Below are 56,354 nucleotides of genomic sequence, written 5' to 3'. Positions count from 1 at the left end.
ATCTGCTTCGACGACGCCGGTGGCCGCGCCGGCAACGTCGTATTCGTGCTCGCCCAGCAGGCCGGGGTGTTCTGCGGTTTCGCCGCCCACCAGGGCGGTGCCGGCCACGGAGCAGGCGGCGGCGATGCCGCGCACAATGCCGGCGATGCGCTCGGGAACCACCTTGCCGCAGGCGATGTAGTCGGTCATGAAGAGGGGCTCGGCGCCTACGACGACGATGTCGTCCACCACCATGCCGACGAGGTCGAAGCCGATGGTGTCGTGGATGTCCATGGCCTGGGCGATGGCAACCTTCGTTCCCACACCGTCCGTGGAGGTGGCCAGCAGCGGCTTCCTGTAGGTCAGCAGCTTCGAGACGTCATAGAGGCCGGCGAAGCCGCCCACCCCGCCGATCACCGACGGGTTGTGGGTCGCCTTGATGGCGCCCTTCATGAGCTCGACGGCGCGGTCGCCGGCTTCGACATCGACGCCCGCGGAGGCATACGTGATGCCTGCCTTCTCTGATGCGGAACCGGCGGCAGTGTTAGCGGAAGTCATACGGACTCTTTCTTGTCAGTGCCTGCGGCGGCGTGTACGTCTGGCACCATGTCGGCGTCGGTCAGCAGGTTTTCAAACTCGGAGTCCGGGCCGGGATCGCAACCAGTAGCGCCGGCCTTTTCGGCAGGGTCCTCTTCCGGGTCAACGGCGAGGGCTGCGGTTTCGCCCGGCAGGGCGGACGGCGACGGCGCCAGGCCGCCGAGGTCGGTGCGTTCCAGAAGGTTCTTGCCCAGCTTGTCGGCGCCCGGCAGGGCAATCGGGTACTTGCCCGTGAAGCAGGCGGTGCAGAGGCGTTCCCGGGGCTGGCGGGTGGCGCCGATCATCCCGTCCTCGGAGATGTACGCCAGCGAGTCGGCGCCGATGGCCTGCGAAATCTCTTCGATGGTGGCGCCGTTGGCGATGAGCTCCGCACGGGAGGCGAAGTCGATGCCGTAGAAGCAGGGCCACTGGACGGGAGGGGAGGAAATCTTGACGTGGACGGTGGCGGCGCCGGCTTCCCGCAGCATCCGGACGATGGCCCGCTGGGTGTTGCCGCGGACGATCGAGTCGTCCACCACCACCACGCGCTTGCCGCGGATCACGGACTCAAGGGCGTTGAGCTTGAGCCGGATACCCAGCTGGCGCAGCGTCTGCGAGGGCTGGATGAAGGTGCGGCCCACGTAGGAGTTCTTGACGAAGCCGTGTGCGAACGGAATGCCGGATTCCTCGGCGTATCCCACGGCAGCGGGGGTGCCGGACTCCGGGACGGGGATGACGATGTCCGCTTCGTGGGTGTTTTCGCGGGCCAGCTGGCGGCCCATTTCCACGCGGGATTCGTAGACGGAACGGCCGGCAATCGCAGCGTCCGGACGGGCGAGGTACACGTACTCGAAAACGCAGCCGGCCGGAGTGGGCTCAGCGAACTTCTTGGAGCGCACGCCCTCTTCGTCGATAGCGATGAATTCGCCGGGCTCGATCTCGCGGATGAAGCTGGCGCCCACGGTAGCCAGGGCGGACTGCTCGGAGGCCACTACCCAGCCGCGTTCCAGCCGGCCCAGGACCAGCGGGCGGATGCCGTAGGTGTCGCGGGCCGCGTAGAGGGTGCCTTCGTCCATGAAGACGAAGCAGAAGCCGCCCTTGATCTTGGGCAGCAGTTCGGTGGCGGTTTCCTCAAGGGTCTTGCCGGGCTCGCCTTCAAGGAGGGCGGTGACCAGGGCGGTGTCCGAGGTGTTGCCCTGCTTCATTTCGCCGGTGAGCTGACCGCCGTTGCGTTCAGTGATCATGGCGTTGAGCTCGGCGGTGTTGGTCAGGTTGCCGTTGTGCGCCAGGGCCACGGTGCCGGTGGAGGTGGCGCCGAGGGTGGGCTGGGCGTTGGCCCAGTGGCTGGCTCCGGTAGTGGAGTAACGGCAGTGCCCCACGGCCAGGTGCCCGGTGAGGGTGTTCAGGGTTGTTTCGTCGAAGACCTGGGACACCAGCCCCATGTCCTTGTAGACATTGATCCGTTTGCCGTCACTGGTAGCGATACCAGCGGACTCCTGGCCACGGTGCTGCAGTGCGTACAGCCCGTAATAGGTTAGTTTTGCTACTTCTTCACCGGGAGCCCAGACGCCGAAGACGCCACAGGCGTCCTGCGGGCCTTTTTCGCCGGGAAGAAGATCATGGGAAAGTTTTCCATCGCCGCGTGCCACTGATCGATTATCGCACGACATGGGGTAGGACTTTTTACCGCTCCCCTTTGTGACCCGGCAGCGTCACGCGCCAGGATGCCGGGGCGTGCTGCCGGTGGCGGGGGTCACGGCTGCGGGTCGGTGTCCGGTTCTGAGTCCGGAACGGATTCGACGACGACGCGCTGCTGCCGGCCCACGCTCCGGCGGTCCAGGATCAGCGCCAGGACCGCACCGAGAACGGCTCCGGCGGCGCCGAACGTGATCATCAGGAAGCCAAAAACTGCGCCCGGATCGAAGTCCTCATCCGCGGGCACCCCGAATGCCGCGATTGCAGCTGCTGCGAAGCCCACCAGTGCGCCCAGGACCAGGAACGGTACGAATTTGGGGGCCCGGCGGACAGTTACCTCGCGCCGCTCGGCGGGGGGGTGGTTCGAAGACATGCCATCCAGCCTACTGCCGGAGATTTGGTGCGCGTAATGCAGCCGCGGAGTCGGGAGGTCCGGCGCCGGTGGGCGGCGCACGGAAAGGGCGGGCTGGCACTGTCCGCCCAGCGATATGACTGATATATCTATTGACACCAACTGTGGCCGCTGTCATATTCGGTAGTAGCACTATGTGCGCCGTGTTGTGTAATGCGCAATGCATCCGGCGCATGCCGAGCAGGTCGCCGGCGGGCAGCCACCCTGCCGTGTGGGCTAGATTGGCAGCTGGTGCCGACTCACCGGATCCGGCCGGATCCAGGAAAGGAACACAGAACCATGGTTCACAAAGTTCAAGCTGTCATTGCCCGTGAGAAGAACGCTCCGGTGTCATTGGAGACCATCCTGGTGCCGGATCCGGGTCCGGGCGAAGCATTGGTGGATATCCTGACCTGCGGTGTGTGCCACACCGACCTGCACTACAAGCAGGGCGGCATTGGCGATGATTTCCCCTACCTGCTGGGCCACGAGGCCACCGGCGTGGTCAGCGCCGTGGGCGAGGGCGTCACCGAGGTGGCGCCGGGTGACCGTGTGATCCTGAACTGGCGTGCGGTGTGCGGCCAGTGCCGCGCCTGTGCCAAGGGCCAGCCCCAGTACTGCTTCAACACCGCCAACGCCACCCAGAAGATGACCCTTGAGGACGGCACCGAGCTGTCTCCCGCGCTGGGCATCGGCGCGTTCGCTGAAAAGACACTCGTTGCCGCCGGGCAGTGCACCAAGGTGGATCCCGAGGCTGATGCTGCCGCTGTGGGCCTGCTGGGCTGCGGCGTGATGGCCGGCATTGGCGCCGCCATCAACACCGGTGAGGTCAAGCGCGGCGAATCCGTGGCCGTGATCGGCTGCGGCGGCGTGGGCATCGCGGCGATCGCCGGCGCCAAGCTCGCCGGCGCCACCACGATCATCGCCGTGGACATCGACGACAACAAAATCGACATGGCCAAGAACCTCGGCGCCACCCACGGCGTCAACTCCAAGCAGGAAGACGCCGTGGAGGCCATCCAGGCCCTCACCGGAGGCAACGGAGCGGACGTGGTGATTGACGCCGTCGGCCGTCCTGAAACCTTCAAGCAGGCTTTCTATGCCCGCGACCTCGCCGGCCGGGTGGTCCTGGTGGGCGTTCCGACGCCGGAGATGCAGCTGGAACTGCCGCTGCTGGATGTCTTTGGCCGCGGCGGGTCGCTGAAGTCCTCCTGGTATGGCGACTGCCTGCCCTCCCGCGATTTCCCCATGCTCGTGTCCCACTACAAGCAGGGCAACCTGGACTTGGACGCTTTTGTGTCCGAGCGGATCACCATCGACCAGGTGGAGGAGGCCTTCGGCAAGATGCATGAGGGCAAGGTCCTGCGCTCCGTCGTCGAAATCCAGGCGGGTACCCAAACCGCGGGTGCCTCCGCATGAGCGTCACCATCGAAAACCTCGTCACCTCGGGCACGTTTTCGCTCGACGGCGGCACCTGGGATGTGGACAACAACGTCTGGATCGTGGGCAACGGCACCGAGTGCGTGATCATCGATTCCCCGCATGACGCCGCGGCGATCATTAACAAGGTCAAGGGCCGCACGGTCAAGGCCATCCTGCTCACGCACGCGCACAACGACCACATCGGCGCTGCCCGCGAGGTTGCAGAAGCCGTGGGCGCACCGATCATCCTGAACCGGGAGGACCTGGTCCTCTGGGAACAGGAATACCCGGACGCCACCCCGGACCAGTACCACGGGGACGGCGACGAGTTCGAAGTGGGCGGCGCCGTGCTCAAGGCCATCCACACGCCGGGCCACTCGCCGGGATCCACCTGCTTCTACCTGGCGAGCGAAGGAACCGTGTTCACGGGGGACACCCTGTTCAACGGCGGACCGGGTGCCACCGGCCGGTCGTACAGCGACTACCCCACCATCCTCACCTCCATCCGCGAACGGCTGCTGACCCTGCCGGCCGAAACGGTGGTCCGCACCGGCCACGGTGACAACACCACCATCGCGGCCGAACAGGAAACCCTGGCCAAGATCGCGGAGTAGGCGCAGTCCAGAAGAGCGCGCAGTGGAGGCGTGCCGGGAAACCCCGGCACGCCTCCCTCAGCGATTGATCAACATATGCCGGTAAGGAAGTTGGAACGATGAAGTTCGGTAAGCAGCCCGCCCCGGTGGCGGATATTAACGAGGACCTGCTTGAGGTCCACAAGCCCAAGACCGAGGCCGCGGGCGTCAAAGCCGTCATGGTGGCGCTGGAGCGCGCGGTGGCACAGGCGGGCGTGACCCGGACGGCGCAGTCCCTGCTGCGGTTGAACCAGCGCGGCGGCTTCGACTGCCCGGGCTGCGCGTGGCCGGAATCGGACAAGAAGCGCAAGGCTGCCGAGTTCTGCGAGAACGGCGCCAAGGCCGTGGCCGAGGAAAACACCCTCCGCACCGTGGGCGCCGAGTTCTGGGCCAAGCACTCCATTGCTGAACTGTCGGAGAAGACCGAGTACTGGCTGGGAAACCAGGGCCGGCTCAGCGAACCCATGGTGATCCGGGAAGGCGAAACGCACTATTCGCCCATCTCCTGGAATGACGCGTTTGAGCTGATCGGTGAGCACATCCGTGCCACCACGCCGGACCGCTCCGTCTTCTACACCTCAGGCCGCACCGCCAACGAGACCGCTTTCATGTACCAGCTGTTCGCGCGGGCCCTGGGCACCAACAACCTTCCGGACTGCTCCAACATGTGCCACGAGTCCTCCGGCTCCGCGCTGAACCCGACCATCGGCATCGGCAAGGGCACGGTGTCCCTGGACGACATCCACGACTCCGAACTCATCTTCGTGGTGGGCCAGAACCCGGGCACCAACCACCCGCGCATGCTCTCCGCACTCAAGGAGTGCAAGGACAAGGGTGGCAAGGTGGTGGCCGTGAACCCCCTGCCCGAGGCCGGCCTGTTCAACTTCAAGGACCCCCAGACGGTCTCCGGCGTGGTGGGCGGCGGTACGCCGCTGGCCGACGAATACCTGCAGATCAAGGTGGGCGGGGACCTGGCCCTGTTCCAGGCGCTTGGCCACCTGCTGCTGGAGGCCGAGGAGAAGAACCCGGGAACCGTCGTCGACCATTCCTTCATCGCCGCGCAGACGGACGGGTTCGATGCCTACCGCGATGCCCGCCGCACCCTGGACTGGGACGAGACGGAGAAGGCCACCGGCCTGGACCGGGCGCAGATCGAGAAGGTGGCAGGGATGCTGCTGGCCTCCAAGGCCTCCATCTTCTGCTGGGCGCTGGGTGTCACCCAGCAGCCGCACTCCGTGGACACCATCAAGGAAATGGTCAACGTCCTGCTGCTGCAGGGCAACTTCGGCAAGCCAGGTGCCGGCGCGTGCCCCGTCCGCGGGCACTCCAACGTCCAGGGCGACCGGACCATGGGCATCTGGGAAAAGCCCAAGGAATGGCTGCTGGCGGCGCTCGATGCCGAGTTCGGGATTACGTCCCCGCGGCACCACGGCCACGATGCCGTGGAGTCCATGGAGGCTTTCGACCGCGACGAGGTGGACGTCTTCGTTTCGATGGGCGGCAACTTCTCGCTCGCCTGCTCTGACACGGAGGCCCTGGAAGCGGGCATGCAGCGCATCGGCCTGACCGTGCACATCTCCACGAAGCCCAACCGCTCCCACATTGTGCACGGCCGCACGTCGCTGATCCTGCCCACGCTGGGCCGCACGGACAAGGACGACAAGCACCCCAAGGGCGCGCAGTTCCTATCCGTGGAGGACTCAATGTCCGTGGTCCACTCCACCCAGGGCCGCCTCACGCCGGTGTCCGATCACCTGCTCGCGGAACCCGTGATCGTGGCCCGGATGGCCGAGGCCACCTTCGGCAAGGACCACTCCGTGGATTGGCGCGGCATGGCCGAGGATTACGACGTGATCCGCGACCACATCTCCCGCGTCCTGCCGGGCTTCGAGGACTTCAACGCCCGGGTCCGGACCAAGAACGGCTTCGTGCTGCCCAACCCGCCGCGCGACACCCGTTCCTTCGCCACGGACATCGGCCGCGGCCGGTTCACGGTGAGCCCGCTGGAGTACCTGACCCCGCCGGCCGGCCACCTGGTGCTGCAGACCATCCGCAGCCACGACCAGTACAACACCACGTTCTACGGCCTGGACGACCGCTACCGCGGCGTTTCCGGCGGCCGCCGCGTCATCCTGATCCACCCGGAGGACCTTGCCGAGTCGGGCTTCCAGGACCGGGAACTCGTGGACGTGGTGAGCACCTTCCAGGGCGTCGACCGCCGCGCGGACAAGTTCCGCCTGGTGGCGTACCCCACCGCCAAGGGCTGCGCAGCGGCGTACTTCCCCGAAGCCAATGCCCTGGTCCACAAGGAAAACGTGGCCCGCCAATCCAACACTCCCGGCTTCAAGGCCATGTTCGTACGCTTTGAGCCGCACACGGACAGGGACGCAACAGCCGAAGAGTCGGCCGGGCAGCTCACAGGTACGCCGGCCTAGCTCCACTGGCCTCCTGCAAAGGGCAGGCAATGGCGGCATTCCGGTTATGCCGGGGTGCCGTCATTGTCTTGCCCCGGGGCAGTGTTAGCCGTGGGCGCTCAGGTGCTGCCCCAGGGCGTTTTCCCAGGGTGATCCGTGGTGGCGAACAATGTCGATGGCGCCGATTTCCAGTCTCCAGGGTAAGGGGGTGGTTCCCGGTCCTGGTGTTCGCTTTGGTAGTGGCGGCCGGTGGGTGAGGTCCAGCCAGGGGGTTCGTTCCGGCCCGCGGGGGTGGGTGTCCAGGCTGTGGTGTGGCGGAGTTTGTGGTGTTTCGGGCAGGGCTGACCGAGGTTGTTGATTCCGGTGGTGCCGCCGTTGGCCCAGGCGAGGAGGTGGTCGGCGTCGTTGTCCAGGGAGTGGTTGCTGCAGCCAGGGAACGGGCATTTACCGTCCCGCATCCGCAACCAGGCCCGCATCGCACCCGTGACCCGGTACCTGGTCCGCCCGATTTCCAGCGGCGCCCCCTCCCTGGGATCCAACAGCACGCGGTAGAACGACCCCGCATCATTGGCGACCAGGTCCCGGGCCATCGCCGGCGGGACGGGACCGTACCCGTCCAGGACCGCCGGTTCATCGGTGACGCCCATCAGGGAGAACGCCGGGACGGTCATCAGCACCTGCGCCCGGATCCCGGCGGACGCCCGCTCAACGGCCTCACGTCCAGGCCCGGCCGCAGGGTAAGTGGCCAGCAGTGCCGTGGCGTGGAGGTCCGCGCGCAATTGGGCGAAGGTCCGCGGCTCATCGGGACCCTGCAGGGCCCGGGCTTCGGAGGTGAGGCGGTCCCAGGCCGCCGAGGCCTGGCCGGCCGGCAGGTACGCGGACAGCCAGGCCATGCCGTCCCGGTCTGGCCGGTACTCCACCCGCCGCTCCGCCACCCCCTTGGCGTGCCGGGCCTCGATATTCTCGGCGTGGTGGCGTTCCCGCCAGGTCCGGGCCTTGACCCGGAACCGGTGCGCCGGCAACTCCCCCACCGGGCAGCCCCGCGCCGGGACTGCAGCGCCCGGGTCCTGTGTCCCGGGCAGGAAATGCTCCTCCAGCGCCGCCGCACCCGCAGGGTCCAGGCCGGTTGCCTCGTCCGCCATGACATGCGCGTGTTGCCAGGACAGCGCCCCGGCCTGCAGCCCGGCCAACGTGCGGGGCAGCGTGGTGACCAGGGCATGGGAGGTAGCCAGGAACGACGATGCCGCCCGCGGCCCCAACGCCAGGACGCAGCCGACCTCAGCCGCGGCCGACATTTCCTGCGAATGCGCCGGCATCCCCGGCCCCGCAACAGCCGCTGCACTCTCCGCATACGCACGCCACAGCAGCCTTCGCCTTCACCCCGGCGACCCGCGCCTTCACCGCCCGGGCGCCGGCCAGGATGTCCAAGCAGCCATCCGCCAAACCAGCCAACGGATCAGCCGCCGAAAACGGCACGGAACCGCACCCCTCCACCTCCGCAACCAGCACGGCAAGGGCAGCGTCGATTTCCTCGAACGCCTTCACCACCGCTGCTTTCCCCATAACCCCATCTTGGCAAAGGGGTACGACATTCAAAGGACCCAACGGGTTTCGACAAGCTCAACCACCGCAACGCACCCACCAACCGGGTTTCGACGGGCTCAACCACTGGAACGGGCATCTCCAGCGGGTTTCGACTGGATCAACCACGAGGCATGCACAAACACTGCAAAAAAGGGTGGTTGGGCCCGCCGGTCTCAAGCAGGCCCAACCACCCCGTGGGAGGAAAGAGAATCAGCCGCGGATGCGCTCCATCCCCGGGTCCACCAGGGGCTCGGCGGAGACGGTGGCTGCCACGCGCTTGCCGAAGTATTCGATCTCCACGGCGTCACCGATTTCGACGCCGGCGGGCAACCAGGCGTAGGCGATCGGCTTGTGCACGGTGTAGCCGTAGGCCGCGCTGGTGACGTACCCAACGGCTTCCCCGCCCACGTACACAGGTTCCTTGCCGAGCACCACTGACGTGCCGTCGTCGACCGTCAGGCAGCGCAGTGCGCGGGTAGCGGGCTGCTCCTTGCGCGACGCAAGGGCCTCGGCGCCCACGAACCCCGTCTTGTCCTTGGCCACGGAGAAGCCCAGGCCGGACTCGTAGGGGTGGTGCTCGGAGGTCATGTCGGTGCCCCACAGCCGGTAGCCCTTCTCCAGCCGCATGCTGTTGAAGGCGCCGCGTCCGGCGGCGACAATGCCGTGCTCCCGGCCGGCCTCGAACAACAGGTCCCAGAGCTTCAAGCCGTACTCGGCGGTGGTGTAGAGCTCCCAGCCCAGTTCGCCCACGTAGGACAGGCGCATGGCGGTCACGGGGATGCCGCCTACGGAGATTTCTTTGGTACGGAAGTACTTCAGGCCGTCGTTGGTCAGGTCGTCCTCACTGACCTTTCCGATCACTTCGCGGGCCAGCGGGCCCCACAAACCGATGCAGCAGGTGCTGCCGGTGATGTCGGCGACGTGCGCCCACTGGGCCGGATCCGCAGCCGACTGCCGGCGGGCCTCCACGCGGAGGTAGTCGAAGTCCACATTGCTGTTGACGCCCAGCTGGAACTCCTCCTCGGTGAGCCTGGCGACGGTCACGTCACTGCGGATGCCGCCGTCGTGCTCAAGCAGGAGGCAGTAGGTCACGGCGCCGGGCTTCTTGGCAATGTTGCCCGTGCTGAGCCGGTGCAGCAGCGCCTGCGCCCCGGGGCCGGTCACGGAGAGCCGCTTCAGCGGCGTCATGTCGTAGAGCCCGACGGCGGTGCGCGTCTTCCACGCTTCGGCGGCGGAGATGGGGGAGTGGAACATGGCGGCCCACTCCTCGCGTTCGGGCGCGCGCCATTCCTCGGGCAGCTCCGCCAGGAGCCCGCGGTTGGCTTCGAACCAGTGCGGCCGCTCCCAACCGGCGGACTCCAGGAAGAACGCCCCGAGCTCCTTCTGGCGGACGTTGAACGGGCTGACCCGCAGGTCCCGCGGCGACTTGCGCGGCTGCAGCGGATGGAGGATGTCGTAGATCTCCACGAAGTTCTGCTGTGAGGTTTCGCTGACGTACGAGTCCGAGGTCTGCACCTTTTCGAAGCGGGTGAGCTCCGTTCCGTGCAGGTCGGTGCGGGAGCGGCCTTCCACGAGCAGTTCGGCAACAGCCTTGGCCACCCCGGAGGAGTGCGTCACCCAAACAGCTTCGGCCACGAAGAAGCCGGCCAGGTCCGGGTGTTCGCCGATCAGCGGGCCGCCGTCCGGAGTGAACGAGAAGATGCCGTTGAAGCCGTCCTGGATGCCGGCGCTGCGCAGTGCCGGCAGCAGGTCCTGGCTGTCCTCCCACGCGGGCAGGAAATCCTCAAGGGTGAAGTCGAGCCGGGACGGCATGCGGTGGTCGGACATCTCGTCCGCGGCCACCTTCGGCAGGGCGGACATGTCCACGGGCATCGGACGGTGGGCGTAGCTGCCGATGCCGATGCGGTTGCCCCACTCGCGGTAGTACAGGTCCTTGTCCTGATAGCGCAGGATGGGCTTGCTGGCCCCCTTGGGGAGCTCGTTGACGCCCTCAAGTTCGGGAAGCGGCGTGGTGACGACGTACTGGTGGGCCAGTGGCAGGAGGGGGACCTCCAGGCCCACCATCTTGCCGAGCTCGCGGCCCCAGAACCCTGCGCAGGACACGACGATGTCCGCCGGGACCACGCCGCCGGAGGTCTCGACGCCGGTGACCTTGCCGCCCTCCCGGGCGATGCCGGTGACGGTGGTGGAACCAAGGTAGGTGACGCCGCGTTCCCGGGAACGCCCGATCAGCAGCTGTACCGCCCGGGCGGCCAGCGCGAGCCCGTCGGTGGGAATCAGCAGGCCGCCCAGGACCTCGCGGCCGCCAGTGAGCGTGCCGGTGTTCAGCAGCGGGTAGATCTTTTCGCATTCATCAGCGTCGATGATCCGGCTTTCGACACCCCAGGAGGTCATCACGCCCATCTTGCGCTTGAGGTCCGCCAGCCGCTCGGGGGTGGTGGCCAGCTCCAGGCCGCCTACCTGGTTGAAGCAGGACTCCCCGTCCTTGCTGAGCGAGAGCAGCTTGTTGACGGTGTAGGTGGCGAACTCCGTCATCGTCTTTGACCCATTGTTCTGGAACACCAGGCCCGGGGCGTGGGAGGTGGAACCGCCGGCAAGTTCAAGCGGTCCCTGTTCCACCACGGTGACGTTGGTCCAGCCGCGGCTGGCGAGTTCGTCGGCGAGGTTCGTGCCGACGATGCCGGCTCCGATGATGACGACGCGGGGCGATGCGGTCATGGCGTGTGGATCTCCTGGTTGGCGGTGTTAATGAGGAGCTGCGCTGTCGCTTCGCTATGAGCAACGCACATCACCATATGCAACACGGTGGCGCAGCTCACATCAGATGTCAAGGGGCCACCTGCTTTGTTGCGGAGCCGGCGGGAGTATGTCGGAGGCAAGGAGAAAGGCCCCCGCCGCAAATGCGGCGAAGGCCTCTCTGCTTTGCGGCCCGGCTATGCCCCGGCCTGTTTCGGGCAGTCCCGGGTCAGTGGGAGAAGTCCGCCGAGATCTCGGCGAGGGTGCGCCCCTTCGTCTCAGGCGCGAGCCATTGCGAGAGGGCTGCGCCGAGTAATGCGACGGCGGCGGCTACCACCATGGTTGCGCCCATGCCGATGCTGGCGATCGCCCATGGCAGGGCGAAGGTGCCGAGTGCGGCTCCAATGCGGCTGAAGGACGCGGCGAAGCCCATGCCGACGCCACGCAGGTGGCCTGGGAATACCTCGGCCGGATAGACCTGGGTCATCGTGGTGTAGCCGGCGTTGAAGTAGGAGAAGGCGAGAAACAGGACGAGCACGAGGATCGCCGGTGCGTTCCCCCAGACTCCGATGACCAGCAGGATGCCCGCGCAGAGCCACTGCCCGGGCACGGTGAGGATTCGGCGACCGAGCTTGTCAATCAGAAGTACGCTGGTGACAACGCCCGCGACCGCAAGTGCGGACAGGCCGACTCCACCGGCCCAGCCGCCGCCGAAGCCGAATTGGGTGAGCACCTCGTCGGCGAAGGTCGCGATCGCGAAGTACGGAGTGACCGCGCAGAACCAAAAACCTGCAGTGAAGGCGGTGGCGCGCCAGTACTGCCTCGAGAACAGCATCTTGAAAGAGGCGTTCTTGATTTTGGTTCCATTCTTCGCAGCTTCGGCTTCCTGGATCATCCTCAGATCCATCTCTCCGGTAATGCTGTCGTGCATTTGGGGCGATTCGATATACCGGTCTGCGATCGCGAGTGCTTCCTTATGCCGTCCCTTCGTAATGAGCCAGCTCGGCGATTCGGGGAGGCCCAAGCGTGCCAGGAACAGGACGAGTGCGAGTATCGCGCAGGTGCCGAGTACCAGGCGCCATGGGGTCCCGGCGTCGTGCAGGAGCGTGCCGACGATGAATGCCGCCATGAAACCGACGTACCAGGCAATCAGGGTCAGCCCCAACAACCGCCCGCGGAGCTTTGGAGGGGAGAACTCGGAGAGCAGTGGCCCGCCAATTGAGTACTCGCCGCCGATCGCGACGCCCATGACGAACCGGATGGCGGCCAGCTGGATTACGGCCCCGTCTCCGGAGGTGATGAAGAACTGGGCCGTTGAGGCGACCAGGAACAGCCCCATGTCCACGAGGAACATGGGTTTGCGTCCGAATTTGTCAGTAGCCCAGCCGGCCAGGGGGGAGCCGACGAAGATACCCACGAGCGGGCCTGCAGCGATCATGCCCAGGGATAGTGCGTCGAGCTGGAGATCTGACCGCATGGATCCGGCGACGGGGCCGATGATTCCGAGGATGTAACCGTCAAGGAACATCCCGCCGATGAAGACAGCGACGAGCCGAATCATGAAGCGGCGTTTGAACGCGGAGCTGGATGCTTCTGCTCTGGTTTGATCGATGGTGCTGCCACCTTGGATTGTCATCAACAGTTCCTTCGGGTTTCATTCGCGGCAGCGGGATGCTCGCCGCAGCGGGAGCGGCTTGGAGGACATGATTCCTCCACCAGCGGCCACCGCAGGTCGGTTTCTCGTTGTGATCGATCGCGTCCCGGGTGCTGCGGCGGACGTGCCGCGGAAACAAGAGGTTCGCGCATTCGAGAAGGCTTTCGTTCCGGGATGATCAACAAGCTTCGTTTTATGCAACAAAACAGTGCGCCAGGTCACAGCCGTTGTCAAGAACATGTCGGCCGTCAATTGCGGAGTTCAGCACCGGCGCCCGCCCCAAGAATGGGCAGCAGGAATCACGCCCCCGGCTACAGGGGAGCGAGCGGCACGAATGGGCGTCGCGGGGCGCTAGTCCTGCCGGCCGGCACCTGCCTGGAGAAGGTCTTCTGTTACGGCGCGGGGCCACTCCAGCCGGTCCCGGCCCGCGTAGGCGTTCAGGCTGTGGCCCCTGCTGAATCCCACGAGCGTCAGGCCGGTTTCGACCGCCAGGTCGATGGCCAGGCTTGACGGGGCGCTCACCGCGGAGAGCACTGGAATGCCGGCCAGTGCGGCCTTCTGGACGAGTTCAAACGACGCCCGGCCGGACACCTGCAACACCGTGCCGCGCAGGGGCAGCAGGCCCTGCCGGAGGGCCCATCCCACCACCTTGTCCACGGCATTGTGCCGGCCCACGTCCTCGCGCAGGCACAGCAGCTCAGGCTCGCCATCACCCAGCCGGAAGAGGCCTGCAGCGTGGACGCCGCCCGTCTTGTCGAACACGGCCTGGGCTTCCCGGAGCTTCTCCGGCAGGGCGGCGAGTGCGTCGACGGGTACCTTCAGCGGGTCGGCGGAGGGATCGTAGTGCAGGGTTTTCCGCACCGCTTCGATGGACTCCGTGCCGCAGATGCCGCACGAGCTGGAGGTGTAGACATGCCGCATCGTTTCGGGCAGGGGCACGTCCGGACGCAGCTGGGTGTCCACTACGTTGAAGGTCTGGACCTCGTCCGGACCTCCGGCGCAGAAGCGCAGGGAGACCAGCTCGGATCCGTCCCGGATAACACCTTCGGAGACGAGGAATCCGGCCACGAGGTCGAAGTCGTCGCCCGGCGTCCTCATGGTGACGGCGAACGAACGGCCGCCCAGCCGGATCTCCAGCGGCTCTTCTGCGGCGATCACATCCTCCTTGAACCGAACCGGATGTTCGGTGCCCGAGCCGTCCAGATGGAAGCGGTGGATCTTGCGGCGCTGCGTCATGCGTGCCAAGGCGTGCTCCTTCCAGCGCTTGCGGCCAGCGGGGCGGCTACCGCCGCCGGGGTCCAGGGAAGTGGCAGCACCGGCACGGGTTGCCCCGAGTCGACGCCGCCGGGAGGGACAACCATGATGCCCTCAGCCCAGGCCAGTCCGCGCATCATTCCCGGTCCGGTGTGGGCCACGGGAAAGGCCAGCCCGGACAGGAACCTGCATGGGATGAGCCGCGTCCGCCCCTTTCCGTCGCTGCAGCCGCCGTCGGGGCCGAAGTCATTGCCGGAGGCGGCGTGCCGGACCTGCGGCAGTGGCTGGTTTCCCAGCGCGGCCAGCAAAGGGGCGCCGATGGTGGCCAGCGCCATCATGGCGGCCAGGGGATTTCCGGGAAGTCCGACGGCGAAGCGCCCGTCGGGCAGTTCGGCCAGGACGGCGGGGTGTCCGGGGCGCATGGCGACACCGTCCAGCAGCAGGCGGCCACCCAGGGCGGCCACCGCGTCCCGGAAGTGGTCGGTGCCGGACTTGCCGGTTCCTCCGGTGGTGATGACGACGTCGGCCCGCGACTTCGAACCGGCACCGGAGCCTTCCAGTGCCTCCAGCCATGCATCGAAGGAGTCCCCAATGCGGGTGAAAGCGCCCGGTGCGCCGCCCAGCTGGGAAATGACGGTGCCCAGCTGCGGCCCGAAGGTGTCCCGGACGTTTCCGGGAGCAGGAATGCCTGACGTCACTACCTCGGAGCCGGTCAGGACGACGGAAACCATTGGTTGTGACTGCACCTCCACCTGGTCATGGCCGGCCACGGCAGCAAGGGCCAGATGGGCGGGGTTGAGGACGGTGCCCACGGGGATCAGCGTTTCGCCGGCCAACGCCTCGGTCCCCGCGGGGCGCACGTGCTGGCCCGGCCGGGGTTCGCCCGGCTTCGCGTCGGCGCGGACGGCAAGGACGGGGCGCCCCGTTCCGTCCTCAGCCACCAGCCCGCTTTCCTTGCGGAGCACCGCTGTTGCGCCGTCCGGAACCAGGCCGCCGGTGGCGATGACGGCTGCCGTGCCCGGCGCCAGTGGCTGCTGCCCGCCGGCCAGCAGCCAGGGGCCATCCCCGTTCAGTGCCCAGCCGTCCATTGCCGACGAGGCGTAGTGGGGCAGGTCCTGCAACGCGGTCACCCCTCTGGAGAGGGTTCGTCCGGCCGCTTGATGGAGCGGAACCTGAACGGATGGGAGGGGTCCTGCGCAGTCGTAGGCCAGGCGCCTGGCTTCCGGCCAATCGATCGAGTGCAGTCCGGTCCCCGCCATTGGGGACGTGGGAGCTGCGATGGGCGTGAACGTCATCATGGTGCCCCTTGCGGAGTTGAAGCGAAAACGCCCGTTGCCCGTAAGCGGTGCTTCGACGAGGAATACCTCCCCAGGTTTCAGGCCATCGAAGCACCGTCTACGAGCAACGGGTGACTGATATCTCTTTATTGCAACTAAAGATATATCAGTTATGTTAGGTCAGTGGTGGATGCCGTGTCCACACTTTTTTGAACGCTAGGCGTTTTCCAAAAGCTGGACCGGCGACTGCTGCAGGGCAGCCTCCACCGTGTGCAGCAGCAACAGCGCGGTGGTCACCGAGCCGACGCCGCCGGGGACCGGGGTCAGCGCGGCGGCGATGCCGTTCACGCTTGCCCCGTCCACATCGCCCACTAGGGAGCCGTCCGGGAGGACGTTGGTGCCAACGTCCACTACTACGGTGTCCGGCGAGATGTGGCTGCCGTTCACCAGTCCCGTCTTGCCGGCGGCCACCACCACAATGTCTGCCTGCCTGGTGTGCCGTTCCAGCGGGCCGGAACGGGAGTGGCACACGGTGATGGCGGCGTCGCGTCCCAGCAGCAGCAGCGCCAGGGGTTTGCCCACGACGGCGGACCGGCCCACCACTGCCACGCTGCGGCCCGCAACGGGGACCTCGTAGTGGTCGAGGATTTCGACCACGGCGCGGGCGGTGGCGGGTGCGAAGGCCGGCTGACCCACGGCAAGGCGGCCGAGGCTGAGCGGGTTGGCGCCGTCAATGTCCTTTTCCGGCGCGATCAGGCCCACCAGGGCATCGCTCCGGACTCCTGCCGGCAGTGGCGTCTGCAGGATGATGCCGTGGACCGAGGGCTCCGCGCTGAGGTCCCGCAGGACGTTGGCCAGCACCTGCTCGGTGGCATCGTGCCCGAGGTCGATGATGCGGCAGCCGATGCCCGCCGCTTCAGCCGCCCGTTCAATGGAGCGGACGTACCAGTGCGTTGACCCGTCGTCGGTGGCGATGACCACGGCCAGGGAGGGATGCGCACCGTCCCTCTCGAGGTCCCGGGCCTCATCGTGGGCGCGCTGCCGGATGACACCGGCCAGCGCTTTTCCGGACAGTGTTGTGGTAGTCGAGGTGCTCATCGAAGGATCCTTTCCCGTACCCGGGCCGCGAGGCTGTCCGCTGCCGCAACAACCTTGTCTGCAAGGCCGTCCGTCTGGTCCGCCAGCAGCGACCTGACGGACGGGTCCTTGATGGCCACGAGGTTGATGTCGATGTTCACCCTGGCGGTGGTTGCGGCGGCCCGGGCGGCATCCGCTGCTGCGGCGACGTCGCTGATGACGTTCGGGTTTGCCACCTCGCCCAGTTCAGTGGCGAGTTGCACCACCGAACCGGCGAGTTTGATGAGCTGAGCCGGAGTCTGCGCAGCCTGGACGAGGGCTGCCTGGATGGCGCCGCTCCTGGCAGCCTTCAGTTCCTCCGTGTCGGCAGGCATCCTGTAGGAATCGATGACCGCCTGGAAGACCTGCTCATCCGAATCCGCCAGCCGCAGTGCTTCGGTGGCGAGTTCATCGGCGATGCCGGTGATCCGCTCCACCAGCGCCGCGTGTTCCGCGTACTTGGGACCCGTGGTGTACCGGGCCACCATGGCCACCAGGGCAGCGCCCTGCGCAGCGTGGAGGGCCGCAGCGGCACCGCCCCCGGGGGTCGGCTGCCGGGAGGCGAGCCGGGCCAGGTAGCCGCGGATGGTCTCTGCGCCTATTGAGGCCGGGCCGGGGGAACCTGCGCTGTCCGCTTGCTGTTCGGCCATGGTCAGCCGCGCAGCCGGGACATCGTGGGATCGTACAGCGGATCCTGCGTCACCGTGGCAATGATGCGGCGGGCGAAGTACTCGATTTCCACCGAGTCACCCACCGATACCTCGGCGGGAAGGTAAGCGTACGCAATGGGCTTGGCCACCGTGTATCCGTAGGCCGCGCTGGTGACGTAACCCACCGCCTGGTCCTTGTAGAACACCGGTTCCTTGCCCAGCACAATGCTGCGGCCGTCGTCGACCGTCAGGCAGCGCAGGCGCCGCGCCGACGTCTCCTCCGTCCGTCCTTCCAGGGCGGCCTTGCCGACGAAGTTCTCCTTGGCCATCTTGACGGCGAAGCCCAGGCCCGCCTCGAACGGATCGTGCTCGGTGGTCATGTCCGTGCCCCAGGAGCGGTAGCCCTTCTCCAGGCGGAGCGAGCTGAAGGCAGCGCGGCCTGCGGCGATGATGCCGAAGGGCTGGCCGGCCTTCCACAGCGCATCCCAGAGGCGCTGGCCGTTGTCTGCGCTGGTGTAGAGCTCCCAGCCGAGCTCGCCGACGTAGGACAGCCGCATGGCGGTGACCGGGACGCCGCCGATGACAACCTGCTTGGACCGGAAGTACTTCAGGCCGTCGTTGGTGAAGTCGTCCTTGCTGACCGCGCCGACCACCTCACGGGCGAGGGGGCCCCAGAGGCCGATGCAGCAGGTGCCGCCGGTGGTGTCGCGCACCTGGACCCAGTCGCTGGCGGTGCCGCTTTCGGTCTGGTGCCGTGCGGCCCGGTCGAAGTAGGCGGTGTCGATATTGCCGTTGGCGCCCAGCTGGAACGTGTCCTCGCTCAGGCGCGCCACGGTGATGTCGCTTCGGACGCCGCCCTGCTCGTCCAGCAGGAGCGTGTAGGTGACGGCTCCGGGCTTCTTGTTCATTTCCGCGGTGGTCAGTTCCTGCAGCAGCTTCAGGGCGCCCGGGCCGGAGACCTCGAGGCGCTTCAGCGGCGTCATGTCGTACATCGCGACGGCGGTACGCGTCTTCCAGGCCTCGGCTGCGGCGATGGGGGAGCTGAACATGCCGGACCAGGCATCGCGTGCCGGCGGCTGCCAGCCTGCCGGCATCTCCTTGAGCAGTTCGGCGTTGGCCTCGAACCAGTAGGGGCGTTCCCAGCCGCCGCCTTCCAGGAAGTAGCCGCCCAATTGCTTGTGCCGGGCGTGGAAGGGGCTGACGCGCAGGTTGCGCGGGGACAGCTTGGGCTGGAGCGGGTGCAGGACGTCGTAGATTTCCACGAAGTTCTGCTGCGAGGTTTCGCTGACGTACTCGGGGGTCAGCTGTACTTCCTCGAAGCGGTGGATGTCGCAGTCGCCCAGGTCGATGGAGGACTTGCCGGTGGTCAGCAGTTCCGCCACGGCGCGGGCGATGCCGGCGGAGTGGGTCACCCACACGGCTTCGGCCACGAAGAAGCCGTCCAGTTCCTTGGACTCGCCCACCAGGGAGCCGCCGTCAGGGGTGAAGGAGAAGATGCCGTTGAAGCCGTCCTCGATTTCGCTTTCGCGCAGGGCGGGCAGGATCTGCTTGGTGGCCTCCCACGCCGGGAGGAAGTCCTCCAGGGTGAAGTCCAGGCGGGAGGGCATGTTGTGCTCGCTGATCTCGTCCGGCTTGAAGCTGCCGAGTTCGTCCAGGTCCACGGGCATGGGCTTGTGGGCGTAGGAGCCGATGCCGTACCGGTCGCCGTGCTCGCGGTAGTAGAGGTCCTGGTCCTGGTGGCGGAGGATGGGGAGCTGTGCGCCGTTGGGCAGCTCATTCTTGCCCTGCAGTGCCGGGACCGGAGTGGTCTTGACGTACTGGTGCGCCAGGGGCAGCAGCGGCACGGACATGCCGATCAGTTCGCCGATCTTGGCACCCCAGAATCCGCCGCAGGAGACCACGATGTCAGCCGGGATCACGCCGTCGGGCGTCTGCACGCCGGTGACGCGGCGGCCGGTCTGTTCGATCCCCGTGACGGTGGTGTTGCCCTGGTATTTCACGCCGGCGGCTTCGGTGCGCTTGATCAGCAACTGCACGGCGCGGGCAGCGCTGGCGAGTCCGTCGCTCGGAACGTGGAGGCCGCCGAGGATGTCCTCATCGTTGATGAGCGGGTAGAGCTCCTTGCACTCGGCCGGGGAGAGGATGGAACCCTCGATGCCCCATGCCTGTGCATACCCGAGCTTGCGCTTGAGGTCGGCCAGGCGGGTTTCGTTGGTGGCAACTTCCAGGCCGCCCACCTGGTTGAAGCAGCTGACGCCGTCCTCGGTCAGCGAGAGGAGCTTTTCCACGGTGTACTTGGCAAACAGCGCCATGGACTTGGAGGGGTTGGTCTGGAAGACCAGGCCGGGGGCGTGGGACGTTGAGCCGCCCGGCATGCTGAGCGGGCCCTGGTCCAGGACGGTGATGTTGTTCCAACCCCTGGTGACCAGTTCATCCGCCAGGTTCGTGCCGACAATGCCAGCTCCGATGATGACAATGCGTGGCGTCGATTCCATGTGGTTCTCCTGCTGAAAAGTCATTGATGTGCTGTGTGCTGGGTGCGGCGCCGGCTAGCGGAACACCACGGTGCTGGTCTGGTCCAGCAGGACGCGGTGCTGGCAGTGCCACCGCACGGCGCGGGACAGGGCGAGGGCTTCGGCGTCCTGGCCCACGGTGGACAGGGTGCCCGGTCCGAAGCTGTGGTCAACCCGGATGACTTCCTGTTCGATGATGGGACCCTCGTCCAGGTCGGCGGTGACGTAGTGCGCGGTGGCGCCGATGAGCTTGACGCCGCGGGCGTGGGCCTGGTGGTAGGGCTTGGCACCCTTGAAGCCGGGCAGGAAGGAGTGATGGATATTGATGGCGCGGCCTTCGAGGGCACGGCACAGATCGTTGGACAGGACCTGCATGTAGCGGGCCAGGACCACCAGGTCCACGTCGTATTCCTCCACCAGGTCCAGCAGGCGCTGCTCGGCGTCCGCCTTGGTGTCCGCGGTGACGGGAATGTGGATGAACGGCAGGCCGGCGGCCTCGGCCATCGCGCGGTGGGTTTCGTGGTTGGACACGACTGCCACGAGGTCACCGCCCAAGGTACCGCCGCGCCAGCGGAAGATGAGGTCGTTAAGGCAGTGCCCGAACTTGGACACCATCACCAGCACGCGCTGCTGGGTCTGGTCGTTGAAGCTGAACTTCATGTCGAACCGGTCTGCGATGGGACGGAACTCTTCTTCGAGCGTGTCCCGGGTGTAGGCCGGCGAACCGGAGAACGCGGTACGCAGGTGCAGCGTTTCGCGGAGGCTGTCATCGAACTGCTGGTGCTCGTCAATGTTGAAGCCGCGGTCGAACAGGAAGGTTGTCACGGCCTGGACGATGCCCGCGCGCTCGCCGCAGGACAGGGTCAGGACAAACTTCTGATCCGTCGGCTGCTCAACCGTTTCGGTAAGCGTGGTCCCGCCGAGGGCCGTCGATGAGGCTGTTTCCACCAGGGTCATGTCTCCTCCTTCTATAGATATATTCCTGTGTTGCGTACTGATATATTAGGTTGGAGATCAGCGTATACTGGTCGGTGGGTGAGGTCAATAGGTTTTTTCGGCTCAAGGGGAGAGGTCCTGCGATGGCAATTGAAACTTTGGCGCCCGCGGAAGATGCCGCCAGGAAATCGCTCGCGGACGTAGCCTACGAAAGCATTCGCGACAGGCTGCTGATGCTGGACATCAAGCCCGGCGACCTGCTCAACGACGATGCGCTGTCCAAATCACTGGGCGTGGGACGCACCCCCGTTCGCGAGGCGCTCAAGCGGCTGGAGCTGGACAGGCTGGTGGTGACCTACCCCCGGCGCGGCACCTTCGCCACGCGGGTGGACGTGACCGATCTTTCGTTCATCTCTGAGATCCGCGCCCAACTGGAGCCCTTGGCGGCTTCGCGCGCAGCGCGTGTTGCCACCCCGGCCGTCCGGGCGAACCTCAAGGACATTTTGGCCGAGGTTGAGGCCTTCGATGTCAGTGCGGCATCTGTGGTGGAAACCCTCCAGTTGGATTCCCGGGTCCACCACAGCATCTATGCGGCAGCCGCCAACCCGCACCTCGAAGACATCCTGATCCGCTACGACAACCTGGCAACGAGGATCTGGTGCATGGTGGTGGACCGCCTGCCGGACCTCTCGGTCCATGTGCATGAGCACCTGAACCTGCTGCGGGCGGTCATCGACGGCGATGAGGACAGTGCGGCCGATCTGGCGCGCGTGCACGTCAGCGGGTTCGAGCGCGCCGTTCGTGAGGCACTGTTCAGCGCCTGAGTGCCTCCTTGGGGCGGTCCGCAGGACTCCCGTCAGCGGGTGCCCTGCAATTACGCCGACCGTCAGGCCCTGTTAGGGCACGGCCCCCGGCAGCCCGCCCCGCCGTCGCGCTGCCGCTCAGTTTTGCGCGCGGCGGGGCGCATTTCCTGCCGATGTCGCAGGCATTCCGGAACGGTGTTGACGCCCGGTGTGACCCGGGTCATACTTTCATCACCATTGATATATCAAAAAAATATCAATGCGAACCCTGAAGGGTTGACCAGACTATCCGGAGGAAGAGATGAACCCCAGCGTGCACGCCGTCGCAGATGCCGGAAGCAGCACCCTCGAGGCAAGGCTGAACGGCCGCGGAAAGAGCGTGCCGGTCCAGGGAGTCCGGGCCGACTGGGCCCGCCTTCCCGGACACACCGTGGAGGTGTGGTTGCGTGGGGAGCACGTGGCGACGGGTGTGGTTGATCAGGCCGCGGACGACGACTCGGTCCTGTGGCTCGCCGGCGCCGGCGCCGATACCCGCCGCCTTTTCGATAAGGGCACCGGCTACCAGATCTGGGTTTAGGCCGGCACTGAAGCTGCCTTGGCGGCGAAGCCGTTTGGAGCCCCGGGTAATCCTCCGAGGTGCTTGCCGCCGTCGGGCGCGTCACCGTGGAGCGCGACGGCGCAGGGGAACGGGAGGAAAGCCTGGTCCCGGCCTGAAAGTGCGGGCGAACTAAAACAGGTCCGGCCCCGGTGGAAATCCACCAGGGCCGGACCTTTTTTATGGCGTGGTTTGACTAGTTCTTGCTGGCCTCGGTGCTGGAAACAGCGCTGGAACCCGTGCCGGGGCAGGATTCCCCTTCCGCGCACTTCTCGCTGTGTTCGTGCCGGGTCACCAGGTCGAACTGGACGCCGCCGTGTTGTTCGACGCCGGTGCGGATGGCGCGTTCGACGACGGACGTCGCCAGGCGGCGGCGCAGCGACAGCGGGTCCCGCCGCAGGTCCTTGGCGAGGGCGAAGCACAGCAGCAGCATCACCACGACGAACGGCAGCGCCGCCACAATGGTGATCCTTTGCAGGCCTGACAGCGCTTCGGACGGTTCATCGCCGCCGGCCAGCAGCATTACCGCGGCCACGGCGCCGGTGAGGGCGCCCCAGAAGATCACGAGTCCGCGCTTGGGATCCGAGGCTCCGTTGGAACTGAGGGAGGACATGATCAGGGAGGCTGAATCCGCGCCCGTGATGAAGAAGATGGCGACCAGGACCATCGCCAGGACGATCACCGCGGCTGTCAGCCAGCCCGGCATCGGCAGGTTCTTCACGAGGTTGAACAGTGCCCCGTCAAAGTCGATGGAAGCCACACCGTCGGTGACGGTCATCAGGCCCGGCTGGCCGGCCTTGTCGGCCTCCTGCTGGATGTTGAACGCGGCACCGCCGAAGATGCCGAACCAGATCACGCTGACAACGCTGGGTACCAGCAGCACGCCGGTGACGAACTGGCGGATGGTGCGGCCGCGGCTGATGCGGGCGATGAACATGCCAACGAAGGGCGTCCAGGAGATCCACCATGCCCAGTAGAAGATGGTCCAGCTGGACATCCAGGTGCGCAGGGCTTCATCCCCCACGGCCTCGGTGCGTGAGGACATTTCCGCGAGGTCGCGGGCGTAGTCGCCGACGGCGGAGGGGATGAGGTTCAGGATGAACAGGCTGGGACCGGCCACAAATACGATGACCGCCAGGACCACGGCCAGGACCATGTTGATGTTGGACAGCCATTGGATGCCGCGGCTGATGCCGGAGACTGCGGACGCCACGAAGCATGCCGTCAGGATGGCCACGATGGCCACGAGTGCCGGAGTGCCCACTTCGCCCACCCAGCCGTTGGAGGTGAGGCCGCTGCCGATCTGCAGGGCACCGAGGCCCAGCGATGCGGCGGTGCCGAAGAGCGTGGCGAAGATGGCAAGGATGTTGATGAACTTGCCCACCGGTCCCTCAACCGTCCGGATACCGAACAGTGACGTGAAGGCCGCGGAGATCAGCTGCTTGCGGCCCAGACGGTAGGTCCCGTAGGCCATCGCAATGCCCACCACGGCGTACATGGCCCAGGGGTGCAGGGTCCAGTGGAAGATCGACGTGGCCATGGCGGTTTGGATGGCGGCGGGTGTGCGGCCGTCAACCGTTCCGGGTGGCGGCGAGATGAAGTGGTAGAGCGGCTCTGCGACGCCGTAGAACATCAGGCCGATGCCCATGCCGGCTGCGAACATCATGGCGATCCAGGACACCGTGCGGAATTCGGGCTTTTCGCCGTCCTTGCCGAGGGGGATGTTGCCGAACTTCCCCATGGCCAGCCACAGGACGAAGACGACAAACAGGGAGGCGAGGACCATGAAGAGCCAGCCCGTGTACTCCATGACCCAGTCAAGGGCGTCCTTGGAGGTCGCGGCCAGGCTGTCCTTGCCGAAGAAACCCCAGAGCACGAAGGCGACGGCGATGGCGCCCGTGATTCCGAAAGTTGCCTTGTCCAGGGTGAGCTTGCGGTTGCGGCGCTGGGACACCGCATGTTCGGTCTTGGTCTGGCGCAGTTCCTCGAGGATCTGGTCGTACTCTTCGGTGTCCGGGAGGGGTTCCGTGAGTGCGTCCTCCGCGGGAAGGGCTGCGCTGTCCGGTGTGCTGCCGCCCGGGGCGGCGGCTGCCTCCGCGGGGATGCTGTCCTGGTCGTCCTCGGGACGCCCTGGTTTAGGGGTGGTTATTTCACTATTGATAGCCATGAGCTGGATCCTTTGCTCGGCGGTCATGGACATGCGCAATGGCAGTGCCTGGCGCATCCGCCGGATCGAAGCTTGGGGGACTTCGCCGGAGTTGAAGGCCATGATGTCGCCGTAGATGGTGCGTAGCTGTTTTAAGGCAGGTGCTTGCCGGCAGTCTCTTCCCGGCGCCGGCAGGCGTGGTGCGTGGAGTTACCTCTGGTATGGGTCGCGGCGGCTGGAAGATTCCGACGGACCGGGATGGCGGACGGGTAAAGCACCTGGGGAGTGTTTCGCAAGGGTCAACAGTATTCGCGTTAGGCAACAGAGTGCGCTACGCCACATTTAAAGTCAAGGTATTTCATCTTGCCCGTGGAACAAGACCCGGCCGCTTGACAGTGAGGAAACCGAAATCCGTTTGTTGCACACTGCAGTGACGGTTGCGCAGGGGGAGGCCAGCATGGCACTAAATGGACACAAGAATGGCCCCGACCCATACGGGTCGGGGCCATTCTTGATGGTTCCTAACGCCTTGAGTAGCCCATGTTGGCGCTGATCTGGAGGCCTGCCTCGCGGAGTGCCTCCACCAGGCCCGGAATCTTTTCCGGGTCGAAGCGGAAGGCCGGGCCGGAAATGCTGATGGAGCCCACCACGTTGCCCTGGTGGTTGAGCACCGGCACCGCTATGGCGTTCAGGCCGATCTCGAACTCTTCGCGGACCACCGCATAACCCTTGCTGCCGGCTTCCAGCAGCTGGCGGTCCAGTTCTTGTTTGTTGGTGATGGTGCGTGACGTGCGGGCCGGAAGGCCGGTCTCCTTCAGGATCCTGTCGCGTTCCTCGGTAGCCAGTGCGGCCAGGAGGATCTTTCCGCTGGATGTGGCGTGCAGCGGGGTCAGGCTCCCCACCCAGTCGTAGGTGGCCAGCGTGGAGGGCCCCATGGCCTGGTCCACGTTGACCGCGTAGTTGGAGCGCAGTACGGCGAGGTTGACGGTCTCCTTGAACTCGGCGGCGAGGCCCTCCAGGACTGGCCGCGCCTCGTGGACCAGGCTGAGCCGGCCAGGGATGACGCTGGCGAGGCGAAGGATGCCGAATCCCAGCTGGTACTTTCCGCGGTCGCTGTTCTGCTGGACCATGTCCCGGCTGACCAGGGATCCCATCAGCCGGGACACCGTGGACTTGTGGATGCCCATTTCCTCGGCAATTTCACTGACTCCGGCCTGGCCTTCACGTGCCAGAATTTCCAGGACCGCGAGGGCGCGCTCCACGGACTGCACCCCGCCGGACGGACCGCTTTCGGCGTCCGCGTCGGGTTCGGGGTGGTTGTTCGAAGCCATCAGGCGCTCCCACGTCGTCGCTGCCGCTTGCGTGCCGGCGGGCCGCAAGCGCTGGTCGATTACTCCATTCGATCCTATGCCGGGATCTGTGACGGGCACGACTCGGTGACCGGAAGCCCGGCCTGCGGCGTGGGCCGGGGGTGCATCAGGGCGGGTGCTAGCTGCCCCGGTACGTGGAGTAGGCGAACGGGCTCAGCAGCAGCGGGACGTGGTAGTGCTCGGGCCCCGATACTTCGAAAACCAGGTCCACTTCGGGGAAGAAAGTGGCGGTCTGCAGGCCGGCGTAATACGTGCCGGTGGCAAAGTTCAGCTTGTAGTGGCCCGGTTCCAGCTGCTCGGGGCCGAGGTCCTTCGCACGGCCGTCCGCATCGGTAGTGGAGGCGGCGAGCTCACGCCAGGTGCCGGCGTCGTTCTTTGAGAGGACGACGGCGACGCCCGCCGCCGGGCGCCCGGCGCCGGTGTCGAGGATGTGGGTGGTGACGTGGGAGACGCTCATTCGGTGATCAGTCCTTCGAGCCGGAGTACGGCGATTTCGCGCAGCTGCTGGGCCACGATGGTGTCTTCATCTGCGGGGGTGTTGGCGAGCCGGGTGTTGAGTGCCGCAAGGATTTCCGGCGCGGTACGGCCGGCGGCGCGGATAAGGAACACCCGGCCGAACTTTTCCTCGTACTCCCGGTTGCCGCGGGCAAGCGCCTCTGCTGCCGCGGCGTCCGCGGGATCCACCCCGGCCTGCTCCGAGCGGGACATGGACGCCTCGGCGGTGCCCGCCGTCGGCCGTTCCCCAATCCTGGGGTGGTGGGCCATGGCGGACTCCACCTCGGCGGGGGTGAAGGGGTTGGCGGCCCCGGACGCGAACGCCAAAAGGGCTTCCCTGGTGTGGAAAGGCCGGGCTGCGGTGACGGCATCCACCCAACGGGTGACATCGATGCAGGGCTTGAGGGTGTCTGCGGCGGAGGAGGGGTCCGCGCTGTTGAATTCGGCAAGCTTCATGCTGGCTGGTTCCTCGGTAGCGATGCTGGCATCCATGGTGACGGCTATGCGGAGGCCGGATTGCCCGGCGCCTTCGTGTCGGACTTGCCTGGGCAAGCCCACCAAGGTTCCGCATCATGGAACTGTTATTTCAGCATACGTAATATCTAAAGGCAGGAAGGGTGTGGTGTCAAGAGACTACAACACCACCGCGGCCTACCCGGTATCATCACGGAAAGGCCTTTCAAAGGCCTGCTGACACAGACTGGGGAGTCAACAGAATATGGACGGGACGCTATGCAGACGCTGACCGATCAGGACGCCGGACGCGATCTTGGCCTGCAGGAATACGGATTACTGCCGGCCCACAAGGGGACTGTCCCCATACATCTTGACCGCCAGGCGCAGGGCGCCCTCGACAACCTGGTCCGCGTGGCGGCATCACTGTGCGGGGTGCCGTACGGCGTGGTCAACATCATCACCTCGGAGCAGCAGCTGCAGATTGCGGCGTCCGGGACCTCGGCGGGCATCTGCTCGCGCGAGGACTCCATGTGCGCCTCCGTGTTCCTGGATCCCGGGACCACTGTGGTGCGGGACGCTTCCCTGGACCCGCGCTTTGCCGCCAACCCGTTCGTCACGGGGGAAATTGCGGATGTCCGCTTCTACGCCTCCGTCCCGCTGCGGACGTCCAAGGGCCTGGTGCTGGGCTCGCTGTGCGTCTTTTCGGACCAGGCAGAGCTCCCCACGCCGGAGCAGATAGACCTGGTGGAGGTGCTGGCCCAGCAGGTGGTGGAACTCCTCGAACTCCAGCACCGGACGCTCCAGCTCGACCATGCCCTGGTGGAGTTGCGCCGCAGCAACGCCATGCTGTCTGAGTTCGCCGGCCGCGTGAGCCATGACCTTCGCGCTCCGCTGACCACCATCCTGGGCTACGTTGAGCTGGCCGAGGACGATCCCGGCATGGCCCCGGACCACCCGGCAGCCGAATATCTGGGACTAATCGGAACGGGCGGCCGGCGCATGTTGGGAACCCTCGAAGACGTGCTCAACTACGCCCGCGCGGATGGGGAGCTGCATCTGGAACGGGTGTCCCTGCTGGCCGTCACGGCGGAAGCTGCCCAGGACCTCGGAGTGGACCTGGGGCTGGGCAGCGGTTTCCTGTGCGAGGACGCGGAACTCACCGCCGACCGCCTGCAGCTGCGCACCCTGATCCAAAACCTGCTGGCCAACTCGCTGAACTACCGGGAACCCGGGCGTGGGCTGGAAGTCGCCATCACCGCCACCACCTGCCCTGGCGGCGTCACCGTCCATGTGGCGGACAACGGCAAAGGCATCGGGCCGGCGGACCGGGGACGGGCGGTGGAACCGCTGGTCCGGCTTCACCGGCCCGGCGACGGTCCGGGAACGGGCCTGGGCCTGGCCACCTGCCAGCGGATTGCCCAGTCACACGGAGGCGAACTGAGCATCAGTGAAACTCCAGGCGGTGGAACCACCGTTTCAGTGCTGTTCCCCGCGACGCAGTAGCGTGCGGGCTTAGTGCCGGCGGCTGGGCTTGCCGGAACCGGGTTTCGGCAGGCCCAACCGTCGGACAGCAGTCAATCCTGGGAAGACGTGCGGGACAGGACCCAGGTGCTGGTGCCGTCCTGCCGTTCGAACGTCACGGTGGTCACCAGGGCCTGGATCAGGGCAAGCCCGCGGCCGGACTCGGCATCCTCGCCTGGCGTTGCCGGTTCCATGGGGCCGAAGGGCGGCTTGGCGTTGTAGGCGCTCACGCGGGCCTGGAGCAGCAGCGGCTCCACGGTGATGTCCACGCCCAGTTCCACCGGATCTGCACCCGCCGGTTCGGCGTGCTGGACGATGTTGGACGCTGACTCGATCACCGCCGTGGTGAACGTCATCTGGTCCATGTCATTCACGAACGGCACATCGAGCCACAGGCTGTCCATGTCGTTGTGGACATCGTTGATGGCGTCCTCGGTGGCGAGCCCGCGGAAGCTGCGCGAGGCGAGCACTTCAGTCATTGCCGAACGCCTCTTCGACTGACGGGTAGGCCGTGAGGACCTTGTCCATGCTGGTGAGCTGCAGGACCATCTTCACCTGCGGCTGGACTGCCGCGATCCGCAGGTCCCCGCCGGCCTGCCGGGCAGCCTTCAGGCAGCCAATGAGGGCGCCCAGCCCGGACGAATCCATGAAGGCGGTGTTCTCCAGGTTGACCACGATCCGGTTGGACCCGCCGGCGATCACGTCCGTGACGAACTCGCGGAGCTTGGGCGCGGACACCATGTTCAGCCGCCCGTCCGCCTTGACCTCGGCATATGAGTCCTTGACCTCATAGCTAAACTCCATCGGGATTCCTCTCGGATTGTGTTGGTTCTGCGGATTCTGCGGGCGGTTCAAAGCCCTTGTAGAGTACGGCGCGGACCAGGATGGACATGACCACCAGGTCGAAGATCACCCAGGCGACGTTCACCAGGGTGCCCAGCGGTTCTGCGAGGCCCGTGGCCAGGCGGACAATTCCGACGACGGCGGCCACGGCCAGCAGGATGGACACCACGATCTGGGGCTGGATCAGGCTCCAGCTGGGTCCGCCGCTTTGGCGCGCCTTGGGCGTCACCGCGAACCCCAGGGGACGGCCGAACCAGACGTTGCGGGCCGCCGTCGTACACGCCTTGATCCAGGTGGGGAACAGGGCGAGGCTGTACTGCTGGCCGCGCCACGTGGGAATGCCGCGGCCGGCCACCGCGAACAGCAGTTGGTTGACCACCATGAACGGAATGAACCGGATGAAGAAGTCCCAGCTGAGGCTGGTGACGGGCAGGATGCCCAGCAGCAGGTAGATGATGGGGGCGGCGAAGTAGATGACCGCCGCGAAGCCGCTCAGGTAGGTCCACATGGTGGCGAAGTACATCAGCCGCTGGCCGATCTTCAGGCCCTTCTGCACCAGCGGGTTCTCCCGGAGCAGCACCTGGATGGTGCCCTGGGCCCAGCGGAGCCGCTGGGTGAGCATGGTCTTCAGGTCCTCCGGCGCCAGGCCGTAGGCCAGGATCTCGTGGTGGTAGACGCTCTGCCAGCCCATGGCGTGCATGCGCATGGCGGTGGCCATGTCCTCGGTGACAGAGATGGTGGCCAGCGGCATGATCGGCTGGGCTTCGTCGTTGCGTTCCACCGAGAGCGCGTCCAGAACGGCCTGGACCGATTCGAGTGCGCCCAACGGGGACCAGTCGCGGGCGGACATGCGCTGCACGGCGTCGTCGGCCACCACCGGAACGCCGGCCTCGCCAACGTGGGCGAGTTCCATGGCCGCGATTTCCTCGAGGTCCGACTGCAGGGCCTCGACGTCTGCCTGCACCAGGGTCTGCACGGCGGTGTCCACGCGGCGGCGCACCCGGTAGGTGATTTCGCTGAGCGCCATGCCGGAGTCCAGTTCCTGCTGCGCTTCAACGGTGGCGGCTTCCACCTCGTCCAGCACCTGCACCACCAGCGAGTCCATGTCCGTGGACTTGCGGGCCTGCCGGATGGCCTGCCGGGAGGCGGCCAGCGCGCGGCGGATGCTCTTCTCGGTTTCCTTCACGTACCCCACCAGGCCCAGCTGCATCAGCGCTTCGCGGCGCAGGATGGCGTTGGAACCGCAGAAGAAGGCAGCGTTCCAGCCGTCCTTGCCCTGCTGGATGGGGCCGTAGAACAGTGGGGCCTGGCTGCCCAGGGGGTCGTCGGCCGGGACGTTGCTGAAGTACTGCGGGGTCTGGACCAGCGCCACCTTGCTGTTGTTGAAGTAGCCCAGCGTCTTTTCCAGGATGTCCGGCTCGGGGATCTGGTCCGCATCCAGGATCAGCAGGAACTCGCCGTCGGTCTGCATCAGCGCATTGTTCAGGTTCCCTGCCTTGGCGTGGCGGGGCAGGTCCTTGGTCCAGTCCTCGCTGCGGGTCACGTAACCCAGCCCGTGCTGTTCGGCGAGTGCCTTCATCTCGGGGCGGGCGCCGTCGTCAAGGATCCAGGTGCCGTGCGGATGCCGTATCCGCTGGGCCGCCAGCGCCGTGGTGAGCACCATGTCCAGGTCCTCGTTATACGTGGTGATGAAGACGTCCACCGTGGCATCGGCCGGCGGTTCCGGGGCGCCCTCGCGGATCTTCAGGTTCCACACCGTCATGCCGAACAGCATCACGTCGATGAGGCTGTAGGTTTCGGCGATGACCAGCGGCAGGGCGATCCACCAGGCTTCCCAGTTCAGGGAGGCCATCCACCGCCAGGCGATGTAGTTCACGCCGGTGATAACGGTCAGAACCACCACCACGCGGGTCCAGAACCGGGTCATGCCGCCACATTCTGCGGGAGCCTGCGGACCACAACCACCGTCACATCGTCCTCAGCGGTCTCGGCCGGGGCGAGGGACAGGATGGCGCTGCTGGCCGCCTGCGCGGAATCCTCGGCCTGGGTGGCCCGTCGGACCGCCTCCGTGAAGTCCTCCACGGATTCGAAGACATCCAGCACGCCGTCACTGACCACCACCAGGCAGTCGCCGGGTGCCAGGGCGAGGCCGGACTGCGGCCACTCGGACCCGGACCAGGCCCCCACCGGCGGCCCTCCCGAAGGAAGGCGGTGTGCTGCCCCGCCCGACTCGACGTGCAGCGCGAGCCCGTGGCCGGCGTCGACATAGCTGACCTCGCCCGACGCCGCGTCCAGCCGGGCGTGGAAGAGGGTGACAAAGGAGTTGGAAGAATCAAGGTCCGTGGCAATGGCCTTGCTGGCGGAGGCGAACGCGCCGTCCAGGTCCTGCCGGCGGCCGGTGGAGCGCATGACGGCCCGGACCGTAGCGGCGATCAGGGCCGCACCCATGCCCTTGCCCATGGCATCGGCAAAGGTCAGGTGCAGGCCTTCGGGTGTCTGGTACCAGTCGTAGAAGTCCCCGCCCACGCTGCGTGAGGGACGGAAGACCCCGGCAACGTCGTACCCCTCAACACGGATGTCCTCCTTGGGCAGGAGGCTCAGCTGGACTTCGGTGGCACGCTGGAGTTCGCTGCGCGATGCCGTGTCAGCGGCGGGGGAGGGCCGGCGGCGGAACAGGGCGTTGATCCGTGACTGCAGTTCACGCGGGCTGAACGGCTTGCTGATGTATTCATCGGCGCCGTTGTCCAGGCCCGTCAGCTTGTCCAACTCGTCCGCGCGGGCGGTCAGCATGACGATGAACGCATCGGAAAATTCGCGGAGGAGTTTGCAGACTTCCAGGCCGTCCAGGTCCGGGAGGTTCAGGTCAAGCGTGACCAGGTCCGGCTGGCTGCGCCGGACTTCCTCAACTCCGGTCAGGCCCGCACCGGCCTCCGTGACTTCGAAGCCCTGCTTGGTCAGCACGCGGACCAGGAGCCCGCGGATGTCCGGGTCATCCTCGATGACAACGGCACGACGAACTTCAGGGGGAGAGACCATAGCTCTACTTCTACCGTATTAAAGCGGACGGGGCATGTCTCAGCGCTTCACAGTTTCCAGCGAATCCGCTGTTCAGCGGCGGTATGCAGCCAGGACGACGGCGCCGCGGACGCGCTGAAGGGCATCTTGCGCAAATCTTGGGACCGGCTTGCCCGGACGTTGAGCATGGCCCGGGACACTCGGAGCAAGGCTGCAGCTTCCGGGCAGCAGGGGACACGACGGCGGTCCCCGCCGGAAGTTGCCTGGCTGGCGGATCGCGGGGGAAGCCATGGAACAGACCAAAAATACGGGCCGGGGTGCGCCTGCCAAGGGCGCAGCCGGGCCGGACGCCGGAGCTGGTCCCGGTGTTGGCCTGGACCTGATCGTCAAGGAAGTCCTGGAGGTGGGCGCGGCCAAGGCCCGGGCACTGTGGTGCCTGCACGTCCATGCCCGAAAAGTCCGGGCCGCTGCCCGCGAACTCGCGGATGCCCTGGCCGAGTCCAGGGACGTCTGGAACTGGCCGGGAGACCGCCTGCCTGTAGGGGACGAGATGTCGCGGCACGTGGAGAAGCTGACCCACCGGTTGAGGGTGGAGACGGACGCGCATCACCGGTTGGAAGGACTCTTTAAGACTGTGGGCCGGGGGCGTTCCGTCCAGACGGTTTAGATGCCACACTGAGGAGCAATCGATTGGCTGGGGGAAACCGTCAGGAGATTGCGGTGGGTTGGATGGCAGGTTGGGCTTACCTTTTGGCAGGACTCATGACCATGGACGCGCTTCTCCTGGCGTTGTGGGCCATGGAAGTGGACTGGGGCAAGTACTGGCGAAGGAAGTAGACGCCTCACCCGCGGCCGGCGTCAGGCCTAAGCGCTGCGGCGGCTCACGATCTCGTTGATCCACGTTGGCGCGAACGGTGACGTGCAGTTGGGCGGGGTGGGGTAGTCCTTGAGGACTTCCAGGCGCTCGCCGATGCCGATGGCCCTGGCCCGCTGGTCCGGATGCTCGATCCCGATCTGCGCCAGGGTGTGGTTCATGGCCCACTGCAGGCGGTCCGGGGCGGCCTTCATCTCCGCCTCGATGGTGTCCAGCAGGCCCGGCAGGTCAAGCCCGTCCGGCTTTTTGGCGACCCGCTCCGTGGTGAGGGCCCAGCCTGCACTGGCCACCACGGGGTCAGGGTCTGCCGTCCAGGCCACGCGGAGTGCTTCGGCGTGAGGGCTCTTCTTGACCACGTAGTTGACCAGCCAGTCGTGGACTTTCGGTGCCCGGGATTCGCGCAGCATGGCATCAAGTTCCTCATGGCTGAAGTCCTTCGGCCGTGAAATCAGCAGCGCCAGGAGCCGCGCTGCCGTATCCCCGGTGGCCCAGAGTTGCCGGGCCAGGTCCTGCTGGGTTTTCAGCCGCTTGGCCACGGCCCGGAGCTTGCCCAGGTTGACGCCGTGATCGTCCCCGCGCTTCTCATTGGCTTCGCGAAACTTGGGATCTTCGAGCTCCGCCAGTTCGGCCAGAACCTCATCCACTGCCTGGGACATCCCTACCTCCGCATGCTTTGCCGTGAAGTATCAGCTTACGGCTGCCGGCTCGCCATTGCCGGGCTGCCCGCCCCGCAACAGCCGCTCGCGGCCACGGCCCTGCCCGTCGGCCACTGTCAGGCTGCCTGCCGGGGCCCGCTACTGAGCCAGGTCCAGCCGCATCAGCACCCGCGGAAAGCCATTAAGCACTGACCCGGTGTCCGCTGCCTTCGTGAAACCGGCGTCCTCGAAGAGCTTCCTGGTGCCCACGTAGGCCATGGTGAGGTCCACTTTCTGCCCGGCGTTGTCCACCGGATACCCTTCGACCGCGGGTGCTCCGTAGGCACGTGCCAGGTCCACGGCGCCCGCCAGCAGCGCGTGGGAGATTCCGTTGCCGCGATGCCCGGGCCGGACCCGGATGCACCAGATGGACCACACGTCCTGGCCGTCCACGTGGGGAATCCGCCGGTTGGTGACGAAACCCGTGTCCGCGCGGGGGTGGACCGCTGCCCACCCAACCGGCTCGCCGCCGTCGTACGCCAAAACTCCCGGCGGAGGATCCTCCTGCACCAGCTTTTCCACGAACTCCCCGCGCTCGGTTCCGTGAAGCTGCTGGTTCTGCTTGGACGGGATGCGGTAGCTGAGGCACCAGCAGACGTTCGCGTCGGGCCGCTTGGGGCCAACCAGGGTTTTGAGGTCCGCGAAATCGGTGGCCGGACGGATTTCGATCGCCATGCCGCCATCCTGTCACCGGCCGGCGGGTGCGGCAACGGTTCCGCGGGCGCGCTTCCGCTTCCTGGAACCGCATCGGGACCGAACAACCGCATCGCCGCCCGCAAACGAAGAACGCCCCCGCACTTTTGGCGCGGAGGCGTTCTTTCGATGATCGGTTCCTACTCAGCGTCTGCCGTAGACGCGGTACCCGTCAGCGCAGACTAAAGTCCCAGGGCTTCCTTCAGCCGGGCCACGTGGCCGTCGGCCTTCACCTGGTACTGCGCCAGGACCACCTTGCCCTCGGTGTCCACTACAACGGTGGATCGGACGATGCCCTCAACGATCTCGCCGTTGACCAGCTTCTCGCCCCAGGCGCCGTAGGCGAGGGCGACGGCGTGGTCCTGGTCGGAGAGCAGCGGGAACGTCAGGGAGAAGTCGCCGCTGAAGCCGGCAAGGGCTTCCTGGGCGTCGGGGGAGATGCCGACCACCTCGTACCCCTGGCCCTGCAGCGCGCCCAGGCTGTCGCGGAAATCGCAGGCTTCGGTGGTGCAGCCGGGGGTTGCGGCCTTCGGGTAGAAGTACACAATGACATTTTTGCCACGGTAATCGGCCAGGGAGATTTCCCGGGCCTGGGCATCCCGCAGGGTGAAGTCGGGAGCCGGAGTTCCGGGCTGAAGCTTGGTGGTCAAGGTCTGGCTCATGGCGTTCCTTTGGAGATTCGGTCAATAATGGCCAACATCAAGTGAAGCGGGTTTCCGCTATCAGCAACAACTCCGCCGTCACACCCGGTATTCCGCCACCGCCGCCTGTGGCCCCTGTGCGGTCGCCTAAACCCGGTCCTTAAGCGCGTCCGTGCGTTCCTGGATGAACGTACGCAGGGTCTGCGTTTGACCAGCCAGTTCCTCGGCGGTGAGCCCGTCGCTGAGGGATACGACGGCGGCAATTGAGTCCAGGAGGCTGGCCGCGGTTCCGCTGGCGTACAGCTGCGCGTAAAGATCCGCGTAGGCAGCGTCATACACGGACTGGAAGGCCTCCGAAGCCAGGAACTTTTCCGTCAGTTCGTTGCCGCCGCGGCCTCCACCACCGCCTGCACCGGCACCCGATGCAGCTCCCGGGGCCCAATACCGCACCCGGTCAGGGCAAGTGCGACCGCCAGGGCGGAGGAGAAAGGATGGCACCGGGGAAACGTCGCATGGGTCCTGCTTCAGGCTCGGGGATCTGTTCCATCCACGTTCCCGGGCCCAGCTGTGCCGTTGCTGTGCTGGTGCCATGCGGCCGGTATGCAAACCGGATGCGCCATCAGACAGCGTCCCCAATCCAGGGTCTAGGAGCCCCAACTGATAGCGCAACCATCCCGCTGGGCACCACTAGTGAGCGGGCGTTGGGACTAAAGGCCGAGTTCTTCCCGCAGCGCCGCGACGTGGCCCTGGGCGTCCACCTGGTACTGCGCGAGGATGGCGCGGCCGTCCGGCCCGACCACCACAGTGGAGCGCAGGACGCCTTCGATGATCTCGCCGTTGACCAGCTTCTCGCCCCAGGCTCCGTACGCCCGGGCCACGGCGTGGTCCTGGTCCGAAAGCAGCGGGAACGTCAGGGCGTGGTCTGCGGTAAAGCCGGCCAGGGCTTCCGGGGCGTCGGGGGAAATGCCGAGGACCTCGTAACCGCGGCCCTGCAGCGAGGCCAGGTTGTCGCGGAAGTCGCACGCTTCGGTGGTGCAGCCGGGGGTGGCGGCCTTCGGGTAGAAATACACGATCACGTTCCGGCCCTGGAAGGACTCGAGGGATACGGGGTTCCCTGCGGCGTCCGCAAGGGTGAAAGTGGGTGCGGGGCTGCCGGGCTGGAGCCGGGCAGTGAAGGACGCGATGTTGTTGGGCGCGGTGGTCATGCTGCTCCTCGGTGGGGTTTCAGATGGAGTATTCGGCGGGCCCGCGCACGGTGGCGTGCGGGCCGGGGATGAACTGGTAGCCGCCGCCTCGGACAGTTGCCACGGCGTGGCGGGCGTTGCCAAGCTTCCGCCGGATCCGGCCCACATAGACGTCGATGGACCGGGCGGTGGCGCCGGGGTAATTCAGGAACTCCAGGAATTCCTGAAGCTCCTCCCGGCTGACGGTGCGGGACAGGTGGGTGACCAGGAACCGCAGAACCTTGTATTCGACGCCGGTCAGGGAGACCGGCACGCCGTCCAGGAGGACGGTATCGGCGGCGAGGTCCACGGCTACGGTGCTGACGGGCCCGGCCGACGGCGGCAGGTAAGCAGCGTCGTCGACCGCGCTGCCTGCCGTCCCGGCTTCCGCCGCAGCAGTCAGGGCAGCAGTCCCGGCAGTGCTGCCGCCGGCCTTATCCGTTGGATGGCCGGTTGGATCACCCGATGAATCACCGGCTGAAGCGCCGGGGTCCTCCGCCGTGGAGGGAGTGCGGGAGGAGTGGTCTGTGGCTCCCTCCGCGGCGGAGGCCCCGGACGTGGGGGCTCCGGCGGCAGGCCAGTGGACTTCCGCCTCCGGAGCGGTCTGCAGGGCACGGGCGAGCACCAGTTCGGCGGCCCGGGCCAGGATTTCGGGGCTGGTTCCTTCTTCCGGCACCACCCACACGGCCAGGCCGCGGGCCACAGCTTTGGGCTGAACCGCCCGCGGGGGCTGGCCTGGACGAGGGGGCTGGGTCATGGAAGGCTCCGCCATTTGCCGGCTGTGGGGCATCCGCGGGCGGGAAGGCATCCCCGAAGGGAAAGCCGCCCGTGGATGGTGTGCTTCCACTGCCATGGCGCGTCCCTAGACGCCGCCGCGGCGGATCAGCTTGCCCGTGGGGGTCTGGCCGTCCACCACGGCGCCGCGCAGGAAGGTCTTGCGGACCACGCCCGCCAGGGTCTTGCCGTCATAAGGCGTGATGGGGTTCTTGTGCTTGAGCTTGGATACGTCCACCACGAAGGCCTCGTCCGGGGCGAAGACCGCGAAGTCGGCGTCGTAGCCCAGGGCCAGCTGCCCTTTGTTGGTGAGGCGGGCCAGGTTGGCGGGCTTCTCCGCCATCCAGGACACCACTTGCTCCAGCGGGATCCCGCGGTGCCGGGCTTCGCTCCAGATCAGGGAAAGGCCCAGCTGCAGCGACGAGACTCCTCCCCAGGCCACGGCAAAGTCGCCGTTTTCCAGGTCCTTGAGGTCCAGTGTGGAGGGCGAGTGGTCCGAGACGATGCAGTCGATGGTGCCGTCCTGAAGGCCTTGCCACAGCAGCTCCCGGTTGGAGGCCTCGCGGATGGGCGGGCAGCACTTGTACGCGGTGGCGCCGTCAGGGATTTCCTCGGCCATGAGGGTCAGGTAGTGCGGGCATGTCTCCACGGTGAGCTTGACGCCGTCGCGCTTTGCCGAGGCGATCATGGGCAGCGCGTCCGACGACGAGAGGTGCAGGATGTGCGCACGGGCACCGGTCCAGCGGGCCCGTTCGATGACCTCGGCGATGGCCTTGTTCTCGGCGCCGCGGGGGCGGGAAGCCAGGAAGGTTTCGTAGTGGTCGCCGCCGGGATGCGGTGCCCGGTCGATGGCGTGCGAGTCCTCGGCATGGACGATCATGAGCGAGTCGAAGGACTTCAGCTCGGCCATGTCCTCTTCCATCTCGTCCGCGTCCAGGTGCGGGAACTCATCCACGCCGGAGTGGAGGAGGAAGCACTTGAAGCCGAACACGCCGTCGTCGTGCAGCGGGCGCAGGTCCGCCTTGTTGCCGGGGATCGCGCCGCCCCAGAACCCGACGTCGATGAACGCCTGGTCCTCGGCCACCTCGCGCTTGAGCTTGAGGTTGGCCACGGTGGTGGTGGGTGGGACGGAGTTCAGCGGCATGTCGATGATGGTGGTGACGCCGCCGGCTGCTGCCGCGCGGGTGGCGGAGGCAAAGCCTTCCCACTCGGTGCGGCCGGGCTCGTTGACGTGGACGTGGGTGTCCACCAGGCCCGGGAGCAGGGTTTCGTCGTCAGCCAGTTCGATGATCTCGGTACCGGCCAGGCCGTTGCCCAGCGGCTCGATGGCGACGATCTTGCCGCCGCGGACGCCCACTTCGCGCGGTGCGATGCCGGCGGTGGTGAGGATGCGCTGGCCCCGGATGACCAGGTCAAAACGTTCTTCAGACACGGAGGTCCTCCTTGGTACTTGCAGCGTTGGCAGGCCGTCCGGCCGCCAGCCGCTTGCTGATCTGGGTGCCCAGCTGCTCCAGAAGCTCGCCAGCCTCTGATATGCACCTGTTTACATCGGTTTCGAGTTCGGTCAAAGCGTAAACGTCTTCGAATCCTGCAGCAGCGGCCTGGCTGTGCTCCAGGGTGGTCCGCCCGCACACGGCGATGACGGGAATGCCCTGTGCTGCTGCGGCCCTGGCAACTCCCATGGGGGTCTTGCCGAGCAGGCTCTGTTCGTCCAGGCTGCCTTCGCCGGTGATCACCAGGTCGGCGCCGGCCAGCCTGTGCTGTAATTCAGTGAATTCGAGGACGACGTCGATTCCCGGCCGCCGCGTTGCGGCGAGGGCTGCGATGGCAGCGTAGCCCACGCCGCCGGCTGCTCCGGCTCCGGGAGCCTCGGCGGCCTTGACGGCGCGGAATCCGATTTCCCTGGCCAGGACTTCGACAAACCTGGCCAGGGCGGCGTCGAGCATGCCGACGTCTTGTGGTGTGGCACCCTTTTGCGGGCCGAAAACCGCCGCGGCGCCCTGGGCGCCCAGCAGGGGGTTGTCGACGTCGGATGCCAGCACGAAGCGGGTGTCCACCAGGCGGGGTTCAAAGTGGGTGAAGTCGATGCTGTGCAGGTTGGCCAGCGCCGCACCGCCCGGGGGAAGTTCGTTGTTGCGGCTGTCGAGGAACCTGGCGCCGAGGCCCTGCAGGAGCCCCGCACCGCCGTCGGTATTCGCGCTGCCCCCAACGCCCAGCACGATGCGGCGGCAACCCGCGTCCAGCGCGGCACGGATGAGCTGCCCCGTGCCCAGGCTGGTGGCCGTGGTGGCATCCGCCGAGGCGGGCCGGCCGCCGTCCTGTACCCGGGGAACCAGAGCCAGCCCGGAGGCTGTGGCCATTTCGATGACGGCTTCGTGGCCCCGGACGGCGAACTCGGCTTCCACCGGCTGCCCGGTGGGCCCGGCCACTGTGGCCTTGCGCCGGGTGAAGCCGGAGCCGACGGCGGCGTCGAGGGTGCCCTCGCCGCCGTCGGCCACCGGAATCCGAAGGACGTCAAGGTTGCCGCCCGCACCGCGCTGCAGCCCCTTTTCGAGGAACCTGCACACCTCCGGGGCGGACAGGGATCCCTTGAACTTGTCCGGGGCAATCACGATCCGCATGGTTACGCCTGCAGTGCCAGGATGGCGGTGGGGGCGTCAGCGGCGGACTCGGCCAGTTCCTCGAACTCGTTGACGGCATTGATTTCCACGCCCATGGAGATGTTGGTGACCTTTTCCAGGATCACTTCCACTACCACGGGAACCTGGAACTCGCCCATCAGGGCCTTGGCCTTGTCGAACGCGGCACCCAGGTCGTTGGGATCCTCCACGCGGACGGCCTTGCAGCCCAGGCCCTCGGCCACCTTCAGGTGGTCCACGCCGTAGCCGCGGGTCTCCTCGGACAGGTGCGAGCTGTTGATGTTCTCGAACGCCAGGGAGACGTTCTGCTCCATCTTGAAACCGCGCTGGGACTGGCGGATCAGGCCCAGGTAGGAGTTGTTCACCACCACGTGGATGTACGGCAGGTTGAACTGCGCGCCTACGGCCAGTTCCTCGATCATGAACTGGAAGTCGTAGTCGCCGGAGAGCGCCACCACGGTCTGGTCCGGGTTGGAGCGGGCGACGCCGAGGGCTGCCGGGGCGGTCCAGCCCAGGGGGCCTGCCTGGCCGGCGTTGATCCACTTGCGCGGGCCGAAGACGTGCAGCATCTGCGCGCCGGCGATCTGGGACAGGCCGATGGTGGACACGTAGGTGGTGTCGCGGCCGAAGGACTTGTTCATCTCCTCGTACACGCGCTGCGGCTTGATGGGGATGTTCTCGAAGTGGGTCTTGCGGTGCAGCGAAGCCTTCCGGTCCTGGCATTCGGTAACCCAGGCGCTGTAGTCCGGCAGGGAACCGGCAGCAGCCCGTTCCTTGGCGAGCTCAACCAGCCCTGCCAGTGCCGCGCCGGCGTCGGACGCGATGCCCAGGTCCGGCGAGAACACGCGGCCGATCTGTGTGGGTTCGATGTCGATGTGCACGAATTTGCGGCCGGCAGTGTAGGTCTCCAGGCCGCCGGTGTGGCGGTTGGCCCAGCGGTTGCCGATGCCGATCACGAAGTCGCTCTGCAGGTAGTTCTCGTTGCCGTAGCGGTGGCTGGTCTGCAGGCCCACCATTCCGGCCATCAGCTGGTGGTCGTCAGGGATGGTGCCCCAGCCCATCAGGGTGGGGATGACGGGAACGTTGAGGGTCTCGGCCAGCTCCACCAGCTGCTCGGAGGCGCCGGCGTTGATGATGCCGCCGCCGGCCACGATCAGCGGGTGCTTGGCGGCGAGCAACATGTCCAGGGCCTTTTCCAGCTGCTTGCGGGAGGCCTTGGGCTTTTCGACGGGCAGGGGCTCGTAGGTGTCGATGTCGAACTCGATCTCGGCCAGCTGCACGTCGATGGGCAGGTCCAGCAGCACGGGGCCGGGGCGGCCGGAGCGCATCAGCTGGAAGGCCTTCAGGAAGGCACCGGGAACCTGGCCCGGTTCCAGGATGGTCATGGCCATCTTGGTGACGGGCTTGGCGATGGACTCGATGTCCACGGCCTGGAAGTCTTCCTTGTGCAGCTTGGCTACCGGTGCCTGGCCGGTGATGCAGAGCATGGGGATGGAATCGGCCCACGCGGCGTACAGGCCGGTGATCATGTCCGTGCCGGCGGGGCCGGAGGTGCCGATGCAGATGCCGATGTTGCCGTCCTTGGCGCGGCTGAAGCCGTCCGCCATGTGGCTGGCACCTTCAACGTGGCGGGCCAGCGTGTGGCGGATGCCGCCGTGGGCGCGCATTGCGGAGTAGAAGGGGTTGATGGCAGCGCCTGGCAGGCCGAACGCCTCGATGGCGCCTTCCTTTTCCAGGATGGCCACCGCTGCATCAACGGTACGCATCTTGCTCATGGTGTGCTCCTTGAATTCTGGGGTTCGCCCCGCTTTGGGGGCGGAAAAAGGGTGTGGTGAGGGAGCCGCCGTCGTTCTTACGACGGCGGGTTACCTGCGTTAGTGCTTGTTCCGGCTTTTGTCCCGGCTGCGCCGGGAGTGGCTTACTTCCTGCCGCTGAGCTGGAGGACCTGCTTGAAGAGTCCGGAGTGGTCCAGCGCGCCGTCACCCTGGTTGACGGTGGCGGCGACGAGCTGGGCGACGACGGCGCCGAGGGGGACGGCGACGTTGGCTTCGCGGGCGGCGGCGGTGACGATGCCCAGGTCCTTGTGATGGAGGGCCAGGCGGAAGCCGGGATCGAAGTTGCGGTCCAGCATCTTCTGGCCCTTCTGGTCCAGGACCTTGGAACCGGCCAGGCCGCCGCCGAGGACCTTCAGGGCGGCGTCGGTGTCCACGCCGTAGGCCTCAAGGAAAGCGATGGCTTCACCGAGGACCTCGATGTTGACGGCCACGATCAGCTGGTTTGCAGCCTTGACGGTCTGCCCGGAGCCCGAGGGGCCCACGTGGACGATGGTCTTGCCGACGGCGTTCAGGACGTCCTGGGCGTCGTCGAAGTCTGCCTTCTCGCCGCCCACCATGATGGAGAGGACGGCGTCGATGGCGCCCTGTTCGCCGCCGGAAACCGGGGCGTCGAGGGGGCGGATGCCTGCTTCGCGGGCGTCGTCGGAGAGGCGCTTGGCCACGTCCGGGCGGATGCTGGAGGCGTCGATCCACAGGGTGCCCTGCTTGGCGTTGGCGAACACGCCGTCCTTGCCGCTGACTACGCCCTCAACATCGGGGGAGTCCGGCACCATGGTGATGACGACGTCGGCATCCTTGACGGCGTCCGCGATGCTTGAGGCACCCTTGCCGCCCTCGGAGACCAGCTTGTCGATCTTGTCCTGGCTGCGGTTAAAACCGGTGACGGTGTGGCCGGCTTTGACCAGGTTGATGGCCATGGGCAGGCCCATGATTCCGAGTCCGATGACTGCAACGTTGCTCATGATGGTTCTCTTTCTGGAAAGTCTGCGGGGGTACCCAACTAGGTCGCAGTAGATGTCGTTATGAAGCGTCTAAACGACATCTACTGCTACTCAGTTGGGCGGGCGGGGGGATTACTTGGCGGCGTGTTCGCGGATGGCCCAGCTGAAGGCCGTTTCCTGCGGTTCCTTGTATTCGAGGCCGATGTAGCCGTCGTAGCCGAGTTCGCGGCTGCGGGCGATCCATTCGCCCAGCGGGAGTGTGCCGGTGCCGGGTGCGCCGCGGCCCGGGTTGTCCGCGATCTGGATGTGGCCGAAGTCCTTGGCGTGGTTTTCAATGACGGATTCGACGTCGTCGCCGTTGACTGACAGGTGGTAGAAGTCGGCGAGGAGCTTGATGTTCCCGACTCCGGCCTCTGCCTTGACTCGGGCGATGACCTTGAGTGCGTCGTCGGCGGTGAGGAGCGGGTACCTGAGCGCACCGCTGACGGGTTCGAGGAGGACGGTGCCGCCGATACGGGCCACGCCTTCAGCTGCTGCCGCGAGGTTCTTGACGGCCAGCTCGTCCTGCTCTTCGGGGGTGAATTCGTCCTGCCGGTTGCCGTAGAGGGCGTTGAAGGCCGTGCAGCCGAGGCGCTCGCCGATGCCGGCCACCACGTCGATGTTGTCCTTGAACTCGGAGCAACGCCCCTTCCAGGAGACCAGGCCGCGGTCACCGCCGGGCATGTTGCCGGCGTTGAAGTTCAGGCCGGTGAGCTGCACACCCGCGTCCGTGATGGCGTTCTCGAACTTGGTGATCTCGCTGTCTGCGGGGACTGAGGTCTCGAAGGGCCACCAGAACTCGACGGCGTCGAAGCCTGCTGCCTTGGCTGCCGCGGGGCGCTCGAGCAGGGGCAGTTCCGTGAGGAGGATGGAGCAGTTCACTGTGTACGTCATCGTAGGTCCTTCCGAGGGAGGGGCTTTGATCTATCTTCCCTTGCGGTCAGCGTCGGGCCGTTCCCGGTTCTTCGCTTATTCCGCTTTGTGGAATTTAGATTCTGCTTTATGAAAAGTGTAGGGAAGGGTGGGGCATGGAGTCAAGGGGCCCGGAAGCTTTGAGGGGTCGGAGCGGCCGCATGTCCGGCGGCCCGCCAACATATACTCCGAACATGCCAATCAAGCGCCTCGACCGAGACATCCAAGTGACGCCGTCAGCCCCCACCCGAACCGGAGCGGAGCTGTGAGCGGCGGACTCGTCGCCCTGCTCGACGACATTGCGGCCCTGGCGCGTATCGCAGCGGCCTCGGTGGACGACGTCGCAGCCGGGGCAGCCAAGGCCGGTGCGAAGGCGGCGGGCGTGGTCATCGACGACGCCGCGGTCACGCCCCAGTACGTATCCGGGGCCGACCCGTCCCGCGAGCTGCCGATGATCAAGAAGATTTTCTGGGGTTCGCTGCGCAACAAGCTTTTGATCATCCTGCCCGCGCTGCTCCTGATCAGTGCCTTCATCCCGTGGACCATTCCGTTCATCCTGATGCTCGGTGGCACCTACCTCTGCTACGAGGGCGCGGAGAAGGTGTGGCACAAGCTCCGCGGCCACCACACTGCGGACGAGGATTCGCCTGCCGTTGACCGCGGCCCCGAGGCGGAATCCAAGGTGGTCAAGGGTGCCATCACCACCGACTTCATCCTGTCCTGCGAGATCATGGTGATCGCCATGAACGAGGTCCCCGATGCCTCCCTGTGGGTGCGGGCGCTCATCCTGGTGGTGGTCGCGATTGTCATCACCGTGGCCGTTTACGGCGCCGTGGCGCTCATCGTCAAGATGGACGACGTCGGCATGCACCTTGCCGCGAAGGATTCCGCAGGCTCCCAGCGCTTTGGCGAGCTCCTGGTCCGGGGGATGCCCGCAGTGCTCGGCGCCATCACCTTCATCGGAACCATCGCCATGCTCTGGGTGGGCGGCCACATCATGCTGCAGGGAACGCACGATCTTGGCTGGCACACCCTGTACGACCTGGTCCATGCCCTTGAGCACCCGTTCGCCGGCATTGCGGTAGTGGGCGGCTTCCTGGCCTGGCTGGTGAACACCCTGTGTTCCGCGGTGCTGGGTGTCATCTGGGGAACCATCGTGATGGCTGTTGTGACGCCGCTGCTCAAGGCGCTGCCGTCCAACAAGGCCAAGGCTAATGAAGGCCACGGTCACACAGACAGTGCCACGGCGGACGGCAATCACGCCGCCGCGTCCCAGCCGCCGGCGAAGAACGACGGCGGAACGGCCTCCTAGCCGCGGCGCACCGCCGCGGGTGCGAACGAAAAGAGAACAACGACGGCGGGCTCCGCACCAAATCAGGTGCGGAGCCCGCCGTCGTCCGTGAAGCCTGCGCGGCCCTAGTGCGTCAGGTCCTTGCCCTTTGTCTCCGGGATGCTGAAGACAAACGCGGCGCTGATGACCAGCAGCACCACTGCGTAGACGTTGAACACCTGGGGTGCCCCGAGCGAGGTACCCAGCCACTGCTGCAGGTAGGGTGCGGTGCCGCCGAACACTGCCACGCAGATGGAGTACGGGACGCCCACGCCAACGGTGCGGATCGACGTCGGGAACAGCTCGGCGTACACGGCGGGAACGATGGCGGCGCTCGCGGCGATGAAGATCAGCATGACGGACATCGATACCGCCAGCTGCCACGCTGAATCCTTCAGCAGCCAGGTCATGGGGAAGTGGAAAACCGCCGAGCCGATGGCGCCGGCCCACAGCACCTTCTTGCGACCGATGCGGTCGGACAGTTTGCCCCAGACGGGCAGGGCGGCAATGAACACGATGTTGGCGACCACGCCGGCCCACAGGGCTTCGCCGCGGTCGATCTTCAGCGCGGTGGTGGCGTAGCTCGGTGCCACGACGCCCCAGATGTAGTAGATCACCGTGAGGCCGACGGTCAGCCCGATCACCTGCAGGGCCTGCTTGCGGTACTGGACAACCTGCGGCCAGATGGGGGCACGCTTCTCCGTCTTCGACTCGCCTTCAAACGCCTCGGTCTCGTGCAGCCGTGACCGCATGATCAGCGCGTACAGGCCCATGGCGGCGCCCAGCAGGAACGGGATCCGCCAGCCCCAGGCATTCATGGCCTCGGCGGTCATTGTCATGTTCAGGACTGCGCCCAGCAGGGTGCCGAACAGGATGCCCACGGTTCCCGACGTGTAGATGAGGGTGGCCCAGAATCCGCGGTGCTCCTTGGGTGCCATCTCGGACAGGTACGTCTGCGACGACGGGAGTTCGCCGCCGTGCGCCAGGCCCTGGACCAGCCGGGCCACCAGGAGCATCAGGGATGCCCAGGCGCCGACGGCAGCGAAGGTGGGCGCAACGCCGATCATCAGGCTGCCCAGCGAGGCGAGGCCGACGGCGAGGGTCATAGACGCTTTGCGGCCCACCCTGTCGCCGATCCAGCCGAAGAGGAAGCCGCCGAACGGGCGTGCCACGAAGCCGACGGCAAAGATCGCCAGGGTGGACAGCACGGCCGAGGCCGGGTCCTGCTTGCTGAACAACTGGCTGGCGATGAACGGGGTGAAGGTGGCGTAGATGGCCCAGTCGTACCATTCGACGGCGTTGCCGATGCCGGTGCCGACGACGGTCTTGGCGGTGGACATGCGTCCAGTCTGCTGCTTGGTTACTGCAATGGACATGGTGGCTTCCTGGTGGTCGGTTCGGATGGTGGTGCCGGGCAGCGGCGCTGCTGCCGGCCGTGAGCCTTGTCGGCTATGAAGCGGCGGAAAGGGTGGCCAGCCGCGACATGGCGAGCTGGGCGTAGAGCGCGGCTCCATCAGCCAGCACGCCGTCATCAAACGTTGCGTAGGGGGAATGGTTGAACGGTGAGGCGGTGTGGTCGGCGCCCGGGGCGACGGCGCTGAGGCCGATGAACGTGCCCGGCACCTCGGCCAGCACCCGGGAGAAGTCCTCGGAACCGCTGAGCGGAGTGGCCCACCGCGCCAGCCGGCGCTCGCCGAAGAGGTGGCCGATGACCTTCTCGGCGGTGTGCGTCTCGTCCTCGTTGGTGATGGTGAGCGGGTACTCCTGCAGGTAGTCGACGGCGACCTCTACCCCGTGTGCGGCGGCGATCCCCTTGAGCAGGCGCGGCACGGCCTCCATCATCTTCACGCGGGACGCTTCGGAGAACGTCCGGATGGTGGCCTCGATGCGGGCCGACTCCGGGATGACGTTCCGCTTGGTGCCGGCATGCAGCACGCCCACGGACAGGACCACGGGATCGAACATGTTGAACTGCCGGGTGACCATCACCTGCAGGGCGGTCACCATCTCCGCTGCCACCGTCACGGGGTCCTTGGCCGAGTGCGGCGCCGAACCGTGGCCGCCGGCGCCCAACACGGTGACCTCCAGACCGTCCGAAGCGCTGAGCATGACGCCCGGCTTGGTGCAGAACGTGCCGTGCGGCTCCAGCGACGAAAATACGTGCATGCCGTAGGCAGCCTGGACGCGGGGGCCGGCGGCGTCCAGGACGCCTTCGCGGAGCATGTAGCTGGCGCCGTCGAAGCCTTCCTCGCCCGGCTGGAACATGAGGACGACGTCGCCGGCCAACTGGTGCTGCTTCTCGGCCAGGAGGGTGGCGGCTCCGGCCAGCATGGACGTGTGCAGGTCGTGGCCGCAGGCGTGCATGGCGCCGTCGGCCTGGGAGGTGAAGTCCACCCCGGTCTTTTCCTGGACGGGAAGGCCGTCCATGTCCGCACGGAGCAGGACCGCGGGCCGCTGCGCGGCGGTCTCCTGTGGACCGCCGTTTTCACCGCGGCCGGCTCCTCCGCGCAGCACCGCTGTGACCGACGTCGTGTCCTTGCCCAAGGTGATCTCGAAGGGGAGGCCGTCCAACGCCTTGAGGACCTTCTCCTGGGTGCGGGGAAGCTGGAGCCCGATTTCCGGTTGCCGGTGCAGGTCATGGCGCAGGCGGACCAGATCTTCCTGCAGGTCCCTGGCATCGGTGGTAATCGTCATTCCAGCTCCTCGGTGTCGGTCAGTCCTTCTCGTCGACTATTCTGGAGTGGCGTGGTTCACATTCCCGTTGAGCGCAGGAAATATGCTGCACGGCCGCGGTTTCCCCACGATTCGTGCACTACGAAGGAAGGTGAGGCCATGGAGCTCAGCGAGGAGGACCTTGCCCTGATCCAAGTCCTGCAGACCTCACCGAGGGTGGGCTGGGCTGATGCGGCCAAGGTACTCGACGTTCACGCCACCACCCTCGCGGCCCGGTGGGAGCGGCTGAGGTCCAGCGGTACCGCGTGGGTGACGGCCCATTTGGCGGGTGATCCGCAGCAAATGCTTCTGGCATTCGTGGCCGTTGACTGCGAAATGAACCAGCGGGAGGCCGTCACCGCGCAGCTCACTGCCATCCCGGAGATCGTCACCGTCGAGGAAGCCGCGAGTCACCGGGACCTCATGCTGACGGTGATCACCAAAACGCTTGAGGAGTTCAGCGAGAAGGTTGTGGCCCGACTCAAGGCCATCGACGGGCTGACCAAGTACCAGACCTCGCTGTGCACCCGGCTGCACAGCAGCGGTGACGCCTGGCGGCTCAACATTCTCGACAAATCACAGCTGGCGGCGCTGCGGACACTCGGAAACCAGGCCGCGTCCGGCGGCAGCCCTGCGGCGGCCCAGCTTCCTGCCAGCCACCTGGATCTGCTGCCCTACCTGGCGCGGGACGGCAGGGCCACCGCCGCGGAGATTGCCCGGGGCCTGGGACGGCAGCCTGCCACGGTACAGCGGCAGCTCAACCGGGTGCTGGGCAGCGGCATACTGCTGTTCCGCTGCGAGGTGGCCCAGGGGCTGTCCTCCTACCCCGTGACCTGCCAGTGGTTCGCCAACGTGCCGGCAGGCCGGCACGAGGAAGCAGCGGCGGCGATCCGCACCATCAGCAATGTCCGGCTCAGTGCCTCCACCACCGGGCCCACCAACTTCGTAATCATCATGTGGCTGCATTCCCTGGCCGATGTCATGACGGCGGAACTGGCACTGCAGCAGAAGGTTCCCGGCATCGACCTGGTAGAAAGCGTGGTCATGCTCAGCACCGTCAAACGCGTGGGCTGGCTGCTGAACCGGGATACGACGGCGAGTGGCGCCGTCGTCCATGCCGGCGGCCTGGAGATGGCCGGCTGAGGCGCGTCCCCCGGCGGGCCCGTGCGGGCGGCGGTGACAGAGATGAGCCAGGGGCCGGGGCCCTGGCTCACTTGGTCTGGATCAGTTATGCGAGTTGACGCCCGTTAGCGTGCCGCTTTTCATCCATCCGGACCATTCAACCCGGCCATTACGATCGACTACAGCGAACCGGATCTCGTGGTAAACCTCTTCGGGGCCGCGGCGATCAAGCTTGCGGCTCACACGGTCATACCTGTCAACGATCTCGTAGCGGTCGCCGCGGTGCACGTAGTAGGTGAAGTCGTCATACATACCTTCGTGCAGCTTGGTGTCGCGGCCACGATCCTTTTCATAGCGCTTTTGCTGGATGTGGACGAGCTTTTTCCCATCACCACATCTCACACTTACCGGGAAGTTCACCCAATCGCCGCGGGCATCCTGAGGTGTCAGGGGTTTGACGGTACAACCATTTCTGTAGTTGTCATTGGCCTGGGCCGGTGCGGCAACTGCCGCAGCGCCGCCAAGCAGGCTCACGGTGAGGGCTGGAACCAGCGCCATTTTCGCCCTGATGGACCGGGTTTTGAGTGTTGGAGTGATTGACATTTTCTTGCTCCTGAAAGGATGCATTTTCCCATTTGTGCAGGGTGCGAGTGTCCCTGCCAAGGCAGCGCTGAGCGCGCGACCGGGCAAGTCGCGATTGACCAGTATGGCGGCCACAGCCTGTCTGTCCCATTTCAAACAGCACGCCCGACTGAGCGGGGGCTTGATTCACCGGATTTCGTGATCCGGTCATTAAATCGTGGACCCGTGCACGGTCTTATTCCATATGCCGAAGTACCTTTTCTGGCGCGCTTTTGCGACCCCGCTCAGGGATCCGCGCCGGGTGCTGCACGTGCCAGGTATCTTCCATTGACTTCAGGTCCGGCAGGGCTACGGTTAGAGGTAACCAGCTGTCTGGTTCGACGGGTGTGCACCGGGGGCGTAGGCGCATGCGGAAACAGGTCTCGCTTCACAAACCGTTTCATCGGTATCCGATTCATGGCCCGCCTTACGGTGGGCTTCCCTGCACTGACCCACAGATTGTGTTCCGGTGACCGCTAATTTCATCAGAGCTTTGGCAGTGAAATCACTTGATCTTCCGGACCGGAAGCGCTGCCCGGACAAGGCCGAGTTCGACCTTGTCACCGTTGACGACTACACCGTCGCCCGCCTGATCCTCGCCCCTGGCTGGCGATGGTCCGAATCCGCCAAGCCCGCGGAGCTGACTGCCTACTGCGAGCATCACCACCTGGGATACTGCATCTCGGGCCGGCTGGATATTAAAACGGCCGACGGCGGGTCCACGTCAATCCACGCGCACGATACCTACGCGCTCCCTCCCGGGCATGACGAGTGGGTGGTGGGCGACGAACCGTTCGTCGCCGTCGAATTCCTTGGCGCTGCATCCTTCGGGCGCCCGCGAAGCTACGGAATGCATGCGCTGATGTAGGCCCCGGCCTGCGCATTCCAGGGCCTACACGTCAGTTCTTTGGGATCCAGGCTTCGTGGGCCCTGTGCTTTGGCCGCAAGCAGCCCTATTGGACGGCAGGGTTCCCCGCTATGCTCTGGGTGCATCGACTGCATACGAGATTTCGGGGTAAGGGAGTTCCATGAAACCGCTGCCTGCACTTGAGCTGGTAACCCGCTTTGAGGACGCCGAATGGCTTGATCCAGTGGCCACGAGCGTGCGGAAAGCAGTCAGGAAAATCATCCCGCCCGGCTGGATGCGCGACGTCCTGCACGGCGTCCCCGTGGGGCACCCGGTGCACCCTCTGGCGGTCCAGGTCCCCATGGGCGCGTGGATTTCGGCCGCAGTGCTCGACGCTGTTCCCGGGACGGAGCAGGCGGCCAAGATCCTGGTGGGTGTGGGGGCCTTGAGCGCTGTCCCATCGGCCGTGGCGGGATTCACGGACTGGACGCAGTTGCATCCTCAGCAGCAGCGAGTGGGGTTGGTTCATGCGGCAGCAAACATCGCGGCGACCACCCTGTACTCGGCATCGTTGGTCCAACGCGCCCGGGGCAGCCACGCGAGCGGCAAGGTGCTGGCCTACCTGGGCCTCGCCGTGGTGAGCGGCGGAGGTTTTCTGGGCGGCCATCTGACGTATCGGCAGGCAGCTGGCGTGAACCACAGTGAAGAGATTCCGCACCGGTTCCCGTCGGGGTGGCACGCTCTGGCGCCACTTGCAGAATTGCCCGACGGAAAACTCGATAAGCGTGTGGTTGCCGGGCTGAACCTTCTGGTCTTCCGCGAAGGGGACAACGTCAGCGTGCTCTCCGATGTCTGCAGCCACCTCTCCGGCCCCCTGCATGAGGGCAAGCTCAAGAGCTCCAACCTTGCGGACGACGGCGGCCCCTGCGTCGTCTGCCCCTGGCACCGGAGCACGTTCTCCCTTCGGACCGGCGAAGTTATGGCGGGCCCGGCCACAGCGAAGCAGCCGCGGTTCGACACCCGCATCACCGATGGCATTGTGGAGGTCAGCCTGCCCGGCGCAGATGGGTAAGAACTGCCGACAAATCATGGTTGCCGACGAACCACGCCTTCTGCCAGGCCGTGACTGTTGACGGGGCACGCAGCAACGCCTGACGGGCGGGTAGTAGGCCGACCTTGCGACTGCCTCGATTCAGGCGGCGAGGTAGTGCGTGAGTGCTTGTTCGAGTGGGCTTAGTTCGTCCGGCTGAGTGCTTGCCGGCGCGGCAGGCTCTCCCGTCAGGCCAGATCCGTCAGGCCCGCCAACGTCGCCGTCCGGCGTAAGGTCTCCGGTCTCGCCAGAGTCTCCGGCCGCGACTATGTCTCTGGTCAGGACTGGGTCCTGTTCGGGTTCGAGGAGCCGGGGTGGCCAGTGTGGTGGTTGGGGGTCGGGGTGTTGGGCTGGGTAGTGGCGGCCTGTGGGGGATTTCCAGCCGGGTGGTTCGGTTTCGGTAGCCACAGTGGGGGTCCAGCCGCTGTGGTGTTTGAGCCGGTGATGTTTGGGGCAGAGCTGAGCCAGGTTACTGACCCCGGTTGTCCCGTCGTGCTGCCAGGCGGTGAGATGGTCGGTGTCGTTGTCCGTGCTGGGGTTGCTGCAGCCGGGGAACGTGCAGTGTCCGTCGCGCATCCTGATCCAGCGTTTCATCGCCTCCGACAACCGGTAACTGGTCCGGCCAATCTCCAAAGGCGCCCCGTCGCGGGGGTCGACGAGGACCCGGTAGAACGAGGTTGCCCCGTCGGCGACGAGTTTGCGGGCCATGGCTGCCGGGATGGGGCCGTACCCGTCCAGGACCGCCGGTTCGTCCGTGTTTCCCAGCAGGGTGAACAGTGGGACGGTGACCAGGACGTCGGCTTTCGGGGCGGGGATTGTGCTGAGGTCAACGGCGTAGGGGTCGGTGCCGGTGTCGGGTTCTTGGCCGTTATCGGATCGGCCTGTGGCAGCGGTTCCCGTGTGGGCGCCGAGCAGGAGCGCGGCCGCGACGTCCGGCCGCAATTGGGTGAGGGTGCGGGTCTCGCCGGGGCCTTGGAGGCCGCGGGCGGTCGCAGTGGTCTTGTTCCAGACGGCACAGGCGGTATCCCCGGGCAAGACCAGGGTAATCGATGCCATCCCATCGGCATCAGGCCGGTACTCCATCCGCCGCTCCGCCACACACCTGACGTGCCGTTCCTGAACTGAAACGGGGTAGGTGCGTTCTCGCCAGGTCCTGACCTTCCTGCGGAACAGGTGCGCCACGAGGTCACCGGGCGCGGACCCCCGGGCCGGGTTGAGGGCGTCCGGGTCGAAGAAATGCGCCACCAACGCCTCAGCACCCTCGGGGGCGAGGCAGTCGGTTTCGTCGGCCACGATCACCGCGTGCCGCCACGACACCGCGCCCGCCGCCAGCGCGGCCGCTACCGGTGGCATCGCGCAGACTTTCCGGGACTGGCTGATGAACGCTGCCGCGGCGCCCGGGCTGAGCGTCAGGACCCCGGCGACCTCCGCCGTCGTGGACATCTCCACGAACGCCCGCTCCGAGTCTGTGGCGTCCGGCGGCGTCATCGCCTCCTGAAACTCCGCGAACTCAGCGGCGTCCCGGGCTTTACCCGCAGCGACTTGGGCTTCCAACTGCTTCCAGAACGTTAGCCGCTGCAGCCGAAGCTCAGACTTCCGCTCCAACACATCAACATCGGCACCGCCGGAACCAGCCACATGTGGAGGGTTCGCGCCAAACACCTTCGAGCCAGCCCGGTCCAGGTCCACGTCCTTCAGAAACAACGCGTCAAGGCTGGCCACGGAGGCCCGAAGACCCTCCATCACTCCTGCCTCCTCGGCCGGAGCAGCCGCCGCGTTTCCCATAAATGAATTCTCGCGCGAGGGTCTGACATTCAGCGGCTGCTCTAACTCATCGCCGGATTCTCACCAGCAACGCAGTGAAACCAGCAACGCAGTAAAGCCAGCAACGCAGTAGAACCGGCTATGCAGCAGAACCAGCCGCCCGGCACCCTCACACGAGCGGTGTGACCCATTCGCCGTGCCGGAGCACCCCGGCGAGCCCAAGCCCGGAGTCAACCAGCACAACGTCGGCAAGCATCCCGGCGGCAAGGTCGCCCACCTCAGAGGCCAGGCCGAGGACTGCGGCCGGAACACTGCTCGCCGACAGCACCGCATCCTGCAGCGGGACCCCGGCGGCCACGGACACCCTCACCACATCCAGCAGCGTGGCCGTACCGCCGGCGATGGCACCTGTGGCGTCCACCCGTGCCACGCCCTGCTCAACAGTGACCGCCAGACTCCCAAGCCGGTAGCCGCCGTCGTGCAGTCCCGTCGCGGCCATCGAATCGGTGACCAGTGCGATGTTCCCGGCACCCACCAGGCCGAACACCAGCCTGATGGTTTCCGGCGCCACGTGGACGCCGTCGCCGATCAGTTCCACCACTGCCTGCCCGGCGCGGGCGGCGCCGAGGCTTGCGGCAACGGGACCGGGTGACCGGTGGTGCAGCGGCGGCATGGCATTGAACAGATGCGTCACTGTGGGCCGAAGCCTGCCCGTGCCGCTGGACGAACCCCGAAGTTCCAAGGCTGCCCGGTCAAGGAAAGCCGCGGCAGTGGAATGCCCGGCGGCCGTGTGCCCCAGTGACGGGATCACCCCGCGGGAGGCCAGCAGATCCAGGAGCGCGGATGCGCCCGGAAGCTCTGCGGCGAGCGTCATGGAGGCAAGCGATGTCCCGGCGGCTTCCAACAGCTGCTCCATCAGGGCGGTGTCTGGTTCCAGCAGCAAACCGGGGTCGTGGGCGCCGCATTGGGACGACGCCAGGAAGGGTCCCTCAAGGTGGGACCCGGCAGTCAAACCTTCCCCGGCCACAACCCGCAGCGCACTCAAATTGCGCAGCAGGTCCCGTGGCGACCCCGTCACCAGGCTGGCCAGCAGTGTTGTGGTGCCCCTGCTGTGGAGGTAGCGCGCGGCGGCCCGGGCGCCGTCCACAGATCCTTCCGAAAAGTCGTTTCCATGCGCGCCGTGGCAATGCAGGTCCACCAGCCCGGGGAGGAGGATGCGTGCTGCGGCAGCGGGATCGGAGGCAGGCAGGGACTCTCCGGGGAAGTCCGACGCCGGACCCGCGTACGTGATGCGGCGGCCGTCCACAGCCACCACACCATCGGCGATGTCCAGGCGCCCGGTGACCACGCGCCCGCGCAGGATCAGTTCGTTGCTCACGTCGTCAGGCCTCCCGCAGCGGATTATTCCACAGCAGGATGCCCCGGCCGGTTACCGGCCGGGGCATCCTGGGTTCAGCTCAGGGGACCTGGCGTCCCTGCGTCTATGTGTCAGGCCACCAGTTCCGCGTCCGCCGCGACTGCAGGACGCCGCGCAGCCCTGGTGCGCAGGGCGAGCATCAGCACGGCACCGATCAGCGCGGGTGCCGCGAACGCCATGGCAGCCACGGGCACTCCGCCGCCAAAGCCCACCAGCAACGCGCCGTAGGTGGGCCCGGCGATAGCGCCGAGACGGCCCACGGCCAAAGCCCAACCCAGGCCGGTGGCTCGCGTAGCGGCAGGGTAGTACTGGGCAATGAAGTCGTTGATCATGTTCTGTGTTCCCAGTCCGCCAAAACCCGCGACGGCGGCAAGTACCGTCATGAGGGCGGCCGGCGGGTTGGTGGACATCAGCAGGAGGGCTGCCGCCGCGCTCACGAAGCCGACGATCACCAGCGGCCGTGGCCCGAACTTCTGGCTGGCGACGGACGCAAGGACGGTGCCGACGACGGCGCCCACCGAGTAGGCAAGCAGGAACGACACGGAAGAGCCGACGCCGAAACCGGCCGTCCGCATAATCTGCGGGAGCCAGGTGCTGACGCCGAAGATCGTCAGCAGGCTCAGGACGGTGATGGCCCAGAGCAGGACGGTGGTGCGGGCCGTCCCCTCGGCGAACAGGGCACGGGTGGGCGAGATCCGGGCGGATGGGACGGCGGATGAGATGGGGGCTGCGGCGCTGCCGGGCAGTCCGTACGCGGCTTCGAGCCTGTCCGCCTCGGCGGTGCGGAGCTGGGTGCGGAGGAAGGACGGCGACTCCGGCAGCAGGAACCAGGCGAACGGGACGATCAACAGTCCGGCAGCGCCGATGGCATACACCGGGCGGAAGCCGCTTCCCTCCAACAGGGCCAGCGAACTGAGGGATGCCACCACGGTTCCCACGGCCGGGCCCGTCAGCACGGCGCCGAGCACCAGCGATTTCTTGCCGGGCGGGGCGAACTCATTGGTGAGGGCCACCGCCGTCGGGAGCAAACCGCCCACGCCGAAGCAGGCAACGAAGCGGAACACCGCAAAAAGCTCCCAGCTGGGCGCCGCGGCGCAGGCCAGCATGGCCAGCGAGAAGAGGGCAAGGGCGCTGACAAAGATGCGGCGCCGGCCCAGCCGGTCCGTCAGTGTGCCGACGATCAGGGAGCCAAGCAGCATCCCCACCAGCGCAATGGAGCCGACGGCACCAGCGGCGGCGAGCGTGACGTTGAACGGCGGATGTCCGATCAGGCCGGGGAGGGTGGCGCCGTAGACGTAGAGGTCGTAGCCGTCCGCGAGCAGGCCAAGCCAGCACAGCACGAAGATGACGGCCAGGGATTTCCTGGGGGCATTGGAGTTCATCGTTGATTCCAATCGGATAAGACGCCAGGCAGTCCCCGGCGGGTCGTCCATCAGCTTGCCCGCCAGTGGGCATCGCCGAAATCGTACTTTTCACTGAGTGAAAATGCACTTTGTGTCGCGGGCCACAAATCAGAGCCTTGAAAAAGGTAAGGGCGTCAATCAAGGGTGAGGGGAGGCCTCGTGGCGGGAGCACGTAATGCAGCGGGGGCCGTGCCGGGGGTTCCCGGGCAGCCCGTGGTGGTCCGCGCGCTCAGCCTGCTGGCCCAGTTCACCGAACAGCGGAGGGCCCTGAACCTGTCCGAGCTGTCCCGCCTCGCGGACCTGGCGCCCGCCACCGCACTGCGCATGGTGCGCCACCTGACGGAATGGGGAGCGCTGGAAAAGCTGGAGGACGGGCGCTATGTGGTGGGAGTGCGGCTGTGGGAGATTGCCTCGCTGTCGCCCCGCGGCCACGGCGTCCGGCAGATCGCCCTGCCCTACCTTGAGGATCTTTACGAAGTGACCCGCCACCACGTGCTTCTTGCCGTTCGGGAAGGCCATGACGCTGTCCTGATCGACAGGCTCTCCTCGCGCACCGCCACCGAAGTCGCGTACAGGGTAGGTGGCCGGATGCCCCTGTCCACCACCGCCGTCGGGCAGGTCCTTCTGGCCAACGCCGCCCCGGACGTGCAGGCAGAACTGCTGGCGCAGCCTGAAGCGCAGGACGTCGGGCCGGGCAGGGTCCCTGCCA

Annotated in this window: 48 protein-coding genes and 1 pseudogene (2 of these 49 only partly in view); 12 read left to right on the top strand and 37 right to left on the bottom strand. The window is 66.5% G+C overall.

Annotation, left to right across the window (positions count from 1 at the left end; all coding sequences use genetic code 11):
- From purM to ACP3TD_RS18450, 3 genes are all read right to left on the bottom strand, one after another.
- Nucleotides 1-537 carry the 5' portion of a phosphoribosylformylglycinamidine cyclo-ligase gene (purM, locus tag ACP3TD_RS18460; RefSeq protein WP_426764431.1) on the bottom strand. 621 nt of this gene lie to the left of the window's left edge, so the window shows 537 of its 1,158 coding nt (coding positions 1-537); it begins with the start codon at nt 535-537; its stop codon lies off the left edge, out of view.
- Nucleotides 534-2,204, bottom strand: coding sequence for an amidophosphoribosyltransferase (gene purF / locus ACP3TD_RS18455; protein WP_426764430.1), 1,671 nt, complete (start codon nt 2,202-2,204; stop codon nt 534-536). Before purF ends, purM begins: the two co-directional genes overlap by 4 nt.
- 104 nt (nt 2,205-2,308) lie before the next feature.
- Entirely contained in the window at nt 2,309-2,623 is a 315-nt protein-coding gene (locus ACP3TD_RS18450; RefSeq protein ID WP_426764429.1) for a hypothetical protein, read from the bottom strand.
- Nucleotides 2,624-2,941: 318 nt separating this feature from the next.
- On the opposite strand from ACP3TD_RS18450, the gene ACP3TD_RS18445 reads away from it, so the two are divergent.
- The 3 genes from ACP3TD_RS18445 to ACP3TD_RS18435 all read left to right on the top strand — a co-directional run bounded on the left by ACP3TD_RS18445 (nt 2,942) and on the right by ACP3TD_RS18435 (nt 7,130).
- Nucleotides 2,942-4,060 carry an S-(hydroxymethyl)mycothiol dehydrogenase gene (locus ACP3TD_RS18445; protein WP_426764428.1) on the top strand — a complete coding sequence of 373 codons (1,119 nt, stop codon included), beginning with the start codon at nt 2,942-2,944 and terminating at the stop codon, nt 4,058-4,060.
- On the top strand, nt 4,057-4,677 hold the full coding sequence (locus ACP3TD_RS18440; RefSeq protein ID WP_426764426.1) for an MBL fold metallo-hydrolase: 621 nt from the start codon (nt 4,057-4,059) through the stop codon (nt 4,675-4,677). The genes ACP3TD_RS18445 and ACP3TD_RS18440 overlap by 4 nt, the downstream gene beginning before the upstream one ends.
- A gap of 98 nt (nt 4,678-4,775) precedes the next feature.
- Nucleotides 4,776-7,130: an FdhF/YdeP family oxidoreductase gene (locus ACP3TD_RS18435; RefSeq protein ID WP_426764425.1), complete on the top strand. Its 2,355-nt coding sequence runs from the start codon at nt 4,776-4,778 to the stop codon at nt 7,128-7,130.
- Nucleotides 7,131-7,228: 98 nt separating this feature from the next.
- Here ACP3TD_RS18435 and ACP3TD_RS18430 read toward each other — a convergent pair.
- The 9 genes and pseudogenes from ACP3TD_RS18430 to purU form a co-directional block, all read right to left on the bottom strand.
- Nucleotides 7,229-8,672 (bottom strand): annotated as a pseudogene (locus tag ACP3TD_RS18430) (DUF222 domain-containing protein).
- 231 nt (nt 8,673-8,903) lie between these two features.
- The gene (locus ACP3TD_RS18425; protein ID WP_426764424.1) at nt 8,904-11,411 is read right to left on the bottom strand and encodes a GcvT family protein; all 2,508 of its coding nucleotides are present in this window, start codon (nt 11,409-11,411) and stop codon (nt 8,904-8,906) included.
- A 247-nt stretch (nt 11,412-11,658) separates the two neighbouring features.
- Complete coding sequence (locus tag ACP3TD_RS18420; protein ID WP_426764423.1) at nt 11,659-13,065, bottom strand: MFS transporter; 1,407 nt, start codon at nt 13,063-13,065, stop codon at nt 11,659-11,661.
- 369 nt (nt 13,066-13,434) lie between these two features.
- On the bottom strand, nt 13,435-14,328 hold the full coding sequence (gene fdhD, locus ACP3TD_RS18415; RefSeq protein ID WP_426764422.1) for a formate dehydrogenase accessory sulfurtransferase FdhD: 894 nt from the start codon (nt 14,326-14,328) through the stop codon (nt 13,435-13,437).
- The gene (locus ACP3TD_RS18410) at nt 14,316-15,635 is read right to left on the bottom strand and encodes a molybdopterin molybdotransferase MoeA (RefSeq protein WP_426764421.1); all 1,320 of its coding nucleotides are present in this window, start codon (nt 15,633-15,635) and stop codon (nt 14,316-14,318) included. The genes fdhD and ACP3TD_RS18410 overlap by 13 nt, the downstream gene beginning before the upstream one ends.
- Before the next feature lie 195 nt (nt 15,636-15,830).
- The gene (locus ACP3TD_RS18405; RefSeq protein WP_426764420.1) at nt 15,831-16,712 is read right to left on the bottom strand and encodes a bifunctional 5,10-methylenetetrahydrofolate dehydrogenase/5,10-methenyltetrahydrofolate cyclohydrolase; all 882 of its coding nucleotides are present in this window, start codon (nt 16,710-16,712) and stop codon (nt 15,831-15,833) included.
- Nucleotides 16,709-17,380, bottom strand: a complete 672-nt coding sequence (locus tag ACP3TD_RS18400; RefSeq protein ID WP_426764419.1) for a cyclodeaminase/cyclohydrolase family protein — start codon at nt 17,378-17,380, stop codon at nt 16,709-16,711. The genes ACP3TD_RS18405 and ACP3TD_RS18400 overlap by 4 nt, the downstream gene beginning before the upstream one ends.
- Nucleotides 17,381-17,382: 2 nt before the next feature.
- On the bottom strand, nt 17,383-19,875 hold the full coding sequence (locus ACP3TD_RS18395) for a GcvT family protein (protein WP_426764418.1): 2,493 nt from the start codon (nt 19,873-19,875) through the stop codon (nt 17,383-17,385).
- Nucleotides 19,876-19,929: 54 nt separating this feature from the next.
- Nucleotides 19,930-20,850 carry a formyltetrahydrofolate deformylase gene (gene purU / locus ACP3TD_RS18390; protein ID WP_426764417.1) on the bottom strand — a complete coding sequence of 307 codons (921 nt, stop codon included), beginning with the start codon at nt 20,848-20,850 and terminating at the stop codon, nt 19,930-19,932.
- A gap of 122 nt (nt 20,851-20,972) precedes the next feature.
- On the opposite strand from purU, the gene ACP3TD_RS18385 reads away from it, so the two are divergent.
- Both ACP3TD_RS18385 and ACP3TD_RS18380 read left to right on the top strand, forming a co-directional pair.
- The gene (locus ACP3TD_RS18385; protein ID WP_426764416.1) at nt 20,973-21,653 is read left to right on the top strand and encodes a GntR family transcriptional regulator; all 681 of its coding nucleotides are present in this window, start codon (nt 20,973-20,975) and stop codon (nt 21,651-21,653) included.
- Between the two features lie 280 nt (nt 21,654-21,933).
- Nucleotides 21,934-22,209 carry a hypothetical protein gene (locus ACP3TD_RS18380; protein ID WP_426764414.1) on the top strand — a complete coding sequence of 92 codons (276 nt, stop codon included), beginning with the start codon at nt 21,934-21,936 and terminating at the stop codon, nt 22,207-22,209.
- A 214-nt stretch (nt 22,210-22,423) separates the two neighbouring features.
- Here ACP3TD_RS18380 and ACP3TD_RS18375 read toward each other — a convergent pair whose 3' ends face one another.
- The 4 genes from ACP3TD_RS18375 to uraD form a co-directional block, all read right to left on the bottom strand.
- Nucleotides 22,424-24,394: a BCCT family transporter gene (locus tag ACP3TD_RS18375; protein ID WP_426764413.1), complete on the bottom strand. Its 1,971-nt coding sequence runs from the start codon at nt 24,392-24,394 to the stop codon at nt 22,424-22,426.
- Between the two features lie 500 nt (nt 24,395-24,894).
- Nucleotides 24,895-25,704: an IclR family transcriptional regulator gene (locus ACP3TD_RS18370; protein WP_426764412.1), complete on the bottom strand. Its 810-nt coding sequence runs from the start codon at nt 25,702-25,704 to the stop codon at nt 24,895-24,897.
- A gap of 157 nt (nt 25,705-25,861) precedes the next feature.
- Nucleotides 25,862-26,200: a hydroxyisourate hydrolase gene (gene uraH / locus ACP3TD_RS18365; protein ID WP_377204254.1), complete on the bottom strand. Its 339-nt coding sequence runs from the start codon at nt 26,198-26,200 to the stop codon at nt 25,862-25,864.
- Nucleotides 26,197-26,694 (bottom strand): 2-oxo-4-hydroxy-4-carboxy-5-ureidoimidazoline decarboxylase, encoded by a 498-nt coding sequence (uraD, locus tag ACP3TD_RS18360; RefSeq protein ID WP_426767297.1) that lies wholly within the window; start codon nt 26,692-26,694, stop codon nt 26,197-26,199. Before uraD ends, uraH begins: the two co-directional genes overlap by 4 nt.
- Nucleotides 26,695-26,970: 276 nt before the next feature.
- On the opposite strand from uraD, the gene ACP3TD_RS18355 reads away from it, so the two are divergent.
- Nucleotides 26,971-28,197, top strand: coding sequence for a GAF domain-containing sensor histidine kinase (locus tag ACP3TD_RS18355; RefSeq protein ID WP_426764411.1), 1,227 nt, complete (start codon nt 26,971-26,973; stop codon nt 28,195-28,197).
- Nucleotides 28,198-28,268: 71 nt separating this feature from the next.
- Here ACP3TD_RS18355 and ACP3TD_RS18350 read toward each other — a convergent pair whose 3' ends face one another.
- From ACP3TD_RS18350 to ACP3TD_RS18335, 4 genes are read right to left on the bottom strand one after another with little or no spacing between them, the layout of a single operon-like run.
- On the bottom strand, nt 28,269-28,694 hold the full coding sequence (locus ACP3TD_RS18350) for an ATP-binding protein (RefSeq protein ID WP_091723396.1): 426 nt from the start codon (nt 28,692-28,694) through the stop codon (nt 28,269-28,271).
- Complete coding sequence (locus ACP3TD_RS18345; protein ID WP_091723395.1) at nt 28,687-29,019, bottom strand: STAS domain-containing protein; 333 nt, start codon at nt 29,017-29,019, stop codon at nt 28,687-28,689. Before ACP3TD_RS18345 ends, ACP3TD_RS18350 begins: the two co-directional genes overlap by 8 nt.
- Nucleotides 29,009-30,985, bottom strand: coding sequence for a glycosyltransferase family 2 protein (locus tag ACP3TD_RS18340; protein WP_426764410.1), 1,977 nt, complete (start codon nt 30,983-30,985; stop codon nt 29,009-29,011). The genes ACP3TD_RS18345 and ACP3TD_RS18340 overlap by 11 nt, the downstream gene beginning before the upstream one ends.
- Complete coding sequence (locus ACP3TD_RS18335; protein WP_426764409.1) at nt 30,982-32,094, bottom strand: PP2C family protein-serine/threonine phosphatase; 1,113 nt, start codon at nt 32,092-32,094, stop codon at nt 30,982-30,984. Before ACP3TD_RS18335 ends, ACP3TD_RS18340 begins: the two co-directional genes overlap by 4 nt.
- A 268-nt stretch (nt 32,095-32,362) precedes the next feature.
- Between ACP3TD_RS18335 and ACP3TD_RS18330 the strand changes: the two genes are divergently transcribed.
- Nucleotides 32,363-32,740 carry a hypothetical protein gene (locus ACP3TD_RS18330; RefSeq protein ID WP_426764408.1) on the top strand — a complete coding sequence of 126 codons (378 nt, stop codon included), beginning with the start codon at nt 32,363-32,365 and terminating at the stop codon, nt 32,738-32,740.
- A gap of 197 nt (nt 32,741-32,937) precedes the next feature.
- On the opposite strand, the gene ACP3TD_RS18325 is transcribed toward ACP3TD_RS18330, so the two are convergent.
- The 11 genes from ACP3TD_RS18325 to ACP3TD_RS18275 form a co-directional block, all read right to left on the bottom strand.
- Nucleotides 32,938-33,603 (bottom strand): DNA alkylation repair protein, encoded by a 666-nt coding sequence (locus ACP3TD_RS18325; RefSeq protein WP_426764407.1) that lies wholly within the window; start codon nt 33,601-33,603, stop codon nt 32,938-32,940.
- Between the two features lie 138 nt (nt 33,604-33,741).
- Nucleotides 33,742-34,317 (bottom strand): GNAT family N-acetyltransferase, encoded by a 576-nt coding sequence (locus ACP3TD_RS18320; RefSeq protein WP_426764406.1) that lies wholly within the window; start codon nt 34,315-34,317, stop codon nt 33,742-33,744.
- 200 nt (nt 34,318-34,517) lie between these two features.
- Nucleotides 34,518-34,997, bottom strand: coding sequence for a thioredoxin-dependent thiol peroxidase (gene bcp, locus ACP3TD_RS18315; RefSeq protein WP_426764405.1), 480 nt, complete (start codon nt 34,995-34,997; stop codon nt 34,518-34,520).
- Between the two features lie 126 nt (nt 34,998-35,123).
- On the bottom strand, nt 35,124-35,426 hold the full coding sequence (locus ACP3TD_RS18310) for a hypothetical protein (RefSeq protein ID WP_426764404.1): 303 nt from the start codon (nt 35,424-35,426) through the stop codon (nt 35,124-35,126).
- Between the two features lie 257 nt (nt 35,427-35,683).
- Nucleotides 35,684-36,181, bottom strand: coding sequence for a thioredoxin-dependent thiol peroxidase (gene bcp, locus ACP3TD_RS18305; RefSeq protein WP_426764403.1), 498 nt, complete (start codon nt 36,179-36,181; stop codon nt 35,684-35,686).
- Nucleotides 36,182-36,200: 19 nt separating this feature from the next.
- Nucleotides 36,201-36,956 (bottom strand): winged helix-turn-helix domain-containing protein, encoded by a 756-nt coding sequence (locus ACP3TD_RS18300; RefSeq protein ID WP_426764402.1) that lies wholly within the window; start codon nt 36,954-36,956, stop codon nt 36,201-36,203.
- Between the two features lie 105 nt (nt 36,957-37,061).
- Nucleotides 37,062-38,405 carry an allantoinase AllB gene (allB, locus tag ACP3TD_RS18295; RefSeq protein WP_056080894.1) on the bottom strand — a complete coding sequence of 448 codons (1,344 nt, stop codon included), beginning with the start codon at nt 38,403-38,405 and terminating at the stop codon, nt 37,062-37,064.
- Complete coding sequence (locus tag ACP3TD_RS18290) at nt 38,398-39,594, bottom strand: glycerate kinase (RefSeq protein WP_426764401.1); 1,197 nt, start codon at nt 39,592-39,594, stop codon at nt 38,398-38,400. The genes allB and ACP3TD_RS18290 overlap by 8 nt, the downstream gene beginning before the upstream one ends.
- Nucleotides 39,595-39,596: 2 nt before the next feature.
- The gene (gcl, locus tag ACP3TD_RS18285) at nt 39,597-41,387 is read right to left on the bottom strand and encodes a glyoxylate carboligase (protein WP_426764400.1); all 1,791 of its coding nucleotides are present in this window, start codon (nt 41,385-41,387) and stop codon (nt 39,597-39,599) included.
- A gap of 143 nt (nt 41,388-41,530) precedes the next feature.
- Nucleotides 41,531-42,409 (bottom strand): 2-hydroxy-3-oxopropionate reductase, encoded by an 879-nt coding sequence (locus ACP3TD_RS18280; RefSeq protein WP_426764399.1) that lies wholly within the window; start codon nt 42,407-42,409, stop codon nt 41,531-41,533.
- A gap of 111 nt (nt 42,410-42,520) precedes the next feature.
- On the bottom strand, nt 42,521-43,321 hold the full coding sequence (locus ACP3TD_RS18275; RefSeq protein WP_426764398.1) for a hydroxypyruvate isomerase family protein: 801 nt from the start codon (nt 43,319-43,321) through the stop codon (nt 42,521-42,523).
- Between the two features lie 283 nt (nt 43,322-43,604).
- On the opposite strand from ACP3TD_RS18275, the gene ACP3TD_RS18270 reads away from it, so the two are divergent.
- The gene (locus ACP3TD_RS18270; RefSeq protein WP_426764397.1) at nt 43,605-44,651 is read left to right on the top strand and encodes a DUF808 domain-containing protein; all 1,047 of its coding nucleotides are present in this window, start codon (nt 43,605-43,607) and stop codon (nt 44,649-44,651) included.
- Nucleotides 44,652-44,755: 104 nt separating this feature from the next.
- Here ACP3TD_RS18270 and ACP3TD_RS18265 read toward each other — a convergent pair whose 3' ends face one another.
- Both ACP3TD_RS18265 and ACP3TD_RS18260 read right to left on the bottom strand, forming a co-directional pair.
- A complete protein-coding gene (locus ACP3TD_RS18265) occupies nt 44,756-46,045 on the bottom strand; it encodes an MFS transporter (RefSeq protein ID WP_091723371.1) in 1,290 nt (429 codons plus the stop codon).
- A 73-nt stretch (nt 46,046-46,118) separates the two neighbouring features.
- Nucleotides 46,119-47,363 (bottom strand): M20 metallopeptidase family protein, encoded by a 1,245-nt coding sequence (locus ACP3TD_RS18260; protein WP_426764396.1) that lies wholly within the window; start codon nt 47,361-47,363, stop codon nt 46,119-46,121.
- A gap of 138 nt (nt 47,364-47,501) precedes the next feature.
- On the opposite strand from ACP3TD_RS18260, the gene ACP3TD_RS18255 reads away from it, so the two are divergent.
- Nucleotides 47,502-48,524 carry an Lrp/AsnC family transcriptional regulator gene (locus tag ACP3TD_RS18255; protein ID WP_426764395.1) on the top strand — a complete coding sequence of 341 codons (1,023 nt, stop codon included), beginning with the start codon at nt 47,502-47,504 and terminating at the stop codon, nt 48,522-48,524.
- Between the two features lie 81 nt (nt 48,525-48,605).
- On the opposite strand, the gene ACP3TD_RS18250 is transcribed toward ACP3TD_RS18255, so the two are convergent.
- The gene (locus ACP3TD_RS18250) at nt 48,606-49,106 is read right to left on the bottom strand and encodes a hypothetical protein (RefSeq protein WP_426764394.1); all 501 of its coding nucleotides are present in this window, start codon (nt 49,104-49,106) and stop codon (nt 48,606-48,608) included.
- A 517-nt stretch (nt 49,107-49,623) separates the two neighbouring features.
- Between ACP3TD_RS18250 and ACP3TD_RS18245 the strand changes: the two genes are divergently transcribed.
- Both ACP3TD_RS18245 and ACP3TD_RS18240 read left to right on the top strand, forming a co-directional pair.
- Nucleotides 49,624-49,992 (top strand): cupin domain-containing protein, encoded by a 369-nt coding sequence (locus ACP3TD_RS18245; RefSeq protein ID WP_426764392.1) that lies wholly within the window; start codon nt 49,624-49,626, stop codon nt 49,990-49,992.
- A gap of 160 nt (nt 49,993-50,152) precedes the next feature.
- Nucleotides 50,153-51,043 carry a Rieske 2Fe-2S domain-containing protein gene (locus ACP3TD_RS18240; protein WP_426764391.1) on the top strand — a complete coding sequence of 297 codons (891 nt, stop codon included), beginning with the start codon at nt 50,153-50,155 and terminating at the stop codon, nt 51,041-51,043.
- Nucleotides 51,044-51,163: 120 nt separating this feature from the next.
- Here the strand turns inward: ACP3TD_RS18240 and ACP3TD_RS18235 are convergent, their stop codons facing one another.
- From ACP3TD_RS18235 to ACP3TD_RS18225, 3 genes are all read right to left on the bottom strand, one after another.
- On the bottom strand, nt 51,164-52,804 hold the full coding sequence (locus tag ACP3TD_RS18235) for a DUF222 domain-containing protein (protein ID WP_426767295.1): 1,641 nt from the start codon (nt 52,802-52,804) through the stop codon (nt 51,164-51,166).
- Nucleotides 52,805-52,994: 190 nt separating this feature from the next.
- Complete coding sequence (locus ACP3TD_RS18230; RefSeq protein ID WP_426764390.1) at nt 52,995-54,203, bottom strand: N-acetylglucosamine-6-phosphate deacetylase; 1,209 nt, start codon at nt 54,201-54,203, stop codon at nt 52,995-52,997.
- A gap of 110 nt (nt 54,204-54,313) precedes the next feature.
- Nucleotides 54,314-55,624 (bottom strand): MFS transporter, encoded by a 1,311-nt coding sequence (locus ACP3TD_RS18225; protein WP_426764389.1) that lies wholly within the window; start codon nt 55,622-55,624, stop codon nt 54,314-54,316.
- A gap of 180 nt (nt 55,625-55,804) precedes the next feature.
- On the opposite strand from ACP3TD_RS18225, the gene ACP3TD_RS18220 reads away from it, so the two are divergent.
- Nucleotides 55,805-56,354: the 5' portion of an IclR family transcriptional regulator gene (locus ACP3TD_RS18220; protein WP_426764388.1), read on the top strand. Its footprint extends 299 nt past the window's final position; 550 of the gene's 849 nt are visible here — the first part of the coding sequence; the start codon lies at nt 55,805-55,807; its stop codon lies beyond the right edge, outside the window.

The sequence above is a fragment of the Pseudarthrobacter sp. 1G09 genome, assembly GCF_050038305.1.
In the GTDB taxonomy this organism is placed as follows: domain Bacteria; phylum Actinomycetota; class Actinomycetes; order Actinomycetales; family Micrococcaceae; genus Arthrobacter; species Arthrobacter equi.
Note: the sequence above shows the minus strand (reverse complement) of the source record. Positions and strands in the feature narration are given on the sequence as shown.

What these genes read in the sequence shown, in the direction of transcription:
- bcp (WP_426764403.1), bottom strand. Translation starts at nt 36,181, where the DNA reads ATGACCACCGCGCCCAACAACATCGCGTCCTTCACTGCCCGGCTCCAG.
- ACP3TD_RS18340 (WP_426764410.1), bottom strand. Translation starts at nt 30,985, where the DNA reads ATGACCCGGTTCTGGACCCGCGTGGTGGTGGTTCTGACCGTTATCACC.
- ACP3TD_RS18330 (WP_426764408.1), top strand. Translation starts at nt 32,363, where the DNA reads ATGGAACAGACCAAAAATACGGGCCGGGGTGCGCCTGCCAAGGGCGCA.
- ACP3TD_RS18325 (WP_426764407.1), bottom strand. Translation starts at nt 33,603, where the DNA reads ATGTCCCAGGCAGTGGATGAGGTTCTGGCCGAACTGGCGGAGCTCGAA.
- ACP3TD_RS18350 (WP_091723396.1), bottom strand. Translation starts at nt 28,694, where the DNA reads ATGACTGAAGTGCTCGCCTCGCGCAGCTTCCGCGGGCTCGCCACCGAG.
- ACP3TD_RS18425 (WP_426764424.1), bottom strand. Translation starts at nt 11,411, where the DNA reads ATGACCGCATCGCCCCGCGTCGTCATCATCGGAGCCGGCATCGTCGGC.
- ACP3TD_RS18410 (WP_426764421.1), bottom strand. Translation starts at nt 15,635, where the DNA reads ATGATGACGTTCACGCCCATCGCAGCTCCCACGTCCCCAATGGCGGGG.
- ACP3TD_RS18275 (WP_426764398.1), bottom strand. Translation starts at nt 43,321, where the DNA reads ATGACGTACACAGTGAACTGCTCCATCCTCCTCACGGAACTGCCCCTG.
- gcl (WP_426764400.1), bottom strand. Translation starts at nt 41,387, where the DNA reads ATGAGCAAGATGCGTACCGTTGATGCAGCGGTGGCCATCCTGGAAAAG.
- ACP3TD_RS18240 (WP_426764391.1), top strand. Translation starts at nt 50,153, where the DNA reads ATGAAACCGCTGCCTGCACTTGAGCTGGTAACCCGCTTTGAGGACGCC.
- ACP3TD_RS18450 (WP_426764429.1), bottom strand. Translation starts at nt 2,623, where the DNA reads ATGTCTTCGAACCACCCCCCCGCCGAGCGGCGCGAGGTAACTGTCCGC.
- ACP3TD_RS18380 (WP_426764414.1), top strand. Translation starts at nt 21,934, where the DNA reads ATGAACCCCAGCGTGCACGCCGTCGCAGATGCCGGAAGCAGCACCCTC.
- ACP3TD_RS18255 (WP_426764395.1), top strand. Translation starts at nt 47,502, where the DNA reads ATGGAGCTCAGCGAGGAGGACCTTGCCCTGATCCAAGTCCTGCAGACC.
- ACP3TD_RS18440 (WP_426764426.1), top strand. Translation starts at nt 4,057, where the DNA reads ATGAGCGTCACCATCGAAAACCTCGTCACCTCGGGCACGTTTTCGCTC.
- purU (WP_426764417.1), bottom strand. Translation starts at nt 20,850, where the DNA reads ATGACCCTGGTGGAAACAGCCTCATCGACGGCCCTCGGCGGGACCACG.
- ACP3TD_RS18355 (WP_426764411.1), top strand. Translation starts at nt 26,971, where the DNA reads ATGCAGACGCTGACCGATCAGGACGCCGGACGCGATCTTGGCCTGCAG.
- ACP3TD_RS18250 (WP_426764394.1), bottom strand. Translation starts at nt 49,106, where the DNA reads ATGTCAATCACTCCAACACTCAAAACCCGGTCCATCAGGGCGAAAATG.
- ACP3TD_RS18420 (WP_426764423.1), bottom strand. Translation starts at nt 13,065, where the DNA reads ATGACAATCCAAGGTGGCAGCACCATCGATCAAACCAGAGCAGAAGCA.
- ACP3TD_RS18345 (WP_091723395.1), bottom strand. Translation starts at nt 29,019, where the DNA reads ATGGAGTTTAGCTATGAGGTCAAGGACTCATATGCCGAGGTCAAGGCG.
- ACP3TD_RS18300 (WP_426764402.1), bottom strand. Translation starts at nt 36,956, where the DNA reads ATGACCCAGCCCCCTCGTCCAGGCCAGCCCCCGCGGGCGGTTCAGCCC.
- uraH (WP_377204254.1), bottom strand. Translation starts at nt 26,200, where the DNA reads ATGAGCGTCTCCCACGTCACCACCCACATCCTCGACACCGGCGCCGGG.
- ACP3TD_RS18445 (WP_426764428.1), top strand. Translation starts at nt 2,942, where the DNA reads ATGGTTCACAAAGTTCAAGCTGTCATTGCCCGTGAGAAGAACGCTCCG.
- ACP3TD_RS18370 (WP_426764412.1), bottom strand. Translation starts at nt 25,704, where the DNA reads ATGGCTTCGAACAACCACCCCGAACCCGACGCGGACGCCGAAAGCGGT.
- ACP3TD_RS18405 (WP_426764420.1), bottom strand. Translation starts at nt 16,712, where the DNA reads ATGAGCACCTCGACTACCACAACACTGTCCGGAAAAGCGCTGGCCGGT.
- ACP3TD_RS18400 (WP_426764419.1), bottom strand. Translation starts at nt 17,380, where the DNA reads ATGGCCGAACAGCAAGCGGACAGCGCAGGTTCCCCCGGCCCGGCCTCA.
- ACP3TD_RS18280 (WP_426764399.1), bottom strand. Translation starts at nt 42,409, where the DNA reads ATGAGCAACGTTGCAGTCATCGGACTCGGAATCATGGGCCTGCCCATG.
- ACP3TD_RS18385 (WP_426764416.1), top strand. Translation starts at nt 20,973, where the DNA reads ATGGCAATTGAAACTTTGGCGCCCGCGGAAGATGCCGCCAGGAAATCG.
- ACP3TD_RS18320 (WP_426764406.1), bottom strand. Translation starts at nt 34,317, where the DNA reads ATGGCGATCGAAATCCGTCCGGCCACCGATTTCGCGGACCTCAAAACC.
- ACP3TD_RS18235 (WP_426767295.1), bottom strand. Translation starts at nt 52,804, where the DNA reads ATGGAGGGTCTTCGGGCCTCCGTGGCCAGCCTTGACGCGTTGTTTCTG.
- ACP3TD_RS18435 (WP_426764425.1), top strand. Translation starts at nt 4,776, where the DNA reads ATGAAGTTCGGTAAGCAGCCCGCCCCGGTGGCGGATATTAACGAGGAC.
- uraD (WP_426767297.1), bottom strand. Translation starts at nt 26,694, where the DNA reads ATGAAGCTTGCCGAATTCAACAGCGCGGACCCCTCCTCCGCCGCAGAC.
- ACP3TD_RS18265 (WP_091723371.1), bottom strand. Translation starts at nt 46,045, where the DNA reads ATGTCCATTGCAGTAACCAAGCAGCAGACTGGACGCATGTCCACCGCC.
- ACP3TD_RS18335 (WP_426764409.1), bottom strand. Translation starts at nt 32,094, where the DNA reads ATGGTCTCTCCCCCTGAAGTTCGTCGTGCCGTTGTCATCGAGGATGAC.
- ACP3TD_RS18290 (WP_426764401.1), bottom strand. Translation starts at nt 39,594, where the DNA reads ATGCGGATCGTGATTGCCCCGGACAAGTTCAAGGGATCCCTGTCCGCC.
- bcp (WP_426764405.1), bottom strand. Translation starts at nt 34,997, where the DNA reads ATGAGCCAGACCTTGACCACCAAGCTTCAGCCCGGAACTCCGGCTCCC.
- ACP3TD_RS18375 (WP_426764413.1), bottom strand. Translation starts at nt 24,394, where the DNA reads ATGGCTATCAATAGTGAAATAACCACCCCTAAACCAGGGCGTCCCGAG.
- ACP3TD_RS18225 (WP_426764389.1), bottom strand. Translation starts at nt 55,624, where the DNA reads ATGAACTCCAATGCCCCCAGGAAATCCCTGGCCGTCATCTTCGTGCTG.
- ACP3TD_RS18260 (WP_426764396.1), bottom strand. Translation starts at nt 47,363, where the DNA reads ATGACGATTACCACCGATGCCAGGGACCTGCAGGAAGATCTGGTCCGC.
- ACP3TD_RS18395 (WP_426764418.1), bottom strand. Translation starts at nt 19,875, where the DNA reads ATGGAATCGACGCCACGCATTGTCATCATCGGAGCTGGCATTGTCGGC.